Below are 56,345 nucleotides of genomic sequence, written 5' to 3'. Positions count from 1 at the left end.
TCGAAAAGATCCGAGGCGACGTTACTCAGCAAACCGCTACCTTCACTCGACTTCAGGTGGACGTAGCTCGACTGCAGTCGCAAAGTGCCGCTGCTACGCAAGATGCTGCGACCGCGGATCAGGCAGCTGCGGCGCGGACGGCGGCAGAGAAAGAATTGGCGAAGACGCAAGGCAATCTGGTGGGGGTGAGTGGCCAGCTTGCCAACGCACAGGCCGAACTGGCTCGCACGAGGGCACAGATCGCAGACACCGCAATGGACGTAGAGGCGGCGAAAAAAGCCGAGATCGCGCGGGTTGAAGCCGAGAAGATGGCGTTGGAAGCAAAAGATACCCTCGCAAGCCTGAACGACGAAATTGAAACTGCAAAAGCCCGTTTGGCGGAGGTCAAAGCCGGCATCCTTGCAGCACCTGCGACCGGCCCCGGTCCGCCCGCCACGGACAAATCTGTGCCGCCGCCCGTAGCGAAGGAATGAGAAACCACGATGTTAGCTTTTGATCCAACCACCCTCGTTCTGCCTTCGCTGTTGGCACTAACAGCTCTCGCCGTCTTAATGAGCGGTATCGCAACCATGTTTCAGATTCGGCGCGCCCGGCTTCCTGATGCGACTCGCTACGAGCATGTGCGCGAGCTGCGCGCACAAGAGGAAGGGCTATTAGCCCAACGACGAGCAGAACTGAGCATTGTCGAACAGAAAATCCAGGAGAAAGATCGTTTGATCGCTGAGGTCTCGGCTCTGGAAGAGAGGCGAGATGCCACCAACGCAGAACTCTCCAATCTCGAATCCGCGCGAGTGGAGATCGACGAGGTTAAGCGCGACGCTTCGGCTGCGGCGGCCGAACTAGCCGAAGTTTCGCAGAAGCTCGGAGCCGCGACTGACGAACTTGATCGAGTGACCGCCGATCTGGACCCTGGCCGGATTGTCGAGCGCAAGCGTGAGGTGGAGCGTCTGACAGAGGAACTTCACCAGCTGGAAGCCAAACTGCCTGAACTTCGAGCCGAGCGCGATATCGCGTTGCGGGCGCTCGAAGAGGCGCGGAGCCTAGAGGCTACCAGGGCCGCCATCCAAGTGGAAGTGGAACGGCTAAATGGTGAGGCCGAACGCCTTTCAGTTCAGGTCGAGGAACTGACTGTTATCAAGGACCAGGTGGATCGGCTGCGGGATGAACTAGCCCGTGCATCTGACGAGTTCGGCCGTGTCGAAACGCGCCGCAACCACTTGCAACGGGAGCTGGAGGACCTGGCAGAGCGAAGCGACGCTGTGGAGCTGAAAAAGAGTGAAGTTCAGGCGATCGCCGTCGACCTCGCCCAGAAACGTGAACGTCGCGACGAACTGGCGGAAGAGGTCGACAAGCTTGCGGCACGGCGAGAACGACTGCTTTCGGAAAGTGGCGGCGCTGACATGGCCGCAGTGGACGAACAAGCCATCCTCGCCGACCTCACCAAGTTGCCAACATTGCTCGAGACACCAGCAACGTTGCGGGATGCCGGGCGAACAGAAAGCGCGGCTCTGCATGACGTCACCGGCTATCTGCAAAAGCATGGGCTGTCATATAGCGGGCGCACAGTCAGGGCCTTTCACACCGCTTTGAAGATCAATGACAATGCTCAGCTCACTGTGCTCGCGGGCGTGTCCGGCACAGGAAAAAGCCTGCTGCCGAGGCGCTATGCGGAGGCAATGGGAATGCATTTCCTGCAAATTGCGGTCGAGCCGCGTTGGGACAGCCCCCAAGATCTGCTTGGCTTTTACAACTATATTGAAAAGAAGTATCGCGCGACCGATCTTGCCCGTCTTCTGGTTCATATGGACCCATTCAGAACCGTCGAGATCGATACCAGTCTTTACGACCGCCGCGATCATATGGCACTAGTGCTCCTGGACGAAATGAACCTCGCTCGCGTCGAATATTACTTTTCGGAGTTCCTCAGCCGCCTTGAAGTGCGGCCCCGCTTTCAAGAATCGCAGGATGACAAAAAGCGCAAGGACGCTCTCATCCCGGTCGACATTCGCGGCTTGAAAAAGGCACTGTCGCTTTATTCCGCGCATAACGTCCTCTTCGCCGGCACCATGAACGATGATGAAAGCACGCAGTCGCTCTCAGACAAGGTGCTCGATCGGGGCAATGTCATGCAGTTCGCAGCGCCAAAAGACTTTCCAACAATGAACGAAGTTGGCAATGTGGCGCGACCCGACGGTGCGATGTCCTTCAAGAGCTGGAGAACATGGGTCAAGGGTTCGGACAGGCTCGACGACGCGCGCCGAAACCTTGCCGGTCAGATCGTTAATGGGCTTGCTGACATCATGGAGGGTTGCGGACGGCCCTTCGGCCACCGATTGCGGGATGCCATCCTCGCCTATTGTGCCAACTATCCGGTGGAGGGGAATGGCGGTGTCGATATCCGCGTGCCGCTAGCCGACCAGATCGAATTCCGGATTCTACCCAAGCTACGTGGCCTCGATATTGAAGGCCACCGGGACCCATTCGACCGGCTGGTGAAGCTGCTGCGCGACGATCTCGGCGACAGCATGTTTGCTGACCGGATAAGCGATCTCGTTGAGAGGCAGCAGACCGGAACCGGTTTATTCGTATGGCGAGGTCTCACGCGGCAGAGTTGATCCAAGTGACGGAGAAGCGTGAAATCGAGCTGTGGCTGCGACCTTGGGCCCTGGTGGACCTGAAGCGGCGCCACCGGCGACTCCTTGCATCCGGTTCGACCGCCATCGTGGACCAAAACCGCGCTGGCCTGTGGTTATACGTGCCTGCAGGAACGACTGCTGGTGCGGCTAGTCTCACGAAACTCGGCGAGCCTGTTTCGGGGTTCTCCACGGACGATGGTCGAACGCTACTCGTCCTGCCACTTCCGCTGAGACATTCGACCGGCTCGACTGTCCCGACCACGACCGGCACCACAAAGTTCTCTTGGCACTCTGCACCGGAAAGACCCTCAAGAACCCACGATCCGCAAACGGCCGAGGAGGAAGCCGCTCGTCGCCTGATGCTGCGTGCGGAAGCGGTCTGGGATCGACTGCGCGATGTCGAGACCGCGTTGGCCGACCCTGCCAACCTATGGGAAGAACTCCGAAAGCGTTGGACGGAAGAAGGCAATGACGTCCCGCCCCGAATGGATTTGATTGTCCATCACGCGGCCGCCCTCTCCCGGACCCTCGACGAGTTGGACCGCACGCCGCGGCGCATCCTTCGACGCACGAACCAGCAGGTTCCTATTTCGCGTGTCCAGGAATTGGACAGACGCGCGATGACCTGGCTGGTGCGGCAGCCCGGCGAGACGCTCGCCGAGCGCGCGGGCGACAGGCAACGCCTTTTGGCTGTTACTCGTGAGGAGAATTTCGACACGCTTGAGAACCGGGTGCTTCGCGCATATGCCGAGCTTGCCCGATATGCGGCGCGAAGCTATCTCGATCGAAACCGCACAAAGGCACTTTCCAATCGGGCACGGAAGGTCAAGGATTTCGAGCGGCGATGTAAGCGTCTCGCTCGCGACCTTGCCGATCGCGGCGTGCGGCTTGCTGAAGCCGGGGTGACCCCCAACTTCGTGCTTCAGCAGAACCCGCGCTATCATGCGATCTGGGAGGGGTGGCAAGAGCTCCTCAAACACGATCGGATCTTCGACGAACTTTGGCAGTGGCAGGCCCGATCGTGGGAAGAATTCTGCACGCTGGCGGTGATGGTTGCCTTGGTCAGCGTGCCGGGCGCGCGTCTGATCGCGTCGGCCCCACTTAGTTTCCTTGATGAGCAGAGGCGTGGAACGTGGACCGATCACGACAACCCGTTGGGCGTTTTCCATTTGCCTAGCAGCGGCATTGTGGTCGAGGTCCGTTACCGGATGGCCAATCCCGATATGCGATTGAGAGACTTTGGCGCACCGATCTGGGTTCGTATCGGCCGTGTCGGCGATGCACAGGCCTTCCTAACCAATTTTGCTATTTGGCCAGTCTGGGACATCGAAGGGGGTTTGGTGGAGGGCGAAATTGCTGAAGTCTCCGACTTGCTCCCCTTCGGCCGCAAGGCCCAGCTCGCCGCGGGAATCGTGCTGCGCCCTGCTGCCGCGGGCAAGGAGGCCGAGATTATGGAGCGCAACGGCGTCCTGACCGCAACTATGGGAACCGATGGCAGCGCCCTTAGCGAGGGCGTAGCAGCCGTGAGAAATTTCCTAACGTCTGTGATCCAGGCAAAGGCCGGCTGATGCGTCGACTCTCCGGCATGGATATTAATGGCTGGCACGATTTCGCGGCGCGCAACTGGGAGCCAGATGACCCCCTCGTGCTGCCGCCGAATCCAATTCTTGTGGATGGCGGTATCCACGGTGTAGTCGTCCGCCAAGAATCGGGCGTCTGGATCGGTGGCCCCCAAGCCAAGTTATCGCCACATGGACGCGGCCTAGGTTGGGGAAAGCTTGGCGATCCACTTCGGCGCGTGCAAGTAACGGAAATCTGCGACGATCTCGCTAAGACTCCTGAGGAAGCGCGCGATCTCCACACTTTCAAGGCCATCGTCGACTCGCTAGCCCGAGAAGCGCACTCCGTTACGATCACGGTTCCAGACCATGACGCGTTCGCTGAGGCATCCCAAGCTCGGTTGCTGAACCTGCTCGGCCACGGCCGACGCGCTCACCGGCTGCTCTGGCGACCTGTAGCGCTTTTCCTAGATGCCCTCGAGGTCGGTTCGATATCTCGACATCTCGAGGGCGGGCTCGTCCGATTGTTGATCCACTCGAGTTCGGGCATCGAGATGCAGTCGTTGCGTCTTCGCGGGGACCGAGATCATCCGGGCCATCTCGCGCCGGAACGAGATGGCTACGGCCGGATCGTCGTTCCGGAATTAGCCCTAAGGGCGATGCTAAGACGCGCTCAAAAAGAGGTGATAATCGCAAATCCGTCGATTGAGATCGGCAGTGGGGAAAAGAGCCAACTTGCATCGAAGCTACTCTTCGGTCAGGCGAGCGCAGGTGAGACGGAGATCCTCAGGAACGACAATGGCACTTGGATGGAGATCGTGGCGCCTCGCCTTGATCCGTGCGTTGTGGTGCAGCCGTATCGTTGCGATGGCGTGGCGGAGAGCAAGGAAGTCGTAGCGACGTTTCTTGCTACCCCGCTGGCCGAGCCATACGCGACCATACTGGCCGACTCTCTGAGCGATCAAATTCCCGACCTGCACCGGTTGGAATGGTCTTCAATAGCACGCGGATCTCTGAGGGCGGCTCAACTTATCGAACGAGGTCTTCCGCACTATTTTGATCGGCTCACACCGATAGGCCTAGCGATCCTTAAAGGCGAACTACCTCACTTTGAGGACTTGGTCGGCACCAAGGCGACGCTGCCCGCGAACCGAGAATATGTCTCCCCCATCTACGATGGTTTGATTTGGGGACGCGGGAAGAAAGAGATCGATTTCTACGTGGTCAAGGGAGAGAGGGAGGTTCGCCACTGGCGCGCGCAGCAAGACGTGCCGCCAACCAAGGATGTGAATGTCGAGCTTCGACTTAGGCAAACGCCTGGGCAAAGCTGGGCAAGGCTTTCTCTGACGTCACCGGAATGGGAGCCGCTACAGCGCAGCCCAATCCTACTCGACTGGGAGAAAATCAGCGTGGTCGAGGAGAGTCCCGAGGAGATATTAACAAAGCTAAGCACTCCACCGCCAATCATCCCCGACCGAATCGTCGAGCTCGCGAACATGGAGTTCTGGACCGGCAACGCGCGCTATAGAGGGATATTGGATTGCCTTCAAGACGGGCCTTCGGGCGGTGCTGATCAGATGGCAAAGCTCCTTTCGAGATCGATGCGCGATCCTGAAACTAGAGCGAGAACACGCCCCGTCGGCACAAACGGCGAATTGCCATTGGACCTGTCGGGCGTAGCCTCCGAGGCATTTATGCAGAGCCTCAATGACATGGGCCAAATTGTCCAACTCACCCTCCGTGAGCCTCGGAGGAGGCTGCGAAACAATGATTATCTGAGATGCCTCACTTGGGTGTTCACTCTTTGCCCTGAGAACGTGCAGAACGCCATCGTTGACGCCCTGGAAGCCGACCTTCGCGGAATCGGTCATCCCCTACTTGCCCCTGCGAATGCCAGAAAGGTCCTCACTCAAGGCGCAGGGCGGGCGCTTACCGGCCCGGAACGCATTGGGCGCGCGCTTGTCGTCCTTGCCGCTCGGCCCTCCAACTCTGACACACTGAACGCGCTTGCCATGATCCTGTCGCGGCGCAATGAGGCGCCAGCTTCGCTGACCGGCGAACTCGCCCAGCGGATCGCCGATCGTCTGGTAGGCGAGTTGCGCGAGCGATTGAATAGAAGAAACTTTCTCATACGTTTTAGAAACGCCCTCTCAGCAGCTGCTGGTCTCTTTCGATATCGTGAGGTCGAGCCATACGCACTGCTTTCGGCTCGAGATCCAACGGCCCAACGTCTGCGCGACGTGCTCTCACAAATCGGCGAGGCGCTGGGGCGCGAGCGACTTCTCCTTCGCAATCAACAGGAGCTTCGAGAGACCGTCCTCGGTCTCATCAAGCTACTGGATGGGGAAGGAGACCCGAATATCCTGCACAAGATCGACAGTCTAGACGACGATGACGACGGCAACGCCGATGGCCAGGACGATTAGTTGCTAGGCAGGGTCGAATCGAGATCACGGAGAGCCATCAGTCTAGCTACCTAGAACGAAGGCTAGGCGGTGACAGTTCTCGTGGCCGTGCCGTTCACCACCTCTGAAGGTCATCGAGGAATTCGGAACCAGGATTGACGCATGACACGAGTAGCCGCTCCCTGGCGCGCGTCGCCGCGACATAGAACAGTTGCCGTTCAGTCGCGATTATCTCATCCAGTTCGAATTCATCGGCCACATCCACTACGCGGGATTCCAGAGGCAGGACACCTTCGTCGCAAGCCATAAGGACCACTGCGCGAAACTCCAGGCCTTTGGCGAGATGCATGATGCCGAGCAACGCCTCATCCACGCCGGTCCTGCCATCGACCAAGGTGCGGGTTTTGACGGAGGCAGCCTCTGCGGCTGCACGTGCGCGCGGCAATTGTTGTTGCGAGCGCACGAAAATCCCAATTTCGCCAGGTGCAAATCCTTCGCCGATCAGTTCCCTCAGCATAGCGGAGACGATAACCTTTTCTGCGTCTACGCTTTCGGCAATGACGATTTGAGGTTCCGGCCCTTCGAAAACCGATACGGTCCCTGACCGTTGATCCTCCAATCCGTCTACGTCGCGAACGCTAGATGGAAGCAGCCGATCGGCCGCCTGGCGGATCTGATGCGAGGTCCGGTAGTTGACCTTGAGAATTGAGGAGCGACCGCGAACATCGATACCCAGCCCCTTCCAGGAGAATGGCTGCTGGAAGATACGCTGGCCGAGATCACCTGCAAAGAACAGGCCATCTGGCTGCGCTGGGGAGATCGCGGCAAGAAAGCGCAGCTCGGCGACGCCTAGATCCTGCGCCTCGTCGACAACAATATGGGTGAAGGGCTTTTCCGCTCTTGTCGCGTAGGCGAGCATAACCGCCTCAAACAAGTTGGCCGGGCTCAAGAGCCCGCGCCTAGTGAGCGTTTCTCGCACCCGGGCAAATATGCGCCAAAGCCTTTCGCGCTGGCGTGCGCCGAGTCGATTCTTGCGCCCCATGCGCGGGACAGTGGCATAGGCATCATCGCTGTCGATCCGCCAGGCATCAATGACGTTTTCCCACTCAGAGACAAGGAACTGCGAAGAAAACTCACTCTTCTGCTGGTCGGCCGCGGCCTTGAGAACTGCCGTTCGCATAGTTGCCTGGTCAGCTACGTTGGGCTCGCGCCCGGTGGTGAGTGCATAGAGTTCACGCGCAGTCTGCTCAAAGGAAGAGATCGTTACACGGCCTAGGAAACCTTGCCGATCGGCCGCGAGCACAGCAAGTTTCCGAGCAAGAGCGCGTGCCAATGGATCGGAAAAGGTGGTGAGGAGCACGCGCGCATCGAGACGCGTCTTTAGAATGCGCATGACTCGATGCAGCGCGACCACAGTTTTTCCTGTCCCCGCCGAGCCCGCCACTCGTGCCGGTCCATTGTAATCGCGGTCGACAAGGCCGCGTTGCAGTGGATGCAGGAACACGGCCCATTTCTCGAAAGGCGCATCGAGTGCGGCCTGCAACTCCTCGGCGCCCTCCAAAATCCGGAACCGGCGCTGCGTGTCGGGATGCGCGAGAGGATCGGCGACCGGGGCGACTGAAGGCTTAAGCATGCCCGTAGCCGCGTATTCGAACAAAGCCTCGACAGCCTCCTGCGGAAGGTAGCCAACAAGGGCGAAAAACTCGTCCTCCGTGGCAGTGGCCAAATCGTCCAGCCAGTCTTCGGGCACTCCAACGGAAAGCAGATCGTCGCTCGACAGATCGGCAAAGAGCAAGGGCGCCTTGACGGGCGACGGCACTTCAAGCGGCAACGTCGCCTGAGCAGGACCGGCCGGTGCAGATGCGATCTCCTCGATCAATTCGCGCACCTCCACGATCTGGATCGCACCGGTTTTGGGATGCGCCTCGATCCGGCGTCGCTCTGCCCATTTGTAGGCGTCGTCATGATGACCGACGTAGACGAGCATCAGGCTTCCACCCGTCTTGTGAACGATGATGCGCAGATCCCGGTTGACCCGCACGGACCAGAAATTCGGATCCCTCGATTTGTCGATCCGATGGAACTGCAGGCCGGGCTGGTCGGGGTTCGCCTGTAGGTCGAACGCTGTCAGCTTCGCCTGCTTCTGCTCATCGTTGACGAGCTTGGCCAGGGACGAGGTGAAGCTGTCAGCGAGAATCGTGGGCATCGTTAATGCTGAAAGCCGAATGACCGTCGATGACCGGCGAGATATTGTTGCATTCGCTCCCCAGGTTTCCGGCTCAACCTCTTGGCCTTCCCTATGAGGTTGTGCTGGTTTTCGAGAACCGACTGATTGACCAACATTTCTCCCGTATCGCTGAATGAAATCAGTCCCGCATCAAAAAGCGCATCAAGCGTGGCTATTAGTGGGAGGCCGTTCTCGGGATCAAGGCGCTCGGCATTGTCGGCGTCGCGCCAAGGCAGGATGTGAGAGGCTCTAACAACGATATGCAGATCGCAGGACGTGACTGCGCACTTGTTTCCCCATCTGGCCATAACTGAGGTCCGGAATTGGCCCTGCCCGATCCGCGCATCGATAAGCTGCTTGCGTTCCGTGGGACTCAAAGCACGCGCATGCAGAATCGCCTCGATATCCGTGGCGACAGACGATCGAACGCCATGTCGGACCAAGAGTTCCAGTTTTGGCGTGACGGCAACGATATACCCGTTCTTGTATTCAAACTCCGCGACATTCTGACCGTCTGGACCCACAAACTTGAGGCATCCACCATCCATCGAGCGTGGCCGCCCAAGACTATCTGTAAACCGATACGGGACGGGTTTTCCTATCTCTTCGAAAATCCGGACGAGATGGTGCTTGAAATAATCCGTGCGCGGTCCATCGCCTTCGCCGTCACTTTTCAGCGTGTCGCGTCTGAACAGCGCGTGGCTTGACCTCGAGAACGGCTGCGAAGCCCTGGTGCCGTCCGGCTTTTCATAGTCGGGAAGCTCCACGTCCAATCTCGCGAAGGGCACCTCGGGAAGGTCAGGCATTTATTACACCTCACTACGTCAAGACGGCCAAGGGCCATCCGAAATTGAACCGACCGACGTAGTATTTCTCGTGAAGGTATTCGAGATCTGCTTCCCATTCTCGAATAGCTTCGTCGAGGCGGTCGGCATCGCGCCGTTTCGCATTCCTCGTGAACGCAGCTAGAGACTCGGCCATCTTCTTCAATCGACCCGCGGATTTTGGGGCGCCCCACGCATCCATGTAGTCCTTGGGAAAAACCGGCGGTAAGAAGGCGCCAAAAACTCGATCAAGAATAGCGCGACGAACCGGCGCAGGTTCGCCGTTTGTCTTTCCGACCCGATACTCCAGATAGCTCAACATGCCGTCATCAGTCTTTCCCGCGAACGAAAGACTATGGTCGCCACCATTGGCCTCGGTTGTTGGCCAGTTGAAGAAGTCACCCGGATTGATTTGTTTGAGCCCTCTATTGCGCCACTCAGCTTCGACTGCGTTCAACATCTTGATCGGTCCAGCCGGGGGCTTAGTCGCGCTCCCCTTGGTCAACAGCCTGATAGCATTCTTCCAAATTCGGACCAATTGATCCGGCTGCATCAGCGGCAACTTCGCGATAATCCCATCGACATTTCCGGTGCTTTTTGGCTGGCCCTGTTCATTGCGCGCTTCGCTAGCCTTCGCCTTCGTGGCCAAGCGCATTCGCTTTTCGACTCGAACGCGCAAGGCAGTGGCAGCATCGGCCGGTATTGGGTCGGCCTTTTGTCGTCGTGCCAGACCGCGCTTCCATTCAGGCCTGCGAGATCGTGTTGCCGATGTGGTCCGTATGCCCAATCCTTACACCTTAATTTCCAGCAGCTTCGATCTCTGCATGTCTCAGACGTCTATCATGTCATTGGCCTCCGGCCTTTCTACACGATTAGGAATTTTTGCCGCGAAAGCGAACACTGTCGCCGTGTTCCGCGCCTAGGGGCATCTTAAACTTTAGATCTCAACCAGCTCGAAAAACATAGTCACGATGCCATTTTAGATATGTGGCAGTCCCACTATGCGGCGGTTTCTGCAAACCGTCCGATAGATGCAGGATGCGTCGCTCGTCATCAGAAACTAGGCCTGATATCAGCAAATCACCGGCCTCGCCGAACGAGATCAAACCTCGGTCGAACAAGGCGTCGAGATGTGCAACGAGGGGCAGTCCGTTTCGCGGGTCGAGCCTTTCCTTGTTGCTCGAGTCGCGCCACGGCTTGAGATGCGAAGCGCGAATGACTTCACCTACACCGCAGCCAGTGATAGCGCACTTTCCACCCCAAAAGGCGAGTGTTTTATCTCGGAATCTTCCTTGTCCAAGTCTGGCGTCGATCAGCGCAGCTCTCGTCGTTGGCGCAACGGGTAAGTCGGCGAGATCTTCTTCAATATCGGACTCATCTGTGCAGTTCCGTTTCAACTGTTGAGCCGGCAAATCTCCGCGCAGCAGATCAAGGATTCGAAGCGCGGTTTGGCGCGAAATCTCCTGATAGGACCCGAACATTCTGACTAATGAGCTTTTTCCGGAAATTGACTGAGGATCTAGTTGGAGAGGTTCCGCCAATGGCACGTAGGATTCTGCAGGGCATATCCAGTTCGGCACCCAGTGGATTTCGTCCTTCCAGTGCCGTGTGAATCGTTCTTCATCATCCCGGAACAACTTTCTCACACGCGCGACTGACCAAGCATCCAGACGAAATCGGTCGTCAATTCCAAGCCGCTTCACAATTGAAAGGCGTCGCTTTTTTTGCGTCTCGTCGATGAGGGATGTCGCATTTCCTGCGACTGCAATGAGAAATTGTTGCCCCGAATGCGCGGCTATCATGAACACAAAAACTCGGCCATCATGCGCCTCGAGAGGCTGATTTCCAAAGCCCTCCGTGTGGAAGGCCTTCCATCGTTTGCCATCTTCGGTGAACTCTAATTGTTTTGAGTTATTCCATTCCTCATGCCCATATCCATTTTCTTTGGGATAGCCCGAATGAACTATTGCTCCGCTGGGTTGGAGATAGCCGTTAGAATTCCAAACCACCGGCTTCAGCAGATAAAGCGCCATTATTCTCCCCCTAGACCCCAAACGCCTTCACAATTTCGTCTACAATCACCTAGACCGCCATCTATAGCATTTGTCAGACTATTCTTCTTCCTCAGAAAAGTCTTCTTCGTTAGGTTTTTGGTTCTGACGATTCAACGGCACTTGTCGGAAGTGCGTAACATCCTTGCCAAAGATGCCACCCTTCAAGTTCTTGATCGGTTCGCCCGCCATGATGAGGATGGCTTCTAGATGATTGAGCACATTGACGCGATCGGTCCGGATTTCGTCGGGAACCTCGCGTAAGCCGCGAACATCAACCGCGGTCTGCCAATCGACATCGCAGATTCCGAACCATGAAAATCGTGTCCATCGTTCAGAAAGAACGCTATGCGCGTGCTTGCGGAGTCGAGGATAGAGGCGTCGATCCTTGCCGCCTGCCTGACCCACATAGATTAGCCGGAAGGTGTCATCGTAGAGAGCGTAGATGCCACGCTGCTGGGAGAAATCTACTCGGCCGCCGTTTATCTTGCGCACGCCGAGCCCAATAAGCCTTCCGTGCCGCCGCTGCTTCCAGTCCACTTCGTGCTTGCGCCAGAAGAGACCGTAATTTCGGATCAGCCGCCCGCCCTCTTCCATAGCCCCCTCACACCCCAAAAACCTTCAGCACTTCGTCCCCAAAATGATTGATTACTTTCACGGCGATGCGTCCCGTTGCAGGGCGAGGAAATGGCCGTGACGTGTCGGAATAGAGGGTTGACCAGGCGTCCTCGTCGATCTCTGCCTTCAGCGCGGTTTTCAGCGACTTGTATGGGTCGTTGGCGCCGAGGAAATAGGCGTGGCGGACGAAGAAGCTCTCTTCGTTGTAGTCGGTATCAATGAACCAGGCTGCAATCCCCTTGACGTCGTCCGAGCGGATCTCGCCGGTTGATGGGTCGAAGATGTCGACACCGTTGACCTTGATCTGCAGCTCGCCACCAGCTGTCTCGATCAAGTCGACATCTGGCTCGCCGAAGACTACGAAGAGATTGCCTTTGCCCGTGTTCTTCAGATTATCAGCCATGTGCAGGTCGGGGTTCATGCGCGCCTTCAGGATAGGCAGCGGGCCGAGCCGATGGAGGTCGCTTGCCTGAGCCTCGAAGTTGAAGGCGCAAGCGATCAGCGCGTCAAACCGGGCGTCAGAGGCTTCGCGCGCGGCGGCGGTGATCTGGCTGCGTGTTAGCGTGCCGAATTCCGGTCCGATCAGGATGCCCGCACGCTTTTCGCGCCCGTCGCCATCGGTGTAGCGGCCCTCCGCTGCCAGCCAGTTGCCCGGCCAGGGTTCGACGGAATTAAACCGAATGGTGTCGCGTTTCTCCTGCTGCTGGACGCCCGCGGAGCGTAGATGGTCAAGCACCATCCGGCCGAAATCGATCTCTGGCACATTGGCCGGCGTCGGCTGCGTGCCACCCTCGTCAGCCTTGATTTGCGCCCCGAGCGTGTCGTCACGCGACGTAACGACACGGTGCGGCGACAGGCTCTCGACCGTGAAGGGTCCAGCGACGCGCACCTTCGACTTGTCCTCATAAGGGCGGTCGTAGAGCATCTCGACATCGGCCGCGCGTGCTATCGAGGCATCCATCTCCTTTTGTCGCGCGATTCGGCCTTCCCACCAGGCCTTGTGAAGTTCGCGCACGCGGGCAGTGATGAGTCCTGCCTTGGTGGCGCCTTCCTTCGTTTCCAGCCAATGGTCGAGGTCGCGCGGTATTTCCCATTCCTCGAAGCCATTCTGTAGCTTCTCGTTCAGCTCGCCGCGGATTAGTCCCAACGGATCCCGCCACCTCTCCCATATCACATCGATCTCGGCATTATTGGCGATGGATTTGAGGGTAATGTGCGGAGCTCGTTCATAGACAAAGCCCTGACGAATGTCCCCTAAGGTGGGCGTCTGAGGCTGGATCTTACCGGAAATCTTCTGCTCCTGCGCCCGGCCGCCCGCGCTGTCGGCAAGGTAATAGTAGGAATAGCGAGCCGACATAAGCCGCGTGCGGGCAAGCGCCAGCGCGACCCGCGACGTGTCGATAGTGATCCAGCGCCTGCCCCACTGTTCGGAGACCGATGCCGTCGTGCCGGAGCCGCAGGTCGGGTCGAGCACGAGATCGCCGGGGTCCGTGGCCATTAGGATGCAGCGCTCGACAACCTTCAACCCCGTTTGCACAACATACACTTTTGATCCGCCATACTGGCTTTGGCCAACCGTGTCTGACCAAATGTTCGTCAGTGGCATTGTCGGATAGTCGTCGAGATACCTGACGTAGCCAATCCCCGTTCCAGACGAGTAGATCCGATTTGCTCGAGCGAGCCGAGCGATACCCTCCCGTGTTGTCGACCAGCCCCGGGCACCAGAAGGGCGGAAGGTGCTGCCTCTAAAGTCGATAGGGAAACCCATTGCAGAACCCTCACCAGCGGCACGGCCTTGTCTCTGTGAGGAGAGATCGCCAATCGCTACTAGCCGGCCATCATTTGGAGACGGCGAGACCCCAGTTTTTTCTTCAAGGGATAAAGGGCGCCAGTCAAATGGCTCTCGTTCCACAAAGCGGTAACCGGTTGTTCCTTCACCGCCCAAATTCTTCTCTTTTAGAAGTGGCCGGAACTTTGTATGTGTTCGTTTCTTGCCATACCATAGGCAGTAGTCAGTAATTCCTGGGACGAAGTCTGCTGTTTGACCAACGGTCTTCGCAAATACGATCTCGATAATCCGGTTCTCCTCCCCGAAAACTTCATCCATTACGGCCCGAACACGATGCGCGTTTTCGTCGCCAATCTGGACGAAAATCGAGCCACTCTCCGACAGAAGCTCGTGTGCGACCATCAGTCGGTCCCGCAGATAACTGAGGTAGGAATGAATGCCGTCCTTCCAGGTGTCGCGAAAGGCTTTCACCTGTTCCGGCTCGCGCGAGACATCCTCCCGTTTCCCATCGATTACGCGACTAGACAGGGTGGAGACCTGCCAGTTCGAATTGAATTTTATTCCATAGGGCGGATCGAAATAGATGCATTGCACCTTACCACGCATCCCCTCGCGCTCGGCAAGGCTGGCCATCACCTGCAGCGAGTCGCCGAGGATGAAACGATTCGTCCAGTGCTGCGCGTGCTGGTAGAACTCGGCACGAGCCTCTGGATCGGCAAGGCCATTGAAATCGGCAAAGAGGTCCGGCGCGTCGGTGTCGGCCTCACGGCGCACATTCGACCGACGCTTGAGATCGTCGACGATTGCCTTGGGGTGCACTTTCTCCTGCACGTAAATAGGTGGCGCATTGACCACAAGGTCGGACCAGTCCTGCCGGTCCTTACCGCGCCAAACAAGCTGTGCGTCCCCAAGCTCGAGCTCGCCAGTCTCGGCAAGCTGTCGCATCTGATCCTTCGTGATACGAATGCGCGCGCCGTTCCAGACTATCTGCGGGTCGAGGTCGGGATCGCGGTCTCGCTCCTCCCCACTCGCGAGCGGCCTAGGCCTTGCGATCGTCATCTGGCGTTCGGCACCGCCTAAGATTTCCGCCTGCTGCTCGAACAGCGAAGCCATCTCGGCCGTCGGCACATTGATGCGCCGCGCAGCGTTGTGGGTGAGGGCGTCGATCTCGTGTGGGGCTTTAGCCATCAGACTGATAATCCGTCGTTCACGAACGCGTAGCGTTCCTTGATGTAGGTCGCCCAAGGATCGCCAACAGGCGCCTGCGCGAGCAGGTTGCCGAACAGCGCTTCCGTGGTGTGGGATACGAAGCGGTCCGGATGAACTAGCAACGAGCGAAAGAACTCGAACGTATCGGTGGCACCGAGTTTCGCAAACTTTGGCGACGTTACAGCGTGAAGCTTCCGATTTCCTGTGGGCGAGATGTGCAGAACGCGAACAATGTCGGCGTCGCCGCTCTTCTCCATCTGATGCGCCAACATCTGCTGGCGCAGAAGCTGGTAGAATGGTTCGTAGAAAAAATCATCTAGCGACAGGTTGGGATCGGCCCTAAGAGGCCCGTTAGGGGCAAGCATCAGGTCCTTGTATCGCGCGCGCCTGGTGACATGGCCGCCGCTTGGTGCAGCCTCTCCACCCCTTATCCGCGAACCGTCCCGCAGCGGCGCACCATAGCTTTCGGTATACTTCCACTCGACAAGAAGGCCCTCGATCCCGCTGACGGTCTTGAAGCGCATGAACGCGTCGGCGCTTGTGCAGTTTGCCCCCCTCTGGAGGGTCCCCTTTCCTCTTACCTCGTTCAGATAGTCTCGGGTGCCTACCCATTCAAAGCCGATATACCAAGGCTCGCCGTCCGGGCCTCGCTCCACCTCCAGCATCTCCGGAGGGTCGATATCAAGCGCGTATCCAACCAAGGCAGAAAGCCTCGTCGGGTCCTCGGCTAAGGGCATGAGAAAGTTTAGGCAGCACGATTGTGATGACAGCATGTGGTTACTGTGCCGATGCCAAGTGATCGCATTGGGTCCATCGCGCCGGAAGTAGCGTTCAGCTTTGTCGGCGATCGCAGGGGCCAAGTTCGCAGCACGTTCGGCAAAGCGATACGGCACCCCCTTAAACGTGGTTCTGGCAGGCGCTGTTGTGTCGAAATATGAAAGTTGCCGCTTCAGTTCTGCGGTGGGAAAGCGCGGTCGTTCGTTTCGGCGAGAATCTGGCGCTTTGGCCATTGGGCTTCTTTCTACAGTTCTGGCTCGGCACACTGGGGCCTTCATGGGAGCTTGCGCTCCCTATTCCGAGTTGAATGCATGTTCGGCCGTCACCTCGGAAGCAACAGGTTCTGGAATTTTAAGATCGCCGCGTAACGTTCCTAAGAAGTCATTGCCCTCCTTGGCGAGCCGCTCAGCTCGTAATTTGAGCCACTCCGGAAACTGGCCCATGTCAGTCGTAGCGAGCGAGGGCGCGATGAACTGCTGTGCGAGCTTGGTCTCACCGATAACGTATTTGGCCACGTAGTTCATTGGATCTTGCTTTGAAATGCGAATATTCGCCTTCGGTCCAATCAGCGCGATGTTAGCCAGCGCGTTAACCAACGCCTCCGGTTGGCTGTCTCCTACGAATGCCTTGGGGAATATATGGTGGAATTGTGGGGTGAAGCCTGAAACTAGCTCGTCTGCCTCGAATCCTATCCTCATGTGTGGCTTGTCCCAATCGACCGCGCCGGCCTTGTAAATCAGTAGATAGAGCAGCAATCGGCCGAAGCGGGTATCTGAGTAATCGCGCATGAAGTCGTCAGAACTCAGCATAGGGAGATAGCGAATTCTTGCTAGCAGGCGCTCCAGCGCGTTTTTCAGATCCGAGGACTCAGCTATTTCCTTAAGATCCTCCTCCATTGAGCTCGTCGAGGACGTCGAGTAACGGCCGAAGCGAGACGCCTGCAAGAACCAATAGAAAATCTGGTCGAAAGCTCCATCGGGGTATCTATCCAAAAGTGCAGTTAGCGGCACCAATGCGTTGTCCGAAGGAAGAAGCGCGTTACCCGTAATGCCGTGCTCACGGAGATGTTTGGCTGCCAGCGCCCAGGCTTTCTTGGTGCGTTCCCATGTGGGCATGATATGCGCGGCGTTCCAAAAATCGGCGTCAATGTCCATGTATCGAATCCGCTTCTTTCCGATACCTGTGAGAGTGCGAAAGACCAGATTCGGTGTAACGTCGAAGCCAGCGACGCTGAGACTCTCAATGTAGGGAAGGTAGTGTTCGCGAACCCAACCGGGAGTCCGTGCCGCGACAACGCCGAGATAGATATCCGCCTCAGTGACGCGAGTGCCACGGCTATTCAAACGCGCGAATATCTCAACCACGTCCTCAAGGTCGTTGTCGACGGTGATCAGAACCACTTCCTTGTCCCGGATTTTCCGCAGACGGTCCAACCGGGTATAGACCTCGGTTACGTCCATGCCGTCGCAGAGACCGTCTAGTTTCACATTCTTGGCAATTTCCAAAAGTGCCTTCTGATCAGCCTCAGTCTCAAGATCGAGGTTCAGAATTTCTCGAACGGGAATGTATCGTTTTGTAGCAACCTTTCTGGTCGCCGCGTTCGCGACCACGAAGAAAGGTGGGAGCTTGGCGTGGACATCGAACCTGATGTCGTATTTGTTGACCAGATCGTTCCACGGCTTTCCTGCGTTCCACCAATACGGCTTGCGCCCGCTGAGGATGCACAGCGCGGTCGTTCGTTGCTGCCCGTCGACGACCCACTGCTTCGGGGCTTGGCCGTCCGTCGCGCCTTGCGTCTCTGCGCCTAAGCTGCTGTCCCAGATGAGCAGTGTGCCGACTGGATAGTTCAGCCATAAAGACTCTGCCAGATCACGGACCTGGGTGGTCTTCCAGACGAACCCTCGCTGGAACTCCGGGATGCTCCACTCATGTCCAACAGAGCGCTTAACTATGTCTTTGACCTTTACGGATTGGTATCCCATTGCCGCCCTTCAATGCGTCTGTAGTAGTGAGTCACCGGCGACAGGTCGGCGCGTGTTGACCAACGTCGTCACGAGATTTGCCCATTCTTCCTCGAACGCAAAAGCATCGCGGAACTCCGCAAATGCCCACCGGCCAAAGTTCCTGAGGTTGTTTACGCCCGGAACCCAAAAAGCGCGCATCGTCTCGGCCTTTACCTGAGCGTTCAAATCCTTGAAGCCCTTGATCTCAATCACGAGTTGGAGCGGATCGTCCGCTCCGTTCCCGTCATCCAGGAGCACGATGAAGTCCGGCAAATATTTGCGATTGGTCGAACCGTCGCGGTAGGGCACTTCGAAACCGAGGACCTGGTTCTTCACGTAAGCCAACGTCGATGGGTGGGCCTCAACGACACGGGCGAACTCACCTTCCCAGTCGGAGTCGCAAACCACGTAGTTGACATGGGACTTATCCGCCGCGGTCGTCCAAAGATTTGTCTTCGTGGTGATAAACGAAACGTGGCTCGTGTTGCCATACGGATTATAGGGGTCGAGCATGGCCTTCACGACGGGCTCGCCGCCGGCTCCGGCTTCGTGGACGATTGCTTTGTAGATCAATCCCGCGGCGATATCTGCGAGCTCGGCGTAGGTGAGCATGCCGGCTTTGGTCCCGCCTTTCATCACCAGATAGTCCCTGATCCACCGGCGCGTAATAGGCTGTATCTGATTGTAGAGATGGTAAGGCGGCGGCTGGTCAGGGTCACGGAAATAGCGTTCGACAAGCTTCTTCGTGAGGTGCACCGCAACGGTGTTCGGCCTCATATCATCAAGCGCATCCGGAGAGATGTCATGGCCTTCTCCGACAAGGCCCTCAAGCCGGGCGGTGCAGGGGCCGACGAGCTCGGGCGTGAGCTCAAGCTTCGAATCCCCGGTGAATGTTGCGCTGATGCGATCATCCGGCAGATCGATTCGGTAACCAGCGACGCGAGGGAAGCGGATCGAGAGGCGCTCTCGCTCCCGAACCGCGAAGACGCGCGTAACCGGCTTTGGCGGCTTTCTCACCACGTCCTGCGGCTCGGTGGCGAAATCGAAGGGGATGCCGAGAATGTCGGCATATTCGGTGTCGAACAGCCCGGTCTCCGGATTGATCTCATAACTCTGTCGCCGCAGACCACGGCCAATCACCTGCTCACACAAAAGCTGGGTGCCGAAAGCGCGCACGCCGAGGATATGGGTAACGGTATTGGCATCCCACCCTTCAGTCAGCATCGAGACGGAGACCACGCACCGTATGCGTTCGCCGAGCCGGCCCTTTCGCCCAACGGTGTTCATCACCTCACGCAGCAAGTCCGCGTCGGAGATGTTTGACGCCTCGGCAGCTCCTTCTCGAGCAGCTTTTTCCTGCCGGAACAACTCGATTTCGGCAGCCGCGATCTTGCGGAAATTCTCGTCGAGCGCCTCGCCGGAATCGACCTGCTGACTGTCGATCAGCAGCGTATTCATGCGCGGGAGCTGATTGCCATATTGGTCGAAATTGCTGAAGAGCTTCAGATGGCCGCGATGGATGTTCTGGCGCTGGCTCTCGACATCCCGATCCCATCCAGAAATCCATTCGTAGACGAGATTGGAACTCGCCGTGTTGTTGCAAACGACGATGAAGACTGGCGGCACGCCAATGGCCGCCCGCTCCCAGGTCTCATATTCTTTCTCGTAGTGGCTGTAGAGAGCGTAGAGCGCCGTCTGCAGCTTGGCAGGCAGTTGCAGCGGATCGAGTTCTCCCGCCTTTCCCTTGCCCTTCTTCGGCATGTCCTTGCCGATGTAATCCCACAGGTTGCGGAAAACGGGTGTCTCGGCATTTACGGCGTTGTCGGAAACGGGAACGCGAGGCAACTTGACGATACCGCATTCGATGGCGTCAACGAGCGAGAAGTCCGACACGACCCAGGGGAACAGTGTCCCCTCCTCGTAGCCGGAACCACGCAGGAAGAAAGGCGTCGCCGAAAGGTCATAGACGGCGCGAACCCCGACCTTTCGCTTCAGAGCTTCGATCCCGGATATCCAGAGCCGAGCCGCCTGGTTATTCTTTTCTGCCTCTTCCCTCTCCTCACCCTTGAGCGCCAGTTCCTCTTCAGTCGGAGGGCGTTCGCGGTAGCAGTGGTGCGCTTCGTCGTTGATCACGACTACGCTCTTCAACGAAAGCAACTCGCCGCATGCGCGCTGCAGCATCTCGCCTTCAGTCTCCTTCGTGACGAGTTCCTCGTTGCGCCAGCCTGACAACACCGCTCGCCCGGTCTTGTTGGTGTCCAGCTTCTCGCGCCGTTGGAAGGCGTGATAGTTGGTGATGACGATCTTGGCCTTGCCGAGATCAATCATCAGCTCAGGCGGAACGAGCTCCCGGGTCTGGTAATAGTTCTCGCCGTCGGCTGGATTGAGGACGCGCAAACGGTCCTTGATGGTGATGCCTGGGGCAATCAGCAGGAACCCCTTCGAGAACAGCGACGAGTTCGGCTGTCGTGAAGCGTTGATCACCTGCCAGGCAATCAACATCGCCATCACGGTCGTCTTGCCGGCGCCGGTGGCAAGCTTCAACGAGAGCCGAAATAGCTCAGGGTTCGCGCCTGCGTTCGCTTCCTCAAGGTGGCGGAAGATGTGCGCATATTGGCGACGGCCGCGCGCGACTTCTGTGAGCCAGATCGCCGCCTCGACAGCCTCCACCTGGCAGAAGAATGGTTTCGCCCCCTCAAAATCGTGATGGCGCCAATGCTGCAACAGGCGTTGGGTCGTCGGGGTCACACCCCAGTCGTTCGGGTTCGGCAGCGAGCGCCAAACTTCCAGATGTCCGCGGATCTCGTTGATGATCGGGGTGGGGTTGTAAGCCTGGCCATCGGCTGCGCGATCAAAGCCGAAATCCTGCTGTTCCCGATCGCCTTTCTTGACTTTTCTAGCTCTGGGAACCGGCGTGACGTATTTCGACCTCCGGCGCCCCTCGATCGGCGGGTGTTCGAGCGGCTGTCCATCCTCACTCAACGCATGATGACGCGTCGGCGCCAGATACGGCGAATTGAGAATCGGATTCTGGTAGAACGGTTTCGTCATGGCCCCCCGCCGAACGATTGCTCGCGGCGGCGACATTGAACCGGAAATGGTCCGCGGATCAACCCAGTAGAGGCCGCAAACTATGTTTCACACAATTCTAAGGCGCTGTTAACCTCTCAAGAAAAAGACCGAATCCATTTCTTATTGATTCATCGCACGGCTATCGATTCCGCAGTCGACCCATGGACACCCACCCGATATCGGCGTCGACTAAAGCTCGATAGAGATGGCGTTCGATCGAAGGGGCTTCTCGAGGCATCATCGGATTTAAGTGCTGATAAACCCACCGCAACAGGCGAACGCCGTATTGCTGCACGTCTGCGTTGGCCAATTCGCCGGCTCGGTGATTTTGAAGCCGTAGTCGCGGCGGGTAATGCGATTTACCAACATAGAGGCCAAACGGATCTTCGAAATGGGGGAAGTCCAACAGCACCACATAAACATAATTCACATACGAGATCTCACCTCGACCCAAATTCGTCCACTGCCCGACCTCATATCGAGTCCTCGATTTGATTTTCCGCGCGGCCTCGTAGGCGATCTAATGCGTCTCTCTGTTGAAACAGTTCCTGGTGGCATGATGATGAGTATCCGATGAGCGCAGTGATCCTATCGCTTTCGTGGTTTTCTCCCAGCCCAAACAACGAGGTCAACCGCCATGGCCACAGCACAAGTTGCCAGCGAGGCTGCCCTGCATCGTCTACGAAAGGTGGCAAATGCTATCCTACACCTTGATCATGAACGCGATGACGGCCTGGCCAACTTGGATTCGATGCGGCTGGAGAAGGAGATCATATCGCTTCTCTTCGTGCTGCGGGCGCTCATCGAGGGCGCCAAATAGAGGGCAACGCAACGGATTGCCCGTCGCTTAGTCGTTGCTCTCGCTATTGCCGCAATATTTCAATGTCGCCTCTAATATGAGCTTTTTCATTTCCGGATTCAGGCCTATGGCGCGGTCCGAGGCAATCCGAGGTTCTACAGGCCGGCTTGGGTCGTTTTTGAATAGCGCGATCGGCTCGCAAGCCGAGTAGCGATCACTATCCTCGCTGGCGCTAACGACTCGGTCAGATGCCATCTCTTCGAAATGCTTTCTTATGAAGGCGATGTGTCGGGCCGCAGTGACCAAATCTTCCTCTGCGATCGCAAGAAGGAGCGACGGGTCTTCGTCCTCGCGAGCACGATCGTGCAGAGATTCGAAAAAATCCGAAAGGTCGCCAAATATTTCGACGCCGGCGTCGAAAATCTCAACGTTGGAAACGTGTGACTTCGCTACCCCGAAACGATCAGAAATAACTATCCCCTCTCTTAGGAATTCTGCGAACAGTTGCTTCCTAGAAATTGTTTTCGACCTTCTGAAAGGAATAACATTGCTGCTCATCGCACTATCTCCTTGTTAACGGCCGTCTCCGGAAATTCGATCTGCGGCGTAGCGGCGGTGGGACCCTCGGTCATGCCGCCTGTGCTCTGTCGGTCCGACATTCTCCTAGCCTCCTTTCACCTTCCATCCTGGCAGCGTCCAGCGAACCTGCTTGTCGAGCCGGTCAAGGATTTTCTTTATCCGGAACATGTCGGTGTCAGCCTTCGACCTGATGAACAGGTCATGAGGGCCGACCTGCTCGAGTTCGAGCAGCGTGTCATTCAACTCCTTACGCTTGTAGCGATTGATGATGCCGGCCAAGGTCGTGGCAGCCTCCAATAGGCACTCGACAGTCAGCTCCGCGCGGCCGACCGAGTCGGTCAGGTGCGTTGGCAGTTCCAGGCCGTCCAAGTCAGACGGAAAATCCGGGCCTCGGTCATCGCCGAATTCTGGCGGTTCGATGCCGGCCATGCGCAGGGCAATCTCGGCATCCACCCAGTTCGAATCGAAATGCAAGAAGGCAAAGAAGGGCTGCCTCAGAAAGGGCCTCGTCATTTCTGCAGCATCACTCTTGGCTCTGGCTGCTGCCTTTCGACGCTCGTAATGCCGTCGCTGCCGTTCGGCGTTTGATAGTGCCATTTTCGTCGCCCCTGATTTCACAGCGTTAGTATCAAAACCTAACGCTCGTGTCAACCAGATTCTAACGGAGCCTGGTCAAGTCCATGAACGCCGCAACAACTTCATCACGATATGTCCAGCCCTACCCTGTCGTATCAAATAGGCGGCCGCCAACGCGATCGATCAGGGGATGCTGACATAGGTTCGTGCCTCGCGCGTTCACTTTTAACAAAGCGCGTCATTCGGTCGGCCGATGAAACGAGTCCGAGATTCCAAAGCGCCAGCCGCAAAGCTGTGTGAGCATCGAAAGAGCGTGCTACAGGCGCCTACACCATTTTCCCGCGTGCCCACTCTGTTCCCTTATCTCGCGCATTTCAGAAAATCGATGAGACGCTTGCAACCCGCAGTCGGCGATGGCACTTGATTCACAATTCACCTTGGGGAGGGGAAACCATGAGCCGTCTACTCGTATCCATACTTGGTTTGATCAATGGCGTCATAGCGCTCGGTCTGATCCTGGCCGGCATAGCGCTGGGTCAGGTCTACATGCCCAACCAAGCAAACGCCGTGATCTTCGGCGCCGTGGCGGGTCTAGCTGTCGCTGCGATCTTCTGTGGCGGCCTGGCCGCTCTGCTGCTGATCGAGAGCCATTTGCGTGTTCTGGCCGACGAGATGCGCGAACGGCTGCGCGTCGAGGCCTGGAGAGCCAAGCAAGCCAAGATCGCTGCGAAGGCAGAAGCCAAGGCGGCAGCAAAGGCGGCAAAGACAGCTGCCGCTGCCAGCTGACCCATCAGGATATGCGGATCCTGTCCTCCTCGGTCTGGCAGCGCGCTTCAAGCGCTGCCAGGTCGTTCGAGGTAGTCATCGGGAGCCATCATCTGTTTTGTCCGCCGGACGGTCACAGGCAATGATGTCGGCGGTCTCCGCGCCGGTGAGTGAGGCGGAAATCTCGCTTGCCAGATGCCCAATGCCGTTGACGGCTGCCGGGGGTGTCAGAGGTCTCTTGTCAGCCCGATCCTCTTCCATCGCGTCCGGCCATATACCCGCGTGTGCGAGCGCCTGGGCAATCTCCTGACACCTCGTCAATTCAGGGTCGTTCGGGTCGGGAGCCTGCGGGTAGGCCAAGTCTTCAAGCAACCGGTGCCATACGTCGGTATCGATATAGTGATCAGTCATCTCATTTCTCCGAGTTTCGACTACGATTCAGACATGAATCTTCCAGCACCGTTCGCAAAGCCAGAAAATTTCACAAAAACAGCATGTTAAGGTCACCAGCGACTTACATGCAGCTCTATAAAAAAGCCCGGCGCGTCGATGACGGCCGGGCTATACACAAAGGGAGGGACACACCACCCGGATAAGCACCGGAAGATGATGATGTGTGTTATAGCAATCGGGTCGCCGGCTATCACAGGGTGCGACAGCCTGCCGCACCCCCTCGCCGATAGTTAGAGGGTCGAGGACGTTGAGAGGCAGGTCGGTGATCGTCACCAGGTCGACACGCGACACCAACCTTCGCTCGCCCGCGCTCGGCGCGGTCTTTTTGATTGTCCGTCTTTGTTGTCCTGGTCGGTTTGTCGAACAAGACACAGACACATGCGGAATAGAGCTATCCCCCCCTGTCAGAAAGCTGAATAAGAACGAAGAGCCGAAGCCCTCCGCCGCTCTCTGACAAGAGGGAACTCTTAGAACCATGCGTCTAAAGAGAGTTGGAGCTACTAGGCGTTTATCAGACGCCGGATGGCGGTTAGCTGGACCATCCGTAAAGCCGTATCCCGGTTCCTCTCGGAACCCTAACGGTCGGCACCTAGCGGTGCCTCACTTCCGGCGAGCACGAAACTCAACAGGCCGGAAGTATCAGGGCGTCCCTACCCCATCCTGTGGGGCTTTCGACGGAGCCTGAATCTTTTAAGGCGAAATTCGTCTCGAAATGAGAACTGGATTCAACCGGGTCAAGGTATCTCCGCGAAGGCCGATGACCGATATACCATTTGTGGCTTTGGACACTCTGAGGATGGTCTTGTATTCCATCGCCCATTTGAAAAGACGCGGTCGCATGTGCGACCCCAAGCTATGTAACCCACCCGGTGATAGCCGGGCGGGTCTCTCTTCTGTGGGATGACACCAGTATAGCAGAATCTTGCCGGGGTGAATGAAAAAAGTTCTGTTTTTGTTTCCCTCTTGATGTTAAATCCGATCAGACATTCTCCCAGTCCTCGTCCTGACATAGGTGACCTGGCCGAATTCTTGCGCTCCCAGCGCGTTGCGCCAGATCAGACACAGCGCTGCCCAACCGAGTCACAGGGACGTTCGTGCAGGATGGGCATGCCGGGTTTTTGGGGGCGGAGTTTTCAAAGCCAGATCGTGGAAACCTAGAACCACGACCGACTTGTCGCGGTATCCGCGTCCCCACCATCTCTTCGGCGGTTGCGACCAAGACCATCTCAAATAGCTCAATTTGGCTTGCCCCGACCTTCTGGATTTGCCAGCCTTTGACACGGCGACGCGTCGCTGAGCCAGTCTTGAGGGAGGTATCCGTCTCACGGCCAAATACATATTCGCCCTTGGGGTGTCCGGGTTTCTGACAAAGCCAGGTCGCTTGGTGTGCCTGTTTACAGGGAGCTTGGTGAGCTTGTTCCGATAGTTGTTCGCTGCTCTGTCGTCGTGCGGGTGTGATGGCCGCGTCTGGTGAGCTTGCCTGTCTGTTTTAGGGTGTGTCGCTGATGTTTCCCTGGTGCTGATTTTTGATCGGGCTGTTGGAGAAGGAACGTTTGGGAACCTTCGCGGAAACATACTAGCTTTGGTTGAAAGCTGACTTTACGGAATATGTTTCCCTCGGCGTAAACATCTGGCAAGCCTATGTTGACATGGACTTGACCCTTCGTTGCGGAAATTGGAGGCAAATGCCCGCGTGGGAATGGCGCTGCCAGACACGCCCCACTAGGATGGGTGGTTCCGGAATTTTCCGATCTGGTGGCGCCAAAAGGCATCCGGATGAATGGACCGCGGTGCCCCTAGGACTTCGCGCGGCTGGAATCGTTCTTTGACTAATGTCGATTGGTTCCTAAGGCGCTAGACGCATCACTCTTCACGGTCGGCCAACCAGCTGATCAAGCAAAAAACGCGATTGACGTTGCACGCATGATGTCTGGTCCACGAGCGGGTTCCTTCGACCGCTCGGCGTAGATGACAAGACAACGCACAGCCGACCAACTCGCTGTGGATTCGCAGACGACCCATGGTGGCAGCCCGACGGTCGTCATCCAGACGATGTGGTATTGTTGACGCTTTCGCGTTCCGGTGCGAGCTCGATTTTCGTCGGAACCCATCTCCCATAAACGCATGCGCAGGCGAACTTGCTTTTCACGTAGGTCATCGTTCATGAGTCAAACATGGGGCAGGTTCCAGATGGCTTTTATCTTCTACGACACTGAGACCACCGGCGCTGACCGATGTTTCGATCAGATACTGCAGTTCGCAGCGGCTCTGACCGATGATGATCTGAACGTCATCGACAGTTTCGAGATACGTTGCCGGCTGCTCCCACACATCGTCCCCTCCCCAGGCGCCATGGTGGTCACTGGCGTGCGTGTCGATCAGCTGTTCGATTTGCAGATCCCCTCGCACTACGAGATGTGCAGGCGAATTCATGAGGTCTTGACGGCTTGGTCTCCCGCGACCGTGGTCGGCTACAACTCGATCAGCTTCGACGAGGAATTGCTCCGACGTGCCTTCTATTCGAGCCTTCTTCCGATCTATCTCACGAACACCGGCGGCAATTCGCGATTGGACATCATGCCACTTGCGATTGCTGCACACACGTTCGCGCCGGAAGGGTTCCATTGGCCCATCAATGAAAAGGGACGGACAAGCTTCAAGCTTGATCGGCTGGCTCCTGCCAATGGCTTTGAGCACAGCAACGCCCATGACGCTCTTGCCGACGTTTATGCCACCATCCATATCGCCCGGCTGATAAAGGACCGTGCCCCGGTGGTTTGGGAATCCGCCATTGCATACCGGTCGAAGTCCACCGCCACCCAATACGTTGAGCTGAATCCCGTCTTCGTAGCGACGCGCCTGCGCTTCGGCCTGTGCTCCTCCTTCCTGGTGACCGCCATCGGAACCAATCCGGACAATTCGGGCGAAGTCTTCTTGTTGGATCTCAGACAAGATCCGCAGCCCTCTCCACGATGACCGACGAGGAACTGGCGGCATACATCGCGACGAAATCGCGGCCTGTGTCCTCTTTGAAACTCAACGCATCGCCCTTTGTTCTTGCCGATCGAAACGGTCGGCGAAAAAGCCCCTGGATATGATTTGGGGATCGAGGAGATCACTCGCCGAGCGGAGCTCGTGCGCAGCGACGAAGGTCTGCGCCAGCGGGTAATCTCAGCTGTTTTGCAGGCTCGCTCTCCTTTCCCAGAGAGCCCTCACCTCGAGGAGCAGATCTACGGCAGCTTCTATTCCCGCTCGGACCAATCCTTGATTGACGAGTTCCGCGATGCGGGATGGCCGCGTCGGCTCGAACTCTCGGGGCAATTTGAAGACCGGCGCCTCAGGGGGCTTTCGCGGCGACTGATTTACTTTGATGCGCCTCACGTCATGCCCGCCAACATGCGTGCAGACTATGCTCGTGCCATTGCGGCCAGAATTCATTCGAGGACCGAGACGACCGGCCGTTGGACCACGCTTGAAGAGGCGATCGCGGACGCCCTGGAAATGTTGGCGGATGGTCCTCCGGAACGCGAGGCAATCCTTCGGGAACACCTCGCTAGGCTGGTTGGCCGGCGCGAGGAGGCCATGCTGATTTTGGACAACCCGGACATGGCGTCAAAACCCATTAGAGATGATCGACCGAGTCTGGACGCTTCCCTACCCTTCGTTGGAGGAAGTTGAATGCGACTCAAAAGCGGTCCAAGGAAGGTCGACTGCCCACCAAGCTCAGCCTCCTGCTACTGGCATCGCGACCAGGACGGAGCCAGCCTCCACCTTCGCCGGATAGGTCCGCAAGTTGATGCAGGGCGGCAGGCGCTTGGCCGCGCCGGTGCGGTAATCGAAGGCGCCGGCATGTTTCGGGCATTCGACCTCATAGTCCATGACCAGCCCGTCGGCGATATGCACCGCCTCGTGGGTGCAGAGCCCGTCGGTGCAAAACACCTCATCATCGGGCGAGCGGAACACGGCGTAGGTGCGGCCGCCATGGTCGAAGCGGCGGGCGCCTTCCTGTTCGATTTCGTCGAGGCCGAAGGCCCTGATCCAGCTCGTCATTTTCACACCCATGAAGTTCGATCGCAGTGGGCCTCCGGGACGGCGTGATTGCCGCCCCGGCGGTCCGGAGCTAGTTCTTGTTGAGATACTCGGCGGCGTTCGCCGACGTCACCAGCTCGAACGGCACGTAGACGACGCGGTCGACCTTCTCGCCCTTGGCCAGCGCAAGGGCCGCGTCGACGCCGCCGCCGCCCTGCCCCTTGGCGTTCTGGAATACCGTCACAGAAAGATCGCCGGCCTTCATCGACTGCAACCCGTCCTGCGTGGCGTCGATGCCGCCGACGACGACGTTCTTCATGTCGATACCGTTGGCCTTCAGCGCCAGGATGGCGCCGATAGCGGATTCGTCATTGTTGGCGATGACAGCGTCCGGCGCGCCGCCGGCGGTCAGCCAGTTAGTCATCAGATTCTGCGTGTTGTCGCGTGACCATTCGGACGACTGCTTGTCGACGATCTTGATGAAGTTGCACATGTCGGTGCCGAAGATCTGCTCGACATCCTTAGTCCGCTGCAGGGCCGCCTGGTGGACGAGGCTGCCCATAACGATGTAGGCGTTGGCACCTGCCGACTTGCCCTTGGCGCGCAGCATCTTGCACACCTCGAACGCTTCGAGGGTGCCTGACTCCACCTCGTTGGAGCCGACATAGACCTGTTTCTCCGGGAGGTTTGCCATGTCTGACGGTTCGAGGTTGACGAAGACTAGGGGAATGCCGGCCTTGGCAGCTTCGTCGCTGAGCGTCCTTGACGCATTGGTGTCGACCAGTGTGACGATGATGGCGTCGACACCGCTGGCGATGAAATTCTTGACCTGGTCGAGCTGCTTGGCGACATCGTTCTGCGCGTCCTCGACCTGGATGCCGGCGCCCTTCTCCTTGGCGCGGGCCTGCATGCCGTCCCTCAACAACGTCTGGAAATTGTTATCGAAATTGACGATACTGACGCCGATATTGGCGGCAAAGGCGCTGGTCGACATCGTCACGGCGAACGCCGTCGATATCAAGGCTGCCAGCGCTGTCGAAAACAGAAGCTTCTTCACGGGTTTCCTCCCTCTGAAGGGGTGCCGGTTCACCCCTTTCTTGAATACCGGCCCTTGCGGGATGCCTGATGGACGGCGCCGCTACCTCGCCGCGTCGGAGTTGGCGCGCGCCTTCTTCTTCTCGTAGCGGGCCTGCATGCGGGCCTCGCCTTCCTTGCTGCCGTCGTGAAAAGTGCCCAACCACCTGTCGAACGGGATGAGGCCGTCGCCGTAGTTCACCTCGAAATATTTGTGGTGGAGGTAGTGGATGTAGGCATGGCTATTGACGCTCGTGTCCGCGCCAAGCTCGACCTTGTCGAAACCGACATGGCCGGGAATAGCCCCGAAGCCGGCATAGTTGAGCTGATAAAGTGCCAGCAGCGGGTTCGACGGGATGATCAGGTGCCAGAATGCAACACCGAGATATCCGAACTGCTCGACAGGGTGCATCGACAGCGACGACCAGGGCGACGGGTTGACGGAGTTGTGGTGCACCGAATGCACCCATTTGTAGAGCGGTGGCCAGTGGATCGCCCGGTGCAGCAGGAAGAAATGCGTCTCGTGGATGATCGGCACCACCAGAGCCAGACAGAACAAGTAGACTGGGTGGTCGGCAAAGGTCAGCCACGGGACGTAGCCATTGGCATAGGCGTAGAGGATCAGGACCTCGATCGCCGTCCAGATCGGCATGCCAGTGCCGAAGGTGCGCAGCATGTTGTCGAGGTTCTGGTTCTCGAAGAAGAAGGCCTTGCTCTTCTGCTCGGAGGGCCATTTGCCGTTATATTTGAAGCGATTGCCCTGGGTTCTCAAGATGTAGAGTCTAAGCTCGAAAGCGCCAAAGAACAAAAGCAGTGCGGCGCAGTTGACGAGGAAGAGGCGTAGGGTCCAGCCGAAGGCGAGCGTCTTCATGACCTCGACATCGGGCAGCACGTAGTGCCACCACGCCACCGCCGAGAGCGCGAACAGCAGATTATAAGGCAGAAAATAGTGCGGCAGCCATTTCAGCAGCGCCAGCGGGCGCGGTGGAAAGGTGAATAACGGCGCAGTGCCGGCCGGCTCGCTGGGAGCCCAGTCGCCTCGTTTGTTGCGCGTGCCGTATTTCAGGTCGTCCATGGCGATCTCACAGGGGTTGGGAAAGGGTCAGGAAGCGGTCATAGGCGGCATCGTCCATGTCCACCTGGTGCTGAGCCTCGGGGTAGCTGCCTTCGGCCACGTCGCGGCCGAAGGCGCGGAAGGCAGCCACGCGTTTTTCTTGAAGCTCCGCCTCCAACGTGACGAAGTCGGCATAGCGCTTGGCATGGCGCGGATAGTGGCCGGAATGGGTGCCCAGCACGTCGGTGGAAAACAGATATTGCGTGTCGCACGCAGAACCGCAGCCCATTCCCATGGTGATCAGTGGGGTTGAGCGAGTGATGTGGTCGGCAAGCCGCACCGGCACCACCTCAACCTCGATGCAGGCGGCTCCCGCATTCTCCAAATCCTTGGCCGCGCGCAGCACCTTGAATGCCTCTTCCGCTGTTCGGCCGATAGCGCGGAAATTGGTCCAGGTTGCACGGTTCGGCACCAGGCCGACATGGCCGGTGACCGGAATGCCTTCGGCCGCCATCGCCTCGATGAAGCGCGGCGAGTGCGAGCAATAGACTGCGTCGGCACCGCGCTTCAGCATGGCGAAACCCAGCCGCACCGCCTCGTCAGGCGAAGCGACCGCGCCATGTGGCATGCCGACCGAGAGGAAGGCGGAGGGCGCTGCCTGCCGGATCAATTCCAGATTATGGTCGGGCTCGCAGGACAGGATGACGATATCGCAGGCTACCGCGGCGGCCGCCTCGGCCGGCGTATCTACATGAAGCTGCAGCCATTTGCGGCTGCCCTTGGCGCTCCTGAGATCGTAAGCCGTCGGCTGTCTGGTCAATGGTCGTCCTCCCATTTGCGGAGCGCCATCGCATGTGGAAGAATGCCCCCCCCGAATTGCCACCGATCTGTTGCAACCCAACCTTTCTCCGAGGGGAAAGGGCGATCGTCTGCGCTTGGCGCCGGCCCTTCTCCCAATGGGAAAGGCGGATGCGAAGCTGCTGGATGAGGGGGGCGAACTCGATATGCGATCGCCATCCGTTCGCAGGGGGTTAGCACTGCGACAGGTGCGAAAGCTCGCCAAACCTTGATCAAATCAGATCAAAGGTTCTCGGCTGTGAAGGTGACGAAGCGGATTGGCGGGTTTTCAACCGGTAGATCGTGCAGGTTCAATGTCGCCAGGACGAGGTCCATGGCTCGCCTGGCCTGCGCCTCGGGCGCCTGGTCGAGCACGACAGCCATCGTGCCCTCGCGAAGTGCGATGGCACTGCGCTCGGTGAGCTCATGGCCGACGAAGAAGACCTGGCGTCCCAATGGATGCCGCGTCAATACATCGTTCAGCGCGGCGTTCGCGCCCCCTGCATTGTAGAGGCCTGCAAGGTCGGGCCAGCGCTTTAAGGCTTCCAGAAGCTGTTCGGCGTTGCGGTCGCCATCGTCATGACCGAACAGGGCACCGACCAGTTCGAAGTCGTCGGTCGCCCTCTCCATCAGATAGTCGAAGAAGCCGCGGACGCGATCGCGATGAACGCGGTAGATCTGACTGTGGCAGACCGCGACCACCTTGCCCGGGCGCCTTTGCATGCGCGACAGCATGAGGCCCGCCATGCGCCCGGCTGCGTAGTTGTCGATGCCGACATAGGCGCCGCTGGTGCCGGAAATCTCTGTGACGATCTGCACGATCGGGATGTTTTGCCTCTCCAACTGGCTCAGCGCCGCGCCAACCAGCGGATGGTCGGGAACCGCCAGGATGAGGCCGGCGCGCCGCATCTCGGGATCGAGGATCCGCCGCGCGATTGCCGCCGGATCCGCCTCGTCGAGAAAGGTGCGGTGGACGGCGATCGTGCGGTCGAGCGTCGCTGCGATACGCTCGAAAGCGCGAGACAGTCGGGCAAAGAAGGTAGCGTCCGGGCGGACCAGGATGACCTCGATCCTGATCACCCCGCGATGCGCCTCCGGCAGGCGGCGCGGATAGTCGAGCGAACGCGCGGCGGCGACAACCTTCTCGACTGTGGCAGGCCTGACGCCGCCTCTGCCGTTGAGCACGCGCTCGACCGTCGCCGTGCCAACCCCAGCGCGTCGGGCTATCTCAAGGAAAGTGGGTTTAGGAATCTTGGTTCCCCGCTGTCACGACGCCGAAGGCTAGCCAGCCCCACATGCATTTCCAAGCCAGATCTGCTGACTCCCTCGGAGAGCCATCCCGGAGTTGTCGACATCGATTGCGCCGGCTGTTCTGGAGTCGGCCGCTCCCAGGCTTTGAATCTTCGACGTGATCGGTCGGCGGGTCGATGCCCGAGGTCGCAGGGTATCAGACATCGGCTCATCGCCCTATTGGCAGACACCCCAATCGAACGGCGTTATTCATCTCGTTCGCTCATTCGGCGTCGCTTCTCGTTTAGGCGCTTCTCCGGCGGCCATGCGGTGATGATGCGCTTGCCATCTGACAGCACATAGACCCGTTCGCCGACGCGATCGATTTTGACCGAGTAGATCGACACCTTTTTCGATCGCTTCTCGATCGCCTTGGCATAGCCGGTCTTGATGTCCCGAACCATGTCCGAGAACTCTCCAGGCCCAAGAACGATCCCGTAGCGGATGAGTAGCTGACGATGAAAATGCCAATGCTTTTTGGGGATAGAAGCGCCGAGCCATCGCGGATTGAAGTGTGGCTTCTTGCTCATTGGCTGCTTTCATCGCGCTCGAAGATCTGCCGGAGTCGCTGAACTCGATCCAACGTTGGGGCCGGGTCGGTATCGCCACTCGCGAGCCTGATGAATTCAATCCATGCGAGTTCATATGGCGTGATGGCTGTCGCGGTGCGCCGCCGACACGAGATCAGCGACACTTCGTCATGAGCACCCGTCATTTGCCGAAGATCCCGCGTAGCGCAGCTCTGGCCCTCGATGTCAGGCTCGGGTCCGAGTAGTTGGAAGCCTTGCGGATTTCCTCTAACCAGGCAGTCTCGTTTTCGGTCACAAGGGTCCCGAATATCTTCCGGATTGCCAACTCTGTGGTGTCGCCGCCGAGCTGCTCGACGGCCATCATGAAGAGCAGAGCAGGATCGCATTCGAGTGCCTTGGCTAGGGCCGGGACCCGATCGAGCGGCAGCTTGCTGTTGCCGGCCTTGATGTTCGTCAGCATGTTATGCTGCGCGAAACCGGCTTCGCTCGAGATGAGCGACTGTGTCTTTCGCGGCTTCAGTTCAAGAATACGCCGTTCGACGAATTTTGCGAGCCTTGTTTCAGAATAAGGCTTTGTCGTTGTTGGTTTAACCATCGATTTCTCTTTCATACGCACAACGCAAAATGCATTGATTGATATGAGTTATAATGATCGACTGATGGGTTATTTCGCTGGACAGACGGCGAAATGCTTGAACTCTTCGTTTGCCTTGCACACGCTCCTTAGCGCCTCTGCGTTGCCAGTGAGGCTGCTGATACGACTAGATCGCCGAACGAGGGAGTGGATTAGCTAAAATGTAGCTAGTGATATAAAACGTCATATATGAACTTGACATATACAACGTTTTGTATCAAATAAATCCCATGTCGGAAAAGAGCCCGAGCTATTCGCAACAAGCGATCTCCCTGCTACGCCAGCGCGGCATAGCTCGCCTCTCCGAATTCATCGCTGAGGGGATCACGTCAGCCACAATAGCTCGAATGGAGAAGCGGGGCGAACTCCTTCAACTAAGCCGCGGCCTCTATCAACTTCCCGACGCAGACCTCGACGTCAACCACTCGCTCGCCGAAGCCGCTAAACGTGTCCCCAAGGGGGTCATCTGCCTCGGTTCTGCACTAGCCTTTCATCAACTTACGGATACCATCCCATCTCGGATCTGGATGGCTATCGGGTCAAGAGACCGGCGCCCGAAAGTGGAGAGCCCACCCCTCCAGTTCGTGCGTTTCGGAAGCGGGTCGCTAGAGGCGGGGATTGAGGAACACTTCATAGAAGGAGTTCCGGTGCGCATCTACAGCCCTGCCAAGACGGTTGTCGATCTCTTCCGCTATCGCCGGCAAGAAGGTAGGCGTTTTAAGCAAAGCCCCGGACTAAGCCTTGCTATCGAAGGACTCCGCGAGGCACTACGCAGCGGCAAGGCACAACCATCCGAAATTGCCTCCTACGCTCTTAAAGCGGGCATCTGGGGCGTTATGCAGCCATATCTCGAAACCCTAACGGCTAATGGCTAAGACAATCACCAATATGGGCGCTTCGGTTCGCGCCCGGCTTCTTACCATCGCAAGGCAACGCAAGCAGACCTTCGATCTCATCCTAACGCGCTATGCAATCGAGCGCCTCTTATACCGTCTTAGCATCAGCCCCTATCAGGATCGCTTCGTTCTAAAGGGTGCCATGCTGATGACGACATGGTTCGATGTCCCCTTCCGGCCCACTCGCGATCTGGATCTGCTTGGCTACGGAGATCCCGAAACAGAAGGTATCCTACGCATTTTCGCCGAGGTCTGCGAGATCGACACCAATGACGGCGTGGTGTTCGACAGCAAAAGTCTTGCGGTAGATCGAATCCGGGAGGAAATGGAATATGGTGGCCTGCGCATTCGCCTCAACGCCGACATTGGTGGAGCCACGGTGCGGGTTTCGATCGACATTGGCTTTGGTGACGCGACAGACCCCGGCTTAGAGGAACTCGATTATCCAATTCTCCTGGACAATCCGTCCCCACACCTTCGTGCCTACTCACGCGAGACGGTAATCGCAGAAAAATTCCAGGCCATGGTGATGCTCGGCCGCGCCAACAGCCGCATGAAGGACTTCTACGACATATGGATGCTCGCAAGAACGCATACGTTTGACGGTGAAAGGCTGGCGCGCGCAGTCGCCGCCACCTTCAAACGGCGCAACACAGACATACCGATCGAAGCTCCTGATGCGCTTACCACCGGCTTTGCTGAAGATCAGGGGAAACAGCAGCAATGGGAAGCGTTTGTCCGGGGAGTTGAAGCAGAGGCGCCGCCGCTTGCCGATACGATTGCCGAACTCGCAGAGTTCCTGATGCCCATAGCTGCGATCGCTCGAGAACGAAGCGCTTGATGAGCATGCTTTCACGAGTGCCCCCAATCGGCCGAGGCAGCTTCATCTAGTGATCCATAATCGGCGCGTCTAACCCCCACCGTTGACGTTCGGAGTGCCGCCATAGTCGCGTGCAATTCTCTTGGTATCATTGATGTAGCTGAAGGCGTCCCACCCTGTGGCGCGATTCAGTTCTGCCAGCGTTGCTACCTCTGATCGGTGAAGCAGGTCGTATATAATCCGACGTTCCGAGCGTTCCTGAGGCTTCCTAAGATCCATTGCGCTCCCCCTTTTGTCTGACGCCGAAGACGGGCGAGTAGCGCAATGACGCACTCATTTCCGCCCCGATTAGACTCTGCTCTCGATGTCAGCGCAAAAATAAGCAGCAGACGCAAACTGATGTAAGTTCAGGATTGCGTGCCACTCGCGCTCCTGCTGCGTTCCGGAAAATTGCGCGCAGTCCTGCAATGCCAGCCCCACGACCGAGACTGAGGCCGGGAAGGCGTAGGTCCGATGATGTAAAATCTTGTTGCACGCCTCCCGGAATGTGAGCCCATCGTCGCGCCCATCCCTGAGAAGCAGACCGACCTTCCTATCCGCTAGCATCCTCCATTCGTCGTCTCTCGTCTCGGGAGGATATCTTTCAAATACGATGTTGCGGATCATCCCCGCCGTAGCGAGAAGCCGCTTGAGGAGCATGGTCTCGATGCTGTCCTGGCAGTCGTCCAGGAATATGTCGGATTCCGGATTCCTAGTGATTGCCTGCTCGACATTCTGGAGCGCGATCACCAGACAAGAGATCAGGAACGCATCTTCAATGATGCTCGATGTCACAACAGCGTTGTTATCCAAGTCTCCCTCCCTGTAGCCGGGTGCTGCGATGACCAACGCGCCCAAGCATGCAAACATGACCGCCCGAACGCCACCTGCCAAGAGAGCCCCGTTCTTTGCGCAGAATACGGTTATGGCACCCCTGTCTCGCCCCACCTAGGAAAGATTACGCAGGCAGCGGAGGAACAAGCCTCAGGACCGCCGGAGTGACTCAGACCGCGATTGAGGTGGATACGTATTCGCAGACTTCCTTGCAGACCAGATCCATATGCAGCGGAGCCCAACGTGCCGAGGAGTTCCATTTTGGCGGTGCCAGGCTTGGGATAATCGAGATTTCTGTTGTCCCAGCTCGGACTCGGGCAGTCCTGTCCGGCGTCGTTGGAACCGATGGCAATTGAACTCCCAATAGGCGACTTAGTGGATCGAATCCGACGTCTGGTTCCCTAGAAGGACTCACCGCAAACTATCCGGCAACACCCTCCGTATTCCCACGGCCTCAGCAAGCTTTCGCAGTCATGATTTTGGCAACGAACCTTGGATATGACGAGATGCGATGTCATTATGGACACGCGACCGTCCCCGATGGCGGAGTGCGGCGACAATAAGGGGGTTTCGATGCGCGACGTGACCGAACTTTCCAAGTCGTTCCATGGGGTCCTTTATACCCCACAGTCGGCGGGATACAACGAGGCCCGCAAGATCCATAACGGCATGATCGACCGCAGGCCGTCTTTGATTGCCCAGTGCAAAGGGATGGCCGACATTGCGGATGCGGTCAGGTTTGCGCGAGCGAACGACCTCGAGATCTCGGTCAGGGGCGGCGGTCACAATGTTGGTGGTCGTGCGGTTGCTGACGATTGTCTGATGATTGATCTCTCTTTGATGAAAAGCGTGCACGTCGACGCTGCGAAGCGCACTGCGATCGTCGGTGGAGGAACCCTGTGGAAGGAGTTCAACCGGGAGGCCCAGTTATATGGTCTCGCAACCACGGGCGGTGTTGTTGGGACCACTGGAGTTGGAGGGTTGACCTTGGGTGGGGGGATCGGATTTCTGATGCCAAAGTTTGGGATGGCGTTGGACAATCTGTTGTCCGTCGATCTTGTGATGGCCGATGGTTCCGTGATGACTGCGAGTGCCGAGAGTAATCCAGACCTGTTCTGGGCCGTTCGGGGCGGCGGCGGCAACTTTGGCGTCGCGGGTTCTTTCGAATTCCAGGTTCACCCGGTCGGTCCCGAAGTCCTCGGCGGCCTGGTTGCGTTCCCGTTCTTGGAAGCCCGCGAGGTGCTGACCCAATGGCGCGAACTCACGCTTGAAGCACCCGATGAGTTGATGCTCGTAGCCGGGCTCATCACTGCTCCCGATGGATCAGGCAGCAAGCTCATTGCCGTCGTTGCGTGTCATTGCGGCGCACCAAGCGATGCTGAAAAGGTTATGGCACGGATAAGAGGCTTCGGCACTGTAGCCATGGATGCGCTCGGTCCCATTCCCTATACCCAGCTCAATGGCATGTTGGACGATGGCTTCCCAAAGGGAGCATTCAACTATTGGAAGTCTTCATTCATTCACACGCTGACCGATGAGGCGATCGGGGCAGTCATCTCGTTGTATGAGGGCTGCCCGGTGCCGAGTAACCAGGTGCTCCTCGAGCACTTCCACGGGGCGGCCGCACGAAAGCCAGCCGACGAAACCGCCTACGCGCTGCGTGATACCGGATACAACGTCGCAATCATTGGTCAGTGGTTTGATCGGACCGACGAAAGTGCCGCGACATCGTGGTGCCGAAATACTTATAGTGCACTCGAGGCCTACGTAGGACCGCGTCGTTACGCTAACTACATCGGTTCAGATGAAGATGCCGATGCTGCAGCTGTTGCAGCTTACGGAGCGAACCTCCCCCGACTCCGTGAAATCAAGCGCAAGTATGATCCCCAGAACGTGTTCGCTCACAACGTAAATATTCGCCCGTCGTGAATAATCCAACTCAAGGCGGAACAGACAAAGGGCGACGCTGCTAGTTGATTGCATCCAACGTCTGGTGCCCTCGAGTCGCGGCGGCGGTGATTTTGTCGGGCCGGCCTTCCACCTGAAGGGCTTTGGGTTGGTGTTGTGGTCGGCGACGTATCGGTTGATGGCGGCCTGTAGATCGACGATACCGGCGAAGACACCGCGTTTGAGGCGTCGTTTTGTCAGTGCCGCGAAGAACCCCACGACCGCGTTCAGCCATGAGGCGCTGGTGGGGGTGAAGTGGAAGGTGACGGGCGGATGGCGGGAGAGCCAGGCGATCACTTTGGGCCAGCACGGTTTTCTCGATGGCGTTGAGGAACCGGATGAACTCCTGGTGGCGATGGCGCTGCATGCACCGGCCAATTACCTTGCCTCAAGGACGTCGAGGGCAGCAAAGGGCGCGGTGGTGCCGTGACGCTTGTAGTCATGGGTCATGGTGCCGGCGCGGCATAGGGCAGTAACGGCCGTATGTGGCCTAGAATCCGCATGGACGACTCTGCCGACAGTCGAGGCGACAATGAGCATGAAACGACTGAACGCCAATTCGCGCACGGGTGCAATGGCTCGGCATGTCGCCTTCGGGTCATTCGCGTCGCATCTGACCGACTAGCCTTAAGTAGCTTTAATAACCTTAGCAGGTTTGCATATCGTCACCAGGAGGCAGCAAACGATGATGCGAAGCTCCGTTGCCTTCACGGAACACAAAGAGAACATCCGGTGTGAATCTCGGTGTGACTTTTGGTCTCGAAACCCACACCGAGACACCATTTGTTCTAATGTCGCCGATTTTGTTCCGATAAGGGTCTTGCACCATAACCCTTGAAAATATATGGCTTTGCGCGGTCCGGAGTGTAGCGCAGCCCGGTAGCGCACTTGACTGGGGGTCAAGGGGTCGTCGGTTCGAATCCGGCCACTCCGACCAAACAACACAGGCGACTAGCTGCTTCCCCCAAGTGGCCATGCAATTTCTCAGCCCCACTGCAGCGACCAGCAAGATGCGTTCTTACGGTGTCGCACCGGCATGTCGCTCCAAGAAAAATTCGATCGGGCCGGTAAGAAAAGCAGCCTCCTGCTTGATCTTCTCGTCGCTCCATTCCCACCACCGGATCGCCAGCAACTTCCCAATGACATCATCTGAAAAGCGATAGCGGATGAGCTTGGCCGGGACCCCGCCGACGATGGCGTATGGCGGCACATCCCTGGTGACGACGGCCCCGGCCGCGACAATGGCGCCATCGGCGATGTGAATGCCTGGCATGATCAGCGCATCGCGGCCGATCCAAACATCATTGGCAATGGTGATGCCCACGGGTTCGCCACCGTGCTCAGTGGGATCAACTGATTCCATCAAGCGGCTATGGATCGGGAATGTGGTTGCAGCCCAGGGCGTGTGACTTCCCCCCGAACACTCAAAGCTGACATTGCCGGCCACCGAACAGAACGCCCCTATGGTCAACGGAGTGGCGGCAGACGTTCCAAACACCTTCCTCCGGCTCACCCCATAGGTGTGACGTCCGAGGATCACGCTTGAGGGCAGCCTGGATCGAAACGGATTCCTCATGCATAGCCACCCCGTCACAGTGACTTCCTATGCTTCTGATGCCACAAATCCAAGGGCGTCCGCCACAGACGATATCTACCGGCCTTTGCAACCTGCTGGCCGACTGGCACCGAGCCGTAAGCGTTAAAGAACGCATGTACGCGCGGCTCAGCGAACTGCTTTTTGCCTCGGGTGTTGTAGTGCCGGATCGGCAGGCGATGCGGGCTGATGGTTCGGCCATTTTGAGAAAGGGCTACCCCGAGGCAAAACTGCTCCGGCGCCCATGTGTCGGTCACCTCATGAACCACCTTGATAGCGGCGAAAGCGTCAACCATAGCACTGAGGCTTTCTCGGTGAATTCCAACGACGCCGCTGTTCCACATCGGCTCCTGGCCGGTCAAAACCTGGCCGCCGATGCTGATGTTCTTGCCCGGCAGCGCACGTTGATAGATGCGGTGCTTCCCTTCGCACAGGCGCATGATGGAGTGGATCGCAGAAATCGAGTGGAAGCCCTTCGACGGGTCACCCACCGGGTACATGTCGGTGTCCATGAAAAGCAGCCGATCAGCTCGCCGCAAAAGCTCACGCATCGTCCCGGCCTTGATGCCGAAATGATAGCTTCCACCGAAAGACCACTGATCTTTCTGTTCGGTCGTTATAAGCATTGTCTCAATGGGATAACCGCGAAAGAGTTCAGGCCTGTCCGTTGCGACAGTTATTCTGGCGGTCGGGCAATGGTGCAAAAGCTTGAGGGCGCTGAGCAGCGCGCCGCGATGGTAAAGCTCGTTCTCACCATAGGCGATGTAACCAAAAACGTCGTTCATTCCGCCACGTATAATGGGTCGTTCAATCTTCTACTAGCTGCGCTCGCAGTCGTTTTGCTCCCAGAAATCTCCTGCTGAAATCAGCCGACGATTCGCTACTGGCACACATCAACCCATTCGGCGCCGACAATCTGTGCCATGCGCTGCGGGCTGAGCCTTACAGCGGCGTTGGTGGCGCCGGCCGCGGGCACGACTTCATCGAAGGCGCGCAGCGAGACGTCGCAATAGATTGGCAGCGGCGCCGGCAGGCCGAATGGGCAGACGCCGCCGACGGGATGGCTGGTAATCGCGACAACCTCGTCGGCGTCAAGCATGCGCGGCTTGCCGCCGAAACGGTCCTTGAATTTGCGGTTGTCGAGCCTCGACATGCCGCCGGCCACGATCAGCATGGTCTCACCGCCGACGCGCAGGCAGATGGTCTTGGCGATCTGCGCCGGCTCCACGCCATGCGCCTCAGCCGCCAGCGCCACCGTCGCGGAACTCGCTTCGGTGACGAGCACTTCGACATCGGGCGCATGGGCAGCCAGGAAGGCGCGCACGGATTCAAGGCTCATCTCGGCATTGTCCCATTCGAAAACGGTTAGCGTTCACACTGGATAGCTTCACGCTCGGTCGGCGGCAACCTCCCCGCCCCTCGACGGCTGCAGCGGTACCAGGCCGGGCGGGTCGCGCCGCATGTCAGCAACACAAGGCGCATCCCCCGTGCGGGAGATGTGTTCGGGCTGCTGCATTGGTAGGTCGCAATGGATCAGGGCCGGCGCTGATGCTGTGCTCCCACGACCAACCGGAGAGATCATCATGCTCAAGCTCGCCTCGGCTCTGGCGCTGCTGCTTATCGGGACGGCGCCGCTGCTTGCCGACGACATGCCGATAAACGCGGACGCCATCAAATGGGGCCCTGCTCCTGCTGTCTTGCCCGCCGGCGCGGACATGGCTGTCATCGCCGGGGACCCCTCGAAGGATGGCATCTACGTGCTGCGGTTGAAGCTGCCGGCCGGCTACAGGATTGCCGCGCACAACCATCCCACCTCGGAATATGTGACGGTGATTTCCGGCAATTTTCATATCGGCATGGGCGACAAGCTCGACGAGACCAAGGGCATCGAACTGACCGCCGGCGGCTTCGGCGTAGCCCCACAGGGAATGAACCATTACGCCTGGACGACAAGCGCTACGATCGTCCAGGTTCATGGCGAGGGGCCGTTCGCGATCACCTACGTCAACCCGGCGGACGATCCGAGCAAGAAGTGACATTCGCCGTTGGGCGAATGCAACAAGCCCGCCAGGGCAAACCATGGCGGGCTTGTTGAACGACGCTTGGCCGTTGTTTATGAAACGGACCGGTTTTCCACAGGCGCCGTGGGCGCCGGGGCATCGATCAGGGCCGTTTCCGGCAATTGCAATGCTGCGGCGATCCGGCGAAGTTTCGTCGGATCGGTGTCCTTGCCGCTCTCTATGTCGGCAATCTCGCTGGTCGACAGACCGCAGGTCAGGGAAAGCTCTTCAATACTGTATCCCTTTGTCTCCCGGATGGCTTTGAGGCCGGGGTGCTCGAGCGCAACGTCGGCCGCCAGCCTGGAGAAGGGTTCGTGTTTTGCAGTTTGGGGCATTGGCAACTCCATGGGGCTAAAGAGTTTTGGATCAAATGATAGGGTGTTGCCTGAGAGCCGGGACAATGCCCGCTTGACGGCGATTTGCCAAGGCCCAAACCGACCGTCACAGCATCGTGAACCGGCGTCAAAACCGCAGGCGCCAGGGCACATATAGGATCTCCGCCCCGATCTCCCAATCAAGTTCTTTTGAAGGGCCGAACGCCGAAGTGTTCAGCGGTTTTGCGCCGCTCGCGCGTTAGCCTGATGTTGCTGGCAGCCGCATCGGGCCAGCTTTTCCCAAGAGGATCAGATCCATGACATTCAAGACATCAGCCATCGTGCTCGCCACGATTTCAGGCCTCGCTGGCGCGAGCATGGTCGCGGCGCAGGCCGCCGAGGCCGTGCGCATTCGCGGCACGGTGACCGCCTTTGCCGGAGCGACGCTGACGGTGAAGACCCGCGAAGGCGCTACCGACGCCATCGCGCTGGCTGAAGGGTGGAAGATTTCCGGCGTCGCCAAGGCGGATGCCGGGGATATCAAGCAAGGCGATTTCCTCGGCATTGCCTCTGTTTCGAAGGCCGATGGCGGCAGCGGCGCGCTTGAGGTGGTGATCTTCCCGGCCGCGCTGAAGGGCGCCGGCGAAGGCGACCGCCCGTGGGATCTCGAGCCCAACAGCCGGATGACCAACGGCACGGTCGCCGATGTCACCGAGATTGCAGGTCGCACGGTGACGCTGACCTACGACAATGGCCAGAAAAAGCAGATCGCGATCCCGCAGACGACGCCGGTGGTGACCTTCGCGCCGGCGACGCCCGCCGACCTCAAGCCTGGCGCTGTGGTGTTCGTCAACGCCGAGCGCGGCAGCGACGGCAAGCTGACCGCGGGCCGGGTCGTTGTCGGCACCAACGGCGTCATTCCGCCGATGTAAGTTGCCGACGAAGCCGCCATACACAATCCAGAAACAAAATTCTACAGTCCGGAAAAACTGTCGAAAAGTTCGGAGGCGATAGTCATGACTGCGGGGTTCACCGGGACCGATCTTGCTCGGTGACGGTCAAATTCAGCCCGCGCAGAAAAGGAAACGAAGTCATGAAGAAGTCCCTCCTGTCGGCTCTCGGGCTGGCTTTTGCCCTGGCTGTCTCTCTGCCGCTCATCGGCGCCAGCAGCGCCGACGCAGCATCGCTGCACAAGAAGCATCACCATCATCATCATCACAACAAGCATCACCGCCGTCACCATCACCACCACCACCACCACAAGGTGGAGGCCAAGAAGGCCTGACACGGCCGACTTGCCCAACGGGAAGGCTGGCCCTGGAGTCCTCGCCAAGGCCGCCTTCCCGTTGGTTTTTGCCAGGCGACACGTGGAAAAGCTGAAGGCAGGATTCGATGGCGCCGATGCGCCAGATCGCGAGCAACCACAGCGCACCCCAACCAACGTATCAGGCGCAAGGCCGACAACACAGCGGTTGCCAGTTGCAGGACACCTCGGGTCTCTCAATGCTGTCGGAACCCGCTAGGACGGCGCCGCGAACGCGAGCACTATTGCGATCAAAATCAAAAGCGGTCCCATCCATTTGAAATGCTTCGCGACCTGCAGCCACCATGGCTGCTGACCTTTCTGGGCCTGAAAAGGACTTTGGAGCAGCCCAAAACCAACGCCTGTCATCCACAGCCCAGCGCAGAACATGATGAACTCGTCGATGTAATTTGCGACCACGCCCGTCTCCTCCGCCGGTACCTTTGGACTGGCATTATAGTCGCAGCCGGGAGTGGCAGAAAGCGCGGTGCCAAGTGGCGGCAATGACTGCTGCCGCCACCTGACAAGAGCCGGGCGCGGACTCGGTCTTGGCCGGCCATTTGGGCACGCCACGGTGTGACCTTCGCATGGGATGCCGCGCCGCTACCTCAGCGGCCTTCACGCGAAAATGCATGATCGATGCCGGCCCCGCCAGGCGCCGTCCGTTGGCGAAGGCTAAAAATCGACGTCGCGAAAAAACGCGAAGAAAATTCGAACCACGCATGAACCTTTGCTTTGGAGGCCGCACTAACCGGCATGGACGCCGAGAAGGCGATCCCAACACAGAAGGACGCCATGGTGGCGATCCTCGATCCAGAGAAGGAAATGCTCAAATGACCAACTTCAAGCGCATCACGCTCGCCGCGGCCCTCATCGTCTCGGCCTTCGGTTCGGCTTCCGTTCCGACCTCGGCTTTCGCCAACGGCACGCATCCCACGGGCGACGGCGGCGCGGTTTGCAAGGGCTCCGGTCATTGCCTGGTGCTCTCGATCGAGTGCAAAGGCACCTATACCGACGCCACGGACAAGAATGGCACTGTCTATGGCAAGTGCAGCCAGACCGCGCAGGTTTCACCGCAGGCCAAGATCAAGCTCGCCAAGTAATCGGCCGCAGATCAGGGAAATGGCGGTCGTCCGCGGGACGGCCGCCATTTTCTTTTTGTTTTCGTGAATTGTTTTAGCGCCGGCTGAGCAACAAGCTGGCGAGAAGGCCGACCACGACCAACCCAACAGCAGCGGCTGTTGCCGGACGATCGCGCGCCGTCTTTTCGATCGCCCTGCCCTGCTTCCTGATCGCCGGCAGCGCATCGCTGACAAGGTCGGCAAGCTGCCCATAATAGTCCGAAGCGGCATCGCGCCCGTCCTCGTAGTAAGCACCGCCGCGTTTGGCCACGACTTTGCGCAAGGCGGCGAGCTCTTTGGAAAGGGTCGCGACCTGCTTTTCGAGATCGAGATCGGAGAGGGTCGAAAGCGATGCCATGATTGTTTTCCTTCTTTTTGAGAGAAGGCCAAACGCATGGCCGCAGAACCGGTTCCGGTCTGCTTGCCCGAGGCAGCGGAAAGGTTAGCGCACCTGGTCGAGCAGGCGCTTGCACTCCAGGAGGTCAAACAGCGCCTCCTGCAGCAAGGCCCGGTTGTCGCGCGACAGTTTCGATGCGCCGGGCTGGACCGGACCTTCCTCCTCGGTCTTGCCCAGGCCGAAAAAGCGGCGGCTGGGTTTTACCTTGGGCTGGCCGACCAGCATCTCGTCATCCATGCCGCGCGGCTGGGCGGCTGGCGTCAGCGGCACCTGATCGGCCTGCCTGCGCTGCGAGATCGCTTCGACGGCAGCCATGTCGCCATTGCCGATGGCGACCAGGAAATGGTTGCCGTTCTCGCGCAGCAGTTTCTGCACGCCCTTGATCGTGTAACCCTGGTCGTAGAGCATGTGGCGGATGCCCTTGATCAGTTCGACATCCTGTGGCCGGTAGTAGCGGCGGCCGCCGCCGCGCTTCATCGGCTTGATCTGGTTGAAACGGGTTTCCCAGAAGCGCAGCACGTGCTGCGGCAGATCGAGATCCTCCGCGACCTCGCTGATGGTGCGGAAAGCGTCGGGGCTCTTGTCCATGGGCGAAATCCTCACGCTGGACGGCGATCCGGCCCAGTCTGCCGAATCGGGTATCATTTCAGCGGTTTATGAAACAATATTCAAGCCCGGCGTCAAAACGGCCCGGCGTTTTCAACCGAAGCCTGCGGCAGAACCTATTTGCCGCCCTTGGCCTTGCTGTTCTGGTGCGAGCGCAGGATACGGCTTTTCAGCACGTTCGACGACTTGAAGGTCATCACCCGGCGCGGCAGGATCGGCACTTCCTCGCCGGTCTTGGGATTGCGGCCGATGCGTTCGTTCTTGGAACGGACGTGGAAGGTGGCGAAGGACGACAGCTTCACCGTCTCGCCGCGTACGATGGCTTCACAGATTTCGTCCAGCACCGCTTCGACGAGTTCTGCCGATTCAGTGCGTGACAAGCCGACCTTACGGTAAACAGCTTCGGCAAGGTCGGCGCGCGTAAGTGTCTTTCCCCCCATGCGACCGTCCCATCAGTTCAAAAAACATAAATCGATACAGGTAAAGGCAGAGCCTAAGTAATTGATCCGGCAAGGTCAAGGACCGAAACCGGACCGTTCGGCACTTACCAGCGAACGAGAACCGCGCCCCAGGTGAAGCCGCCGCCCATCGCTTCCAGGAGCACGAGATCACCCTTCTTGATGCGACCGTCGGCGACGGCCACCGAAAGCGCCAGCGGCACGGAAGCAGCGGAGGTGTTACCGTGCAAATCGACGGTGACCACCACCTTTTGCTCAGCAATCCCGAGCTTCTTGGCCGAAGCGTCAATAATGCGTTTATTGGCCTGATGCGGCACGAACCAGTCGAGGTCGTCGGCGGTTATGCCGGCCTGCGAAAACGTCGCCTCGATGACGTCGGTGATCATGCCGACGGCGTGCTTGAACACCTCGCGGCCTTCCATCCTGAGATGGCCGACGGTGCCGGTGGTCGAGGGACCGCCATCGACGAAAAGCTTGTCCTTGTGGGCGCCGTCGGAGCGCAGGCTCATCGCCAGCACGCCACGGTCGGCAATGCCGCCAGTGCCCTCATCCGCTTCCAGCACCAGCGCGCCGGCGCCGTCGCCGAACAACACGCAGGTCGAGCGGTCGCTCCAGTCGAGGATGCGCGAAAAGGTCTCCGCGCCGATCACCAGCACGCGCTTGGCGAGGCCGCCTCTGATGTAGAGGTCGGCGGTGGTCACCGCATAGACGAAGCCCGAGCACACCGCCTGCAGGTCGAAGGCAAAGCCGTGATGCATGCCGAGCCGGTTCTGGATCTCGACGGCGGTCGCCGGAAAGGTGTTGTTGGGTGTCGAGGTCGCCAGCACGATCAGATCAATGTCGGCAGGCGAAAGACCAGCATTGTCGAGCGCTGCGCGCGCCGCCGCCTCGCCCAGGGATGCCGTCGTCTCGTCATCGGCGGCGATATGGCGCTGGCGGATGCCGGTTCGCTGGGCGATCCACTCGTCCGAGGTCTCGACCATGCCTTCGAAATCGGCATTCTTCATGATGCGGCGGGGCAGCGCAGCACCGGTGCCGCGCACGACTGATCTGATCAAAGCTCTTTCCTATTCCTTTTCGTCGACGGTGGCGTCGGATTTCCTGTTTGCCTGGGCATGCGGGTTGCGCGCATGGAACAGGTCGAGATCGGCCTCGATGCGGTCGATCAGATTGTTGCGCACCATGTCGTAGCCAAGCTCGATGGCCGCCGCGAAACCGTCCGAATCGGCGCCGCCATGGCTCTTTACCACGATGCCGTTCAGACCCAGGAAAACACCGCCATTGGAGCGGCCCGGATCGAGCTTTTCGCGCAGGCGGTCAAAAGCGCCCTTGGCGAAGACATAGCCGATCCTGGCCATCAGCGTGCGGTTCATCGCGGCGCGCAGATAGCCTGAGATCTGGCGCACAGTGCCTTCTGCCGTCTTGAGCGCGATGTTGCCGGCAAAGCCTTCGGTGACGACCACGTCGACCGTGCCCTTGCCGATGTCGTCACCCTCGACGAAGCCATGATAATTCATCGAGGCCATGTTGGCCTCGCGCAGCATGCGCCCGGCTTCCTTGACCTCTTCCTGTCCCTTGATCTCCTCGACGCCGACATTGAGCAGGCCGACTTTCGGCCGGTCGATGCCGAACACCGAGCGCGCCATGCCGGTGCCGAGAATGGCAAAGTCGATCAGCTGGTGCGCATCGGCGCCGATGGTGGCGCCGACATCCAGCACCACGCTCTCGCCGCGCATCGTGGGCCAGATCGCCGCGATCGCCGGACGATCGATGGTCGCCATCGTGCGCAGGCAGAATTTCGACATCGCCATCAGCGCGCCGGTATTGCCGGCCGAAATGCAGGCCTGCGCGCTGCCACTCTTGACTGCTTCGACAGCCTTCCACATCGACGACTTCCAGCGGCCGTGGCGCAGCGCCTGGCTCGGCTTGTCATCCATCCTGACCGCGACTTCGCAATGGTGGAACTCGCTGACCTCGGCCAGTTTGGGGAATTTGGCGAGTTCGGGGCGCACCAATTCCTCGCGCCCATAGATGACGAAGCGGATGTCGGGACGCCTGACGGCGACCGTCATGAGTGCCGGGATGACCACGTTTGGCCCGTGATCGCCACCCATGGCATCGATGGAAATCCTGATCACGCGGTCTTTATCTCACTAGCTTGGGCCAGGGCACATGGCCCGCGAAAGAAATACGAAACTCGCGAAATTCAGGGGCTCGCGAAGGTTCGGCGAAAATAGCGGTTTTGGGCTGCCGCACAACCGGCTTTTCTCCGATCGCTTCGTGTTTTAGGATTTTCCAAGCAAGGATCGCAGCTTTTGCTGGAATTCATTCTCGACGGGCTCGTTCGGGCCGGCGGCATCGAGCGAGGCGCCTGCCTTGCGCGGATAGGGATCGATCGCCAGCCCGAAGAACTGTTCGGCGAGCGCGCCGACGTCGATCGTGTCGCCGGAGAAAGTTTCCGGGCTGTCCGGCCCTTCGGCGTCGAGCAGGATCTCGCCGCCGCCTTCGAACCCTTGCCGTCCGAGCTTGGATTGCTCCGGCAGGAACAGCGCCTCGACCTCCTCGTCGATATGGGCCGCGACCGGCTCAAGGGTGACGATGCAGGCCTGGGTGATATCAGCCTCAACGCGGCCGCTGACTTTGACGCCATTGCGCTTCCACGGCGCCACCAAAAGCTCAGCACGGTAGTTTTCGACCGAAAGCAGCTCGTGCTCGCGCGCAAGCATTGCGCGCTGCGCGGCGTCGGCGTCGATCACCACCTGCAAACCTTTGTGCGGCAGGCGGCCGACATTGGCCGCGAATGAGACCGGGCTAGGCGTGTCCACATGTTTCATCTTGGTCTCCCCTCCTCACTCCGCTTTCGCGACGGGAAACGCCACGGCACCGGAAACGATCAATTCGGACGGCTGTGCTTCAAGCTGCCTTGCGGCATCGATTACATAGGACGCCAGCGGCAAGGCTTGCGGCCAGGCGCCGGCATCGGGCCTGACATTGCGCGCCAGGGCGGCAGCAAGCGCGTCGCGGTCGCTGCGTTCCAGCGCGTCGTCATAGGCGGCGGTACGGCCGTAGAACATTTTGGCCAGCCTCTTCATGCGCTTGGGCACGCCGACATCGCCAACGCCCAGTTCCCGCAGCGAATGCTCGACATCGAGAAAGAACTCGTCGATCAGCACCTGCGCGACCTCATGCGCGACGCCCTCTTCGCCGCGGAGCCGGTGCTGAAACAGGAACATATGCAGCGACAGCATCTCGAAACGGCCGAGCGGCGTATCCGGCACATTCCAGTGGGAATAAAACACGGTCTGCCGCGCCGCCGCCACGATTTGTGCGTAAAGCGCCTCGGTGATAGCGCGGTTGGCGTTGCGTTCGCGGCCAAAAAGGCGCTGGAACATTGAGGGTGGTCTCCTGGGGACCGATTGTTTGAATGGGCCTTGTTGCATCGGCAAGCAAGCTGGTTTACCGGTTTTGCCGCCCAGCGCAAGTTGCGGCCAGCTAATGGAGTTGTTGTTGCGCGCGCTGAAATTCAAGTCGACTTTTCTGCCTGGGGCCACCGCCGCGGTTTCGCTGGTGCTGGTGGCTTCCGCGCTGTCGGGCTGCAATTCGTCCAAGATGTTCGGCGACCTTAACCCTAGCGAGACGCTGACGCAGGGCTATGTTATCGACCAGCAGGCGGTCGATTCGGTGCCGGTGGGCTCCAGCCGCGAACAGGTGCTTCTGGCGCTCGGCACGCCATCGACGAAAGCCACCTTCGACAATGAGGCGTTCTATTACATTTCGCAGACGCGCAAGCGCTATGTCGCTTTCGACAAGCCGCGCCTGGTCGACCAGAAAGTGCTCGCGGTCTATTTTGGCGAGGACGGGCGCGTCACCCAGATTGCCAATTACGGTCTGAAGGACGGCAAGATTTTCGACTTCATCTCGCGCACCACGCCGACCGGCGGCAAGGACCAGAACTTCCTCAGCCAGATCATCAAGGGCGCCAGCAAGCTGGCGCCCCCCATTCCTGGCGGCGGCGCCTAAGAAGCGACCGCCTTCCTCAGATTTTTGCTTCCCCCGAAGCGACACCATCTCAGGCGACCAAAAGCCCGCGGGAGCGATCCTGCGGGCTTTTGTTTTGAGGTCATGCGGCCGCAACACCCGTCGCGCTTTGCCGCGCGTGGCCTGTTCGGCCGCCGGGCTCCAGCGAGGCGCGGTGCACAGCCGCACTCTGCCGCGCTTCCGAAGGCGTCATGCCGAAATGCCGGCGGAAGGCGTGGTTGAAGGTCGAGAGATCGCCGAAGCCGGCGTCGAAGGCGATGGCGCCGATGGTGCGGTGTGCCAGGCGCAGGTCGGATAGCTTGCTGCAAACCAGCGCCAGCCGCCGGCCAAGCACGAACTGCGACAGCGAGGTACCCTCACCCTCGAACAGCTTTCTGATATAGCGCGCGCTGACGCGGTGGCGCCCGGCCAGCGCGTCGGACCCGACATCGCCGGAAGCCAGATTGCTTTCGATATCGGCTTTGATGGCGCGCAGCCGCGCGGCGCGTATGCCGCGGCCTGCGGCGACCTCAGTGGCGTCCTGCGTTGCCCCGACCACGACCGCGACAAGGTCCTGTATGTGTTTGGCGGCAAGCCAGCGCAATTCGGATGCGGCCAGGTTCGGCTCCTGCATCAGCAGACGGACATAGCTGGTCAGCAGCAAGAACTTTTCGCCCACGCATGACATCGGCGTCATCAGGGCGGCATCCGCATTCGCAGCCATGGGCCCGAGGGCTGCCTTGGGGATGGTGATGAAGAGATGATGCGACATCGCCCGCTCGATCACATGCGGATCAGAGGAGGACAGAAGGATTGCCTGGCCGGCCTCGATGCTGGCCTCGCGGCCGAGATGCGAGAAGGTGGCAGCGCCCTCCAGACACATGAAGAAAATGTAATCATCGGTCCCCTTGGCCATGGCGCGGGAACGGATGGTGCGGAAGGCGGTGGTCCTCGAATCGGCAATGCCGACGCCCGGCAGCCGCAGGATGGTCGCGTCGACGGAGAGCTTTTCCTCCGTGACGTTAAAATCCATGTCGGTCACCATCCGGCGCAACAGGTCGCAATAGACGTTTCGCCATTCCGCTCGCGGCCACATGGCGGTCGAAAAGCGCGCATACGCAAACTCGGGGGGTCGAATAGTCATGGGGTACTCCCAAGCGATTGTCTTCATTTCACTGTCGTTCGTAGTCGAGGCTCGTTCCATGAACGGCCTCTCATTCCGACGGCGGCAATCGGGGGGCAGTGGATGGCTACAATGATTTGCGCACTTGGACAAAAGACTATTTACGAAGCTATGGATGAGCTTAGTTCATTCATGCTAAGAAACCCAGGGGCAGGATCGGGTAACGGCAAATGACAAGACGGCTTCCACAACTGGAATCCATTCGTGCTTTCGAGGTCATTGCCCGGCTGGGCAGCTTCAAGCGCGCCGGCGATGAGCTGAATGTTACGCCAAGCGCGCTCAGCCACCGCATCGCCGATCTCGAAGCCGATCTCGGCGTGCTTCTGTTCACCCGCCATGTCCGCCGCGTCGAACTAACGCTTGAAGGCGAACGATTGTCCGCGGGCGTGCGACGCGCATTGCTGGAAATCCAGAGCACGGTCGCGAGTGTCGCGCGCAACGAGCGCACGAGGCTGAGGGTCACTGCCATTCCTTCGCATGCCGTACGCTGGCTGGCCCCGCGCCTGCACAGGTTTCGCAAAAAGCATCCCGAAACAGAGATCGACATCAATGCGGATCTTGCAGTCGTCGACCTTTCGCAGCGAACAGTCGACATCGCATTGCGTTTCGGCGGCGGACACTATCCGGCCGTCGAGACCGAATGGCTGATGGCAGATGCGATCTTTCCTGTCGTCAGTCCCGACTATCTCGCCGCCAACGGCCCGGTCAGAGACCAGCACGATGTGCTGCGACTGTTCCGCATCCTCGACACGACGGCCGAAAATGACGAGAGCGGCGCCAATTGGCGCCACTGGTTCGAGAGAAACAATCTGCCGCTGGATACGGTTGGCGACGGCATGAATCTGAATGGCACCTTGTTGGCGGTCGAAGCGGCGGCGAGCGGTCTGGGCGTCGCTATCGCGAGGAAGTCGCTGGTCGAGTGCGATTTGCGGACCGGCAGGCTCGTCCGCCTCCTGACGACGGACATACCGACGAACTGGAACCACTACGTCGTCGTCCACCCGTCCATCTCCGCCTGGGAGCCTGCCAGATCGTTCATCAACTGGCTGAAGGCGGAAGCCGGCGACAACACCGGCGCCGGTTGACCTCGGCGGCCGTCCAGGAGCTCTCATCGGAAGGCGTCGGGGCTCACGGACTCATCGTATCGGCCAGTTGCTCATCCTTGCGGCCCGACTGGTTCGCCGCCTTGGCGGCAAGCGCTGCCGCCATCTGGCTCTCCAGCTCGCGCAGCTTGGCGTCGAGTGTCGCCATGCCGCCCCAGGCGAATGTCGCGCGGTATAGCGGTGCGATCTCGGGCGTCAGGAATTCGACCAGTTTCGTCCTCGACCCAGACCTTGAGCACCTTGAACAGGCGGGCATCGATCAGCTCGCTATGCCAGCCCATGCGGGCGGCAATGCCCTGGATGGTTTCGGTCGAATTGGGCGTGCTGAGCAGCACATGCGAGCCGGAGCGCAGGCGCATGTTCGGGTCGAAGCCGATGCCGAGCGGCGCTTGCTGGTCCAGAACCGTGCCGCACGGCAGGATTTCGATCAGCGAGCCGAAATCGTCGCCGAGGCAGACAAACCATGCCCCCTCAGGAAATGGCGGCGACGGCGCACGAACCGCGGTGGCGACAAGCATTTCGGCAAGGACGCTGGCGACGGCCTGCGGATCGCGGGCGTTGAATGAAGCGTGATGCAGCATGGCAATACTCCTGTTTTCAACGGCGGCGGCCGGCAGAAGTGCCGACCCATGCCGCGGCGTTCCGCAAAAACTGAATCACCGGCTGAGCGTCAGGATGACCGCGGCAAACAGGCAGGCGTATTCGGCCAGTCCAAGCACAAGGCGCAAATTGTGGTTGGCCGCCCAGCTGTCGCGCGTCTGCGCCCAATCATCGGGGATGGTCACCGACGTCCAGCTCTGCACCTGTTTGTTGAGCGGCACCTGACGGCTGACGGTGAAGCCAATGTCGATCACCACCAGCGCCGCGGCGACGATGGTCAGGATGCGCGGCAGGCCGGCATCGACCGCAAACATCGCCATCGCCGCGATCAGCACCAGCGTCGTCAGCCTGACGAACGGCATCACCCGGGTAAACGTCCGGTCGCGCATCTGATGCATGGCCATGTACTGGCCGGAGGTAAGATCATCGATGCGAAAATCGTGGATTACGCCCGAGACGTAGATGCCGGCAATAATTCCAGCCAGCGCAAGCGAAGCCGCCATCAAGAAAATGTCCATGTCTTTTCCCTGCCCGAATGTCGTTTCCCTGGCCAAAATCGCCGCAGAGGCGAGCCCGACACCGCGTCGATCGCAATGTCCTGGCCAATGACCGGGGTATTAAAGCAGGCGAACGGTCCGGGCTTGGGTAGGATGGAACGATGTTTTGGGCAATGCGGCCCTCCGATTGCGTCGGAAACATCAAGTGCCGTGAGATCGAAACCTATCAGCAAACCTTGACGCGTACTTGCCAGCGACCGGTCAAATTCGTATCAGACCGTGCTGGCCAATGGCGCATCACGCTGAATTGGGAGGAGCATCCGTGCCGGAAAAAACCCGGACAAAACCGACAGGCTGGATGGCGACCGGAACGGCTGACGGCCAGGTGGTCACGCCTGACTGGATACCCATCGAGCCGGTGGCGATCGATGGCGTGAGGGTCAAGGAGATCAGGCCGGTCGCAACCTCCACCGGCTATCTGACCGAGATCTTTCGCGAGGAGTGGGAGCTCGATTCGGAGCCGGTCGGCCAGGTCTTCCAACGCACCTTGTATGCCGGCGCGGTGACGGGCTGGCATGCACACGCGGTGACCACCGACCGGCTGTTCTGCTGCGTCGGCAGCGTTCGCATTTCGCTGTTTGACGGACGCAAGGCCTCGCCGACCTTCGGCGCCGTCTGGCACAAGATTATCGGCCCGTTGCGCCCGGCGGTCGTCATCATTCCACCCGGAATATGGCACGGTGTTGTTTCGCTCGGAGCGGAGACGGCGGTGCTGCTCAACCTCGTCGACAAGGCCTATGCCTACGATCAGCCCGACCATTGGCGCCTGCCGCCAGACACCGACCACATTCCCTACAGACTGGTGTAGCGTGGAAGCATCGGCGCAGCGCGATCAGGCCGGCGGCGAACCGCTGGTTTCGATCGTGATCGCGACGCACAACCGGCCGGCAGCACTGCGGCAGGCATTGACCAGCGTCATGCGCCAGACGTTGCAAGGCTGGGAAGCCTTGGTCATCGGCGACGATTGCAGGCCGGATACGGCGGCCGTTGTCGCTGAATTTGGCGATGCCCGCATCGTCTACATCGATCTTCCTGTCAATTTCGGCGAACAGTCCGGTCCCAACAATATCGGCTTTGCCAGGGCGCGTGGCCGCTTCGTCGCCTTGCTCAACCACGACGATCTGTGGTTTCCCGACCATTTGGCGGCGATGACCGGCTGGATCGACGCCTCGGGCGCCGACGTGGTGCTGGCGCGCGGTGCCGTCATCCAGCCGCCGTCGGCGGCCGGCAATCCTGTCAATTCGATCTTCGGGATCGGCAAGGATGGTTTTTACGACCCCGTCACGACGGAAGGATTTGGCTCAGCACACATGTTTCGCCGCGCTTCGTTCAGCCTGCTCGGACCTTGGCGACCCGCCAGCCAGTGCTTTTGCGAAAGCTCGCAGGACTGGCTGTTTCGGGCATGGCGAAAGGGCGCGGTGATCGCGACGATGCCGCACCTCACGGTGATCAAGCTGCATTCCGGCATACGCAAGGGTTCCTATCTCGGCGACAATGCGCAGGAACAGAAGGATCTTCTGGACGCCATGCAGACGCCGGACGCCTTGCGCGTGAAAATCCTTGGCTGCGCGGGCGAACCCATTCGCCTGGCGGCATCGAGTTATCTCAGGCGCAGGCTGATGGCGGCTCTTGGCATCCATCCCCGCGCCCGCGCCTTCCGCCGCAAGTATAAGCGAGGCGCCTTCCTTGCCAAGCTGCGGCGCCTGCGTGGCCTGGCGCCGATGCCTGAGCGCGAACCTGGCGTGAGCGAATTGCTCGATCGCTACAGCAAGCGCGGCGATGCCGGCACCGAGCCGGATGAGGGTTGACTGCCACCAGCGTAAATCTCAAACAAAAACCCGCGGGATCGCTCCCGCGGGTTTGTTCCTGAAGCAGTGGCGTTGCCTTAGCCGTGCGCGAGCACGGCCAGCAGCAGAAGCGCCACGATGTTGGTGATCTTGATTGCCGGGTTGACCGCCGGGCCGGCGGTGTCCTTGTAGGGATCGCCAACCGTGTCGCCGGTGACCGAAGCCTTGTGCGCTTCGGACCCCTTGAGGTGCTTGACGCCGTCCTTGTCGACAAAACCGTCCTCGAACGACTTCTTGGCATTGTCCCAGGCGCCGCCGCCCGAAGTCATCGAGATGGCGACGAACAGGCCGTTGACGATGACGCCGAGCAACGAGGCGCCGAGTGCCGCAAAGGCGGACGCCTTGGAGCCCGAGATCAGCTGCACGCCGAAATAGACGACGAGCGGCGCCAGCACCGGCAGCAGCGAGGGGATGATCATTTCGCGGATCGCCGCCTTGGTCAGAAGGTCGACGGCGCGGGCATAGTTCGGCTTGGAGGTGCCGGCCATGATGCCCGGGTCCTCGCGGAACTGCTTGCGCACCTCCTCGACGATGGCGCCCGCCGCGCGGCCGACCGCCGTCATGGCGATGCCGCCGAACAGGTACGGGATCAGGCCGCCAAAGATCAGGCCGGCGACAACATACGGATTGGAGAGGTCGAAGGAGACATCGCCCATGCCCTGGAAGTATGGATATTTGTCGCCATTGGCGGCAAAGAACTTCAAATCGTTCGAATAGGCCGCAAACAGCACCAGCGCGCCGAGGCCGGCCGAACCGATGGCATAGCCCTTGGTCACCGCCTTGGTGGTGTTGCCGACCGCGTCGAGCGCGTCGGTGGAGTGGCGCACTTCCTTGGGCAGGCCGGCCATTTCGGCAATGC

General features: G+C 59.1%; 55 protein-coding genes, 1 tRNA gene and 1 pseudogene (2 of these 57 cut by a window edge). 20 read left to right on the top strand and 37 right to left on the bottom strand.

The genetic code is table 11. The features are described 5' to 3' along the window. The 4 genes from NKJ77_RS20770 to NKJ77_RS20755 form a co-directional block, all read left to right on the top strand. Window positions 1-473: the 3' portion of a coiled-coil domain-containing protein gene (locus NKJ77_RS20770; RefSeq protein ID WP_352535681.1), read on the top strand. The gene continues 949 nt to the left of window position 1, outside the view; 473 of the gene's 1,422 nt are visible here — the last part of the coding sequence; its start codon lies beyond the left edge, outside the window; it ends in the stop codon at window positions 471-473. Window positions 474-482: 9 nt separating this feature from the next. Continuing rightward, window positions 483-2,615 carry a DUF8727 domain-containing protein gene (locus NKJ77_RS20765; RefSeq protein WP_352535680.1) on the top strand — a complete coding sequence of 711 codons (2,133 nt, stop codon included), beginning with the start codon at window positions 483-485 and terminating at the stop codon, window positions 2,613-2,615. Window positions 2,616-2,995: 380 nt separating this feature from the next. Then, window positions 2,996-4,204, top strand: coding sequence for a DUF2357 domain-containing protein (locus NKJ77_RS20760; protein WP_352535679.1), 1,209 nt, complete (start codon window positions 2,996-2,998; stop codon window positions 4,202-4,204). Window positions 4,205-4,221: 17 nt separating this feature from the next. Beyond that, on the top strand, window positions 4,222-6,621 hold the full coding sequence (locus NKJ77_RS20755) for a hypothetical protein (protein ID WP_352535678.1): 2,400 nt from the start codon (window positions 4,222-4,224) through the stop codon (window positions 6,619-6,621). A gap of 94 nt (window positions 6,622-6,715) precedes the next feature. On the opposite strand, the gene NKJ77_RS20750 is transcribed toward NKJ77_RS20755, so the two are convergent. The 9 genes from NKJ77_RS20750 to NKJ77_RS20710 form a co-directional block, all read right to left on the bottom strand. Then, window positions 6,716-8,806, bottom strand: coding sequence for a 3'-5' exonuclease (locus NKJ77_RS20750; protein ID WP_352535677.1), 2,091 nt, complete (start codon window positions 8,804-8,806; stop codon window positions 6,716-6,718). Window positions 8,807-8,808: 2 nt separating this feature from the next. Further along, window positions 8,809-9,633, bottom strand: a complete 825-nt coding sequence (locus tag NKJ77_RS20745) for an HNH endonuclease (RefSeq protein ID WP_352535676.1) — start codon at window positions 9,631-9,633, stop codon at window positions 8,809-8,811. A gap of 13 nt (window positions 9,634-9,646) precedes the next feature. Next, a complete protein-coding gene (locus tag NKJ77_RS20740) occupies window positions 9,647-10,306 on the bottom strand; it encodes a hypothetical protein (protein WP_352535675.1) in 660 nt (219 codons plus the stop codon). A gap of 289 nt (window positions 10,307-10,595) precedes the next feature. Further along, window positions 10,596-11,684 carry an HNH endonuclease gene (locus NKJ77_RS20735; RefSeq protein WP_352535674.1) on the bottom strand — a complete coding sequence of 363 codons (1,089 nt, stop codon included), beginning with the start codon at window positions 11,682-11,684 and terminating at the stop codon, window positions 10,596-10,598. Between the two features lie 78 nt (window positions 11,685-11,762). Further along, complete coding sequence (locus NKJ77_RS20730) at window positions 11,763-12,299, bottom strand: GIY-YIG nuclease family protein (RefSeq protein ID WP_352535673.1); 537 nt, start codon at window positions 12,297-12,299, stop codon at window positions 11,763-11,765. 7 nt (window positions 12,300-12,306) lie between these two features. Then, complete coding sequence (locus NKJ77_RS20725) at window positions 12,307-15,297, bottom strand: site-specific DNA-methyltransferase (protein ID WP_352535672.1); 2,991 nt, start codon at window positions 15,295-15,297, stop codon at window positions 12,307-12,309. Then, complete coding sequence (locus tag NKJ77_RS20720) at window positions 15,297-16,328, bottom strand: PGN_0703 family putative restriction endonuclease (protein ID WP_352535671.1); 1,032 nt, start codon at window positions 16,326-16,328, stop codon at window positions 15,297-15,299. The genes NKJ77_RS20725 and NKJ77_RS20720 overlap by 1 nt, the downstream gene beginning before the upstream one ends. A gap of 60 nt (window positions 16,329-16,388) precedes the next feature. Next, window positions 16,389-18,077 carry a GmrSD restriction endonuclease domain-containing protein gene (locus tag NKJ77_RS20715; RefSeq protein WP_352535670.1) on the bottom strand — a complete coding sequence of 563 codons (1,689 nt, stop codon included), beginning with the start codon at window positions 18,075-18,077 and terminating at the stop codon, window positions 16,389-16,391. Between the two features lie 9 nt (window positions 18,078-18,086). After that, entirely contained in the window at window positions 18,087-21,149 is a 3,063-nt protein-coding gene (locus tag NKJ77_RS20710; protein ID WP_352535669.1) for a BPTD_3080 family restriction endonuclease, read from the bottom strand. Between the two features lie 658 nt (window positions 21,150-21,807). On the opposite strand from NKJ77_RS20710, the gene NKJ77_RS20705 reads away from it, so the two are divergent. Then, a complete protein-coding gene (locus NKJ77_RS20705; protein WP_352535668.1) occupies window positions 21,808-21,990 on the top strand; it encodes a hypothetical protein in 183 nt (60 codons plus the stop codon). 27 nt (window positions 21,991-22,017) lie between these two features. Here NKJ77_RS20705 and NKJ77_RS20700 read toward each other — a convergent pair whose 3' ends face one another. Both NKJ77_RS20700 and NKJ77_RS20695 read right to left on the bottom strand, forming a co-directional pair. After that, window positions 22,018-22,527, bottom strand: a complete 510-nt coding sequence (locus NKJ77_RS20700) for a hypothetical protein (protein WP_352535667.1) — start codon at window positions 22,525-22,527, stop codon at window positions 22,018-22,020. Between the two features lie 105 nt (window positions 22,528-22,632). Beyond that, window positions 22,633-23,145 (bottom strand): hypothetical protein, encoded by a 513-nt coding sequence (locus NKJ77_RS20695; RefSeq protein ID WP_352535666.1) that lies wholly within the window; start codon window positions 23,143-23,145, stop codon window positions 22,633-22,635. Between the two features lie 432 nt (window positions 23,146-23,577). On the opposite strand from NKJ77_RS20695, the gene NKJ77_RS20690 reads away from it, so the two are divergent. Then, window positions 23,578-23,910: a hypothetical protein gene (locus tag NKJ77_RS20690; RefSeq protein WP_352535665.1), complete on the top strand. Its 333-nt coding sequence runs from the start codon at window positions 23,578-23,580 to the stop codon at window positions 23,908-23,910. Between the two features lie 75 nt (window positions 23,911-23,985). On the opposite strand, the gene NKJ77_RS20685 is transcribed toward NKJ77_RS20690, so the two are convergent. Next, window positions 23,986-24,300: a hypothetical protein gene (locus NKJ77_RS20685; protein ID WP_352535664.1), complete on the bottom strand. Its 315-nt coding sequence runs from the start codon at window positions 24,298-24,300 to the stop codon at window positions 23,986-23,988. Window positions 24,301-26,532: 2,232 nt separating this feature from the next. Between NKJ77_RS20685 and NKJ77_RS20680 the strand changes: the two genes are divergently transcribed. Together NKJ77_RS20680 and NKJ77_RS20675 are read left to right on the top strand one after the other, a co-directional pair. Then, entirely contained in the window at window positions 26,533-27,318 is a 786-nt protein-coding gene (locus tag NKJ77_RS20680) for an exodeoxyribonuclease I (protein WP_352535663.1), read from the top strand. 75 nt (window positions 27,319-27,393) lie between these two features. After that, entirely contained in the window at window positions 27,394-28,020 is a 627-nt protein-coding gene (locus NKJ77_RS20675; RefSeq protein WP_352535662.1) for a hypothetical protein, read from the top strand. A 45-nt stretch (window positions 28,021-28,065) separates the two neighbouring features. Here the strand turns inward: NKJ77_RS20675 and NKJ77_RS20670 are convergent, their stop codons facing one another. The 7 genes from NKJ77_RS20670 to NKJ77_RS20640 all read right to left on the bottom strand — a co-directional run bounded on the left by NKJ77_RS20670 (window position 28,066) and on the right by NKJ77_RS20640 (window position 33,751). Further along, a complete protein-coding gene (locus NKJ77_RS20670; protein WP_352535661.1) occupies window positions 28,066-28,392 on the bottom strand; it encodes a MocE family 2Fe-2S type ferredoxin in 327 nt (108 codons plus the stop codon). Between the two features lie 70 nt (window positions 28,393-28,462). Continuing rightward, window positions 28,463-29,428: a substrate-binding domain-containing protein gene (locus NKJ77_RS20665; protein ID WP_352535660.1), complete on the bottom strand. Its 966-nt coding sequence runs from the start codon at window positions 29,426-29,428 to the stop codon at window positions 28,463-28,465. Window positions 29,429-29,509: 81 nt separating this feature from the next. Then, window positions 29,510-30,520 (bottom strand): sterol desaturase family protein, encoded by a 1,011-nt coding sequence (locus NKJ77_RS20660; protein ID WP_352535659.1) that lies wholly within the window; start codon window positions 30,518-30,520, stop codon window positions 29,510-29,512. A 7-nt stretch (window positions 30,521-30,527) separates the two neighbouring features. Beyond that, entirely contained in the window at window positions 30,528-31,319 is a 792-nt protein-coding gene (locus NKJ77_RS20655; protein ID WP_352535658.1) for a 3-methyl-2-oxobutanoate hydroxymethyltransferase, read from the bottom strand. Between the two features lie 260 nt (window positions 31,320-31,579). Next, complete coding sequence (locus NKJ77_RS20650) at window positions 31,580-32,587, bottom strand: LacI family DNA-binding transcriptional regulator (protein ID WP_352535707.1); 1,008 nt, start codon at window positions 32,585-32,587, stop codon at window positions 31,580-31,582. Window positions 32,588-32,832: 245 nt separating this feature from the next. Then, window positions 32,833-33,156, bottom strand: coding sequence for a hypothetical protein (locus NKJ77_RS20645; protein ID WP_352535657.1), 324 nt, complete (start codon window positions 33,154-33,156; stop codon window positions 32,833-32,835). Between the two features lie 181 nt (window positions 33,157-33,337). Continuing rightward, entirely contained in the window at window positions 33,338-33,751 is a 414-nt protein-coding gene (locus tag NKJ77_RS20640; RefSeq protein WP_352535656.1) for an XRE family transcriptional regulator, read from the bottom strand. A gap of 269 nt (window positions 33,752-34,020) precedes the next feature. Here NKJ77_RS20640 and NKJ77_RS20635 point away from each other — a divergent pair, with 269 nt between their 5' ends. Beyond that, complete coding sequence (locus tag NKJ77_RS20635) at window positions 34,021-34,665, top strand: type IV toxin-antitoxin system AbiEi family antitoxin domain-containing protein (RefSeq protein WP_352535655.1); 645 nt, start codon at window positions 34,021-34,023, stop codon at window positions 34,663-34,665. Further along, window positions 34,658-35,527, top strand: a complete 870-nt coding sequence (locus NKJ77_RS20630) for a nucleotidyl transferase AbiEii/AbiGii toxin family protein (RefSeq protein WP_352535654.1) — start codon at window positions 34,658-34,660, stop codon at window positions 35,525-35,527. The genes NKJ77_RS20635 and NKJ77_RS20630 overlap by 8 nt, the downstream gene beginning before the upstream one ends. A 327-nt stretch (window positions 35,528-35,854) precedes the next feature. Here NKJ77_RS20630 and NKJ77_RS20625 read toward each other — a convergent pair whose 3' ends face one another. Beyond that, complete coding sequence (locus NKJ77_RS20625) at window positions 35,855-36,358, bottom strand: hypothetical protein (protein WP_352535653.1); 504 nt, start codon at window positions 36,356-36,358, stop codon at window positions 35,855-35,857. A 594-nt stretch (window positions 36,359-36,952) separates the two neighbouring features. On the opposite strand from NKJ77_RS20625, the gene NKJ77_RS20620 reads away from it, so the two are divergent. Next, a complete protein-coding gene (locus NKJ77_RS20620; protein ID WP_352535652.1) occupies window positions 36,953-38,308 on the top strand; it encodes an FAD-binding oxidoreductase in 1,356 nt (451 codons plus the stop codon). 40 nt (window positions 38,309-38,348) lie between these two features. Here NKJ77_RS20620 and NKJ77_RS20615 read toward each other — a convergent pair. Beyond that, window positions 38,349-38,788, bottom strand: a pseudogene (locus tag NKJ77_RS20615) (transposase); the annotation flags it as partial. A gap of 398 nt (window positions 38,789-39,186) precedes the next feature. On the opposite strand from NKJ77_RS20615, the gene NKJ77_RS20610 reads away from it, so the two are divergent. Continuing rightward, window positions 39,187-39,263, top strand: a tRNA-Pro gene (locus tag NKJ77_RS20610). Between the two features lie 81 nt (window positions 39,264-39,344). Here the strand turns inward: NKJ77_RS20610 and NKJ77_RS20605 are convergent. From NKJ77_RS20605 to NKJ77_RS20595, 3 genes are all read right to left on the bottom strand, one after another. Next, window positions 39,345-39,650 (bottom strand): CatB-related O-acetyltransferase, encoded by a 306-nt coding sequence (locus tag NKJ77_RS20605; protein WP_050587086.1) that lies wholly within the window; start codon window positions 39,648-39,650, stop codon window positions 39,345-39,347. Window positions 39,651-39,916: 266 nt separating this feature from the next. Then, window positions 39,917-40,705: a hypothetical protein gene (locus NKJ77_RS20600; RefSeq protein ID WP_352535651.1), complete on the bottom strand. Its 789-nt coding sequence runs from the start codon at window positions 40,703-40,705 to the stop codon at window positions 39,917-39,919. A 95-nt stretch (window positions 40,706-40,800) separates the two neighbouring features. Then, on the bottom strand, window positions 40,801-41,259 hold the full coding sequence (locus tag NKJ77_RS20595) for a YbaK/EbsC family protein (protein WP_023833086.1): 459 nt from the start codon (window positions 41,257-41,259) through the stop codon (window positions 40,801-40,803). A gap of 244 nt (window positions 41,260-41,503) precedes the next feature. Here NKJ77_RS20595 and NKJ77_RS20590 point away from each other — a divergent pair, with 244 nt between their 5' ends. After that, entirely contained in the window at window positions 41,504-41,956 is a 453-nt protein-coding gene (locus NKJ77_RS20590; RefSeq protein ID WP_023730864.1) for a cupin domain-containing protein, read from the top strand. Between the two features lie 77 nt (window positions 41,957-42,033). Here NKJ77_RS20590 and NKJ77_RS20585 read toward each other — a convergent pair whose 3' ends face one another. Next, window positions 42,034-42,315 carry a helix-turn-helix domain-containing protein gene (locus NKJ77_RS20585; RefSeq protein ID WP_023689492.1) on the bottom strand — a complete coding sequence of 94 codons (282 nt, stop codon included), beginning with the start codon at window positions 42,313-42,315 and terminating at the stop codon, window positions 42,034-42,036. Between the two features lie 296 nt (window positions 42,316-42,611). Between NKJ77_RS20585 and NKJ77_RS20580 the strand changes: the two genes are divergently transcribed. Next, complete coding sequence (locus tag NKJ77_RS20580; protein WP_023669379.1) at window positions 42,612-43,226, top strand: hypothetical protein; 615 nt, start codon at window positions 42,612-42,614, stop codon at window positions 43,224-43,226. Window positions 43,227-43,387: 161 nt separating this feature from the next. Next, window positions 43,388-43,579 carry a hypothetical protein gene (locus NKJ77_RS20575; protein ID WP_081732515.1) on the top strand — a complete coding sequence of 64 codons (192 nt, stop codon included), beginning with the start codon at window positions 43,388-43,390 and terminating at the stop codon, window positions 43,577-43,579. A 234-nt stretch (window positions 43,580-43,813) separates the two neighbouring features. On the opposite strand, the gene NKJ77_RS20570 is transcribed toward NKJ77_RS20575, so the two are convergent. Next, on the bottom strand, window positions 43,814-44,017 hold the full coding sequence (locus tag NKJ77_RS20570) for a hypothetical protein (RefSeq protein WP_023669377.1): 204 nt from the start codon (window positions 44,015-44,017) through the stop codon (window positions 43,814-43,816). A gap of 413 nt (window positions 44,018-44,430) precedes the next feature. On the opposite strand from NKJ77_RS20570, the gene NKJ77_RS20565 reads away from it, so the two are divergent. After that, a complete protein-coding gene (locus NKJ77_RS20565) occupies window positions 44,431-44,700 on the top strand; it encodes a hypothetical protein (protein ID WP_023669376.1) in 270 nt (89 codons plus the stop codon). Window positions 44,701-44,773: 73 nt separating this feature from the next. On the opposite strand, the gene NKJ77_RS20560 is transcribed toward NKJ77_RS20565, so the two are convergent. The 7 genes from NKJ77_RS20560 to NKJ77_RS20530 all read right to left on the bottom strand — a co-directional run bounded on the left by NKJ77_RS20560 (window position 44,774) and on the right by NKJ77_RS20530 (window position 49,571). Further along, window positions 44,774-45,076, bottom strand: a complete 303-nt coding sequence (locus tag NKJ77_RS20560; protein WP_023705060.1) for a hypothetical protein — start codon at window positions 45,074-45,076, stop codon at window positions 44,774-44,776. Window positions 45,077-45,160: 84 nt separating this feature from the next. Continuing rightward, the gene (locus NKJ77_RS20555; RefSeq protein ID WP_023669374.1) at window positions 45,161-45,703 is read right to left on the bottom strand and encodes a MerR family transcriptional regulator; all 543 of its coding nucleotides are present in this window, start codon (window positions 45,701-45,703) and stop codon (window positions 45,161-45,163) included. 134 nt (window positions 45,704-45,837) lie between these two features. After that, window positions 45,838-46,161, bottom strand: coding sequence for an integration host factor subunit alpha (locus tag NKJ77_RS20550; RefSeq protein ID WP_006201891.1), 324 nt, complete (start codon window positions 46,159-46,161; stop codon window positions 45,838-45,840). Between the two features lie 104 nt (window positions 46,162-46,265). Next, window positions 46,266-47,237 carry a beta-ketoacyl-ACP synthase III gene (locus NKJ77_RS20545; protein WP_023697439.1) on the bottom strand — a complete coding sequence of 324 codons (972 nt, stop codon included), beginning with the start codon at window positions 47,235-47,237 and terminating at the stop codon, window positions 46,266-46,268. Between the two features lie 9 nt (window positions 47,238-47,246). Beyond that, window positions 47,247-48,317 carry a phosphate acyltransferase PlsX gene (gene plsX, locus NKJ77_RS20540; RefSeq protein ID WP_023669372.1) on the bottom strand — a complete coding sequence of 357 codons (1,071 nt, stop codon included), beginning with the start codon at window positions 48,315-48,317 and terminating at the stop codon, window positions 47,247-47,249. Window positions 48,318-48,464: 147 nt separating this feature from the next. Then, window positions 48,465-49,013, bottom strand: a complete 549-nt coding sequence (locus tag NKJ77_RS20535) for a YceD family protein (protein ID WP_023715400.1) — start codon at window positions 49,011-49,013, stop codon at window positions 48,465-48,467. A 15-nt stretch (window positions 49,014-49,028) separates the two neighbouring features. Further along, window positions 49,029-49,571: a ubiquinol-cytochrome C chaperone family protein gene (locus NKJ77_RS20530; protein ID WP_023833084.1), complete on the bottom strand. Its 543-nt coding sequence runs from the start codon at window positions 49,569-49,571 to the stop codon at window positions 49,029-49,031. A gap of 115 nt (window positions 49,572-49,686) precedes the next feature. Between NKJ77_RS20530 and NKJ77_RS20525 the strand changes: the two genes are divergently transcribed. After that, entirely contained in the window at window positions 49,687-50,199 is a 513-nt protein-coding gene (locus NKJ77_RS20525) for an outer membrane protein assembly factor BamE (protein WP_023669368.1), read from the top strand. A gap of 100 nt (window positions 50,200-50,299) precedes the next feature. On the opposite strand, the gene NKJ77_RS20520 is transcribed toward NKJ77_RS20525, so the two are convergent. Next, a complete protein-coding gene (locus NKJ77_RS20520) occupies window positions 50,300-51,340 on the bottom strand; it encodes a helix-turn-helix domain-containing protein (RefSeq protein ID WP_352535650.1) in 1,041 nt (346 codons plus the stop codon). Window positions 51,341-51,549: 209 nt separating this feature from the next. Here NKJ77_RS20520 and NKJ77_RS20515 point away from each other — a divergent pair, with 209 nt between their 5' ends. Further along, window positions 51,550-52,464 carry a LysR substrate-binding domain-containing protein gene (locus NKJ77_RS20515; protein WP_352535649.1) on the top strand — a complete coding sequence of 305 codons (915 nt, stop codon included), beginning with the start codon at window positions 51,550-51,552 and terminating at the stop codon, window positions 52,462-52,464. 71 nt (window positions 52,465-52,535) lie between these two features. Here the strand turns inward: NKJ77_RS20515 and NKJ77_RS20510 are convergent, their stop codons facing one another. Continuing rightward, window positions 52,536-53,063, bottom strand: a complete 528-nt coding sequence (locus tag NKJ77_RS20510; protein ID WP_023700545.1) for a hypothetical protein — start codon at window positions 53,061-53,063, stop codon at window positions 52,536-52,538. Window positions 53,064-53,138: 75 nt separating this feature from the next. Next, window positions 53,139-53,600: an anthrone oxygenase family protein gene (locus tag NKJ77_RS20505; RefSeq protein WP_352535648.1), complete on the bottom strand. Its 462-nt coding sequence runs from the start codon at window positions 53,598-53,600 to the stop codon at window positions 53,139-53,141. 301 nt (window positions 53,601-53,901) lie between these two features. On the opposite strand from NKJ77_RS20505, the gene NKJ77_RS20500 reads away from it, so the two are divergent. Then, on the top strand, window positions 53,902-54,447 hold the full coding sequence (locus tag NKJ77_RS20500; RefSeq protein WP_245259899.1) for a dTDP-4-dehydrorhamnose 3,5-epimerase family protein: 546 nt from the start codon (window positions 53,902-53,904) through the stop codon (window positions 54,445-54,447). Between the two features lies 1 nt (window position 54,448). Next, on the top strand, window positions 54,449-55,447 hold the full coding sequence (locus tag NKJ77_RS20495; protein ID WP_023833081.1) for a glycosyltransferase family 2 protein: 999 nt from the start codon (window positions 54,449-54,451) through the stop codon (window positions 55,445-55,447). A 77-nt stretch (window positions 55,448-55,524) separates the two neighbouring features. Here NKJ77_RS20495 and NKJ77_RS20490 read toward each other — a convergent pair whose 3' ends face one another. Further along, a protein-coding gene (locus tag NKJ77_RS20490; RefSeq protein ID WP_352535647.1) for a sodium-translocating pyrophosphatase crosses the window boundary here: on the bottom strand, window positions 55,525-56,345 show its final stretch. 1,321 nt of this gene lie beyond the right edge of the window; 821 of the gene's 2,142 nt are visible here — the last part of the coding sequence; its start codon lies off the right edge, out of view; its stop codon occupies window positions 55,525-55,527.

The sequence above is a fragment of the Mesorhizobium sp. M0052 genome, assembly GCF_040323255.1.
Classification (GTDB): Bacteria; Pseudomonadota; Alphaproteobacteria; order Rhizobiales; family Rhizobiaceae; genus Mesorhizobium.
Note: the sequence above shows the minus strand (reverse complement) of the source record. Positions and strands in the feature narration are given on the sequence as shown.

What these genes read in the sequence shown, in the direction of transcription:
- NKJ77_RS20760 (WP_352535679.1), top strand. Translation starts at nt 2,996, where the DNA reads ATGCTGCGTGCGGAAGCGGTCTGGGATCGACTGCGCGATGTCGAGACC.
- NKJ77_RS20680 (WP_352535663.1), top strand. Translation starts at nt 26,533, where the DNA reads ATGGCTTTTATCTTCTACGACACTGAGACCACCGGCGCTGACCGATGT.
- NKJ77_RS20505 (WP_352535648.1), bottom strand. Translation starts at nt 53,600, where the DNA reads ATGGACATTTTCTTGATGGCGGCTTCGCTTGCGCTGGCTGGAATTATT.
- NKJ77_RS20530 (WP_023833084.1), bottom strand. Translation starts at nt 49,571, where the DNA reads ATGTTCCAGCGCCTTTTTGGCCGCGAACGCAACGCCAACCGCGCTATC.
- NKJ77_RS20660 (WP_352535659.1), bottom strand. Translation starts at nt 30,520, where the DNA reads ATGGACGACCTGAAATACGGCACGCGCAACAAACGAGGCGACTGGGCT.
- NKJ77_RS20740 (WP_352535675.1), bottom strand. Translation starts at nt 10,306, where the DNA reads ATGCGCTTGGCCACGAAGGCGAAGGCTAGCGAAGCGCGCAATGAACAG.
- NKJ77_RS20750 (WP_352535677.1), bottom strand. Translation starts at nt 8,806, where the DNA reads ATGCCCACGATTCTCGCTGACAGCTTCACCTCGTCCCTGGCCAAGCTC.
- NKJ77_RS20635 (WP_352535655.1), top strand. Translation starts at nt 34,021, where the DNA reads ATGTCGGAAAAGAGCCCGAGCTATTCGCAACAAGCGATCTCCCTGCTA.
- NKJ77_RS20690 (WP_352535665.1), top strand. Translation starts at nt 23,578, where the DNA reads ATGAGCCGTCTACTCGTATCCATACTTGGTTTGATCAATGGCGTCATA.
- NKJ77_RS20700 (WP_352535667.1), bottom strand. Translation starts at nt 22,527, where the DNA reads ATGAGCAGCAATGTTATTCCTTTCAGAAGGTCGAAAACAATTTCTAGG.
- NKJ77_RS20585 (WP_023689492.1), bottom strand. Translation starts at nt 42,315, where the DNA reads ATGCCCCAAACTGCAAAACACGAACCCTTCTCCAGGCTGGCGGCCGAC.
- NKJ77_RS20765 (WP_352535680.1), top strand. Translation starts at nt 483, where the DNA reads ATGTTAGCTTTTGATCCAACCACCCTCGTTCTGCCTTCGCTGTTGGCA.
- NKJ77_RS20515 (WP_352535649.1), top strand. Translation starts at nt 51,550, where the DNA reads ATGACAAGACGGCTTCCACAACTGGAATCCATTCGTGCTTTCGAGGTC.
- NKJ77_RS20510 (WP_023700545.1), bottom strand. Translation starts at nt 53,063, where the DNA reads ATGCTGCATCACGCTTCATTCAACGCCCGCGATCCGCAGGCCGTCGCC.
- NKJ77_RS20590 (WP_023730864.1), top strand. Translation starts at nt 41,504, where the DNA reads ATGCTCAAGCTCGCCTCGGCTCTGGCGCTGCTGCTTATCGGGACGGCG.
- NKJ77_RS20600 (WP_352535651.1), bottom strand. Translation starts at nt 40,705, where the DNA reads ATGAACGACGTTTTTGGTTACATCGCCTATGGTGAGAACGAGCTTTAC.
- NKJ77_RS20720 (WP_352535671.1), bottom strand. Translation starts at nt 16,328, where the DNA reads ATGGCCAAAGCGCCAGATTCTCGCCGAAACGAACGACCGCGCTTTCCC.
- NKJ77_RS20535 (WP_023715400.1), bottom strand. Translation starts at nt 49,013, where the DNA reads ATGAAACATGTGGACACGCCTAGCCCGGTCTCATTCGCGGCCAATGTC.
- NKJ77_RS20705 (WP_352535668.1), top strand. Translation starts at nt 21,808, where the DNA reads ATGGCCACAGCACAAGTTGCCAGCGAGGCTGCCCTGCATCGTCTACGA.
- NKJ77_RS20640 (WP_352535656.1), bottom strand. Translation starts at nt 33,751, where the DNA reads ATGGTTAAACCAACAACGACAAAGCCTTATTCTGAAACAAGGCTCGCA.
- NKJ77_RS20575 (WP_081732515.1), top strand. Translation starts at nt 43,388, where the DNA reads ATGAAGAAGTCCCTCCTGTCGGCTCTCGGGCTGGCTTTTGCCCTGGCT.
- NKJ77_RS20745 (WP_352535676.1), bottom strand. Translation starts at nt 9,633, where the DNA reads ATGCCTGACCTTCCCGAGGTGCCCTTCGCGAGATTGGACGTGGAGCTT.
- NKJ77_RS20560 (WP_023705060.1), bottom strand. Translation starts at nt 45,076, where the DNA reads ATGGCATCGCTTTCGACCCTCTCCGATCTCGATCTCGAAAAGCAGGTC.
- NKJ77_RS20725 (WP_352535672.1), bottom strand. Translation starts at nt 15,297, where the DNA reads ATGGCTAAAGCCCCACACGAGATCGACGCCCTCACCCACAACGCTGCG.
- NKJ77_RS20670 (WP_352535661.1), bottom strand. Translation starts at nt 28,392, where the DNA reads ATGACGAGCTGGATCAGGGCCTTCGGCCTCGACGAAATCGAACAGGAA.
- NKJ77_RS20595 (WP_023833086.1), bottom strand. Translation starts at nt 41,259, where the DNA reads ATGAGCCTTGAATCCGTGCGCGCCTTCCTGGCTGCCCATGCGCCCGAT.
- NKJ77_RS20685 (WP_352535664.1), bottom strand. Translation starts at nt 24,300, where the DNA reads ATGACTGATCACTATATCGATACCGACGTATGGCACCGGTTGCTTGAA.
- NKJ77_RS20715 (WP_352535670.1), bottom strand. Translation starts at nt 18,077, where the DNA reads ATGGGATACCAATCCGTAAAGGTCAAAGACATAGTTAAGCGCTCTGTT.
- NKJ77_RS20730 (WP_352535673.1), bottom strand. Translation starts at nt 12,299, where the DNA reads ATGGAAGAGGGCGGGCGGCTGATCCGAAATTACGGTCTCTTCTGGCGC.
- NKJ77_RS20620 (WP_352535652.1), top strand. Translation starts at nt 36,953, where the DNA reads ATGCGCGACGTGACCGAACTTTCCAAGTCGTTCCATGGGGTCCTTTAT.
- NKJ77_RS20645 (WP_352535657.1), bottom strand. Translation starts at nt 33,156, where the DNA reads ATGAGCAAGAAGCCACACTTCAATCCGCGATGGCTCGGCGCTTCTATC.
- NKJ77_RS20710 (WP_352535669.1), bottom strand. Translation starts at nt 21,149, where the DNA reads ATGACGAAACCGTTCTACCAGAATCCGATTCTCAATTCGCCGTATCTG.
- NKJ77_RS20565 (WP_023669376.1), top strand. Translation starts at nt 44,431, where the DNA reads ATGACCAACTTCAAGCGCATCACGCTCGCCGCGGCCCTCATCGTCTCG.
- NKJ77_RS20755 (WP_352535678.1), top strand. Translation starts at nt 4,222, where the DNA reads ATGGATATTAATGGCTGGCACGATTTCGCGGCGCGCAACTGGGAGCCA.
- NKJ77_RS20520 (WP_352535650.1), bottom strand. Translation starts at nt 51,340, where the DNA reads ATGACTATTCGACCCCCCGAGTTTGCGTATGCGCGCTTTTCGACCGCC.
- NKJ77_RS20580 (WP_023669379.1), top strand. Translation starts at nt 42,612, where the DNA reads ATGACATTCAAGACATCAGCCATCGTGCTCGCCACGATTTCAGGCCTC.
- NKJ77_RS20550 (WP_006201891.1), bottom strand. Translation starts at nt 46,161, where the DNA reads ATGGGGGGAAAGACACTTACGCGCGCCGACCTTGCCGAAGCTGTTTAC.
- NKJ77_RS20630 (WP_352535654.1), top strand. Translation starts at nt 34,658, where the DNA reads ATGGCTAAGACAATCACCAATATGGGCGCTTCGGTTCGCGCCCGGCTT.
- NKJ77_RS20695 (WP_352535666.1), bottom strand. Translation starts at nt 23,145, where the DNA reads ATGGCACTATCAAACGCCGAACGGCAGCGACGGCATTACGAGCGTCGA.
- NKJ77_RS20735 (WP_352535674.1), bottom strand. Translation starts at nt 11,684, where the DNA reads ATGGCGCTTTATCTGCTGAAGCCGGTGGTTTGGAATTCTAACGGCTAT.
- NKJ77_RS20555 (WP_023669374.1), bottom strand. Translation starts at nt 45,703, where the DNA reads ATGGACAAGAGCCCCGACGCTTTCCGCACCATCAGCGAGGTCGCGGAG.